Source organism: Streptosporangium vulgare (assembly GCF_042428775.1).
Classification (GTDB): domain Bacteria; phylum Actinomycetota; class Actinomycetes; order Streptosporangiales; family Streptosporangiaceae; genus Streptosporangium; species Streptosporangium vulgare.
Genome location: NZ_JBHMBS010000003.1, coordinates 114,516 through 165,671, shown reverse-complemented (window position 1 = coordinate 165,671; position 51,156 = coordinate 114,516). Strand labels below are relative to the sequence as shown.

At 71.3% G+C, this 51,156-nt stretch carries 43 protein-coding genes (1 of these 43 cut by a window edge); 17 read left to right on the top strand and 26 right to left on the bottom strand.

Annotated elements, in window-relative coordinates:
* Positions 1-412, bottom strand: a 412-nt coding sequence (locus tag ACFFRH_RS07605; protein WP_386155266.1) for a hypothetical protein, incomplete at its 3' end; no start/stop codon positions are given.
* Positions 413-553: 141 nt separating this feature from the next.
* On the opposite strand from ACFFRH_RS07605, the gene ACFFRH_RS07600 reads away from it, so the two are divergent.
* Positions 554-5,266 carry an HAD-IC family P-type ATPase gene (locus tag ACFFRH_RS07600; RefSeq protein WP_344746456.1) on the top strand — a complete coding sequence of 1,571 codons (4,713 nt, stop codon included), beginning with the start codon at positions 554-556 and terminating at the stop codon, positions 5,264-5,266.
* A gap of 117 nt (positions 5,267-5,383) precedes the next feature.
* The gene (locus tag ACFFRH_RS07595) at positions 5,384-5,509 is read left to right on the top strand and encodes a hypothetical protein (RefSeq protein WP_344746457.1); all 126 of its coding nucleotides are present in this window, start codon (positions 5,384-5,386) and stop codon (positions 5,507-5,509) included.
* Positions 5,510-5,546: 37 nt separating this feature from the next.
* Here ACFFRH_RS07595 and ACFFRH_RS07590 read toward each other — a convergent pair whose 3' ends face one another.
* The 7 genes from ACFFRH_RS07590 to ACFFRH_RS07560 form a co-directional block, all read right to left on the bottom strand.
* Positions 5,547-6,911 (bottom strand): glycoside hydrolase family 3 protein, encoded by a 1,365-nt coding sequence (locus ACFFRH_RS07590; protein WP_386155263.1) that lies wholly within the window; start codon positions 6,909-6,911, stop codon positions 5,547-5,549.
* 144 nt (positions 6,912-7,055) lie between these two features.
* Positions 7,056-8,747 (bottom strand): phosphoenolpyruvate--protein phosphotransferase, encoded by a 1,692-nt coding sequence (gene ptsP / locus ACFFRH_RS07585; protein ID WP_386155261.1) that lies wholly within the window; start codon positions 8,745-8,747, stop codon positions 7,056-7,058.
* Positions 8,744-9,001 (bottom strand): HPr family phosphocarrier protein, encoded by a 258-nt coding sequence (locus ACFFRH_RS07580; protein ID WP_344746458.1) that lies wholly within the window; start codon positions 8,999-9,001, stop codon positions 8,744-8,746. Before ACFFRH_RS07580 ends, ptsP begins: the two co-directional genes overlap by 4 nt.
* A 28-nt stretch (positions 9,002-9,029) precedes the next feature.
* Positions 9,030-9,692 (bottom strand): HAD family hydrolase, encoded by a 663-nt coding sequence (locus ACFFRH_RS07575; protein ID WP_344746459.1) that lies wholly within the window; start codon positions 9,690-9,692, stop codon positions 9,030-9,032.
* Between the two features lie 97 nt (positions 9,693-9,789).
* Positions 9,790-10,275, bottom strand: a complete 486-nt coding sequence (locus ACFFRH_RS07570) for a PTS sugar transporter subunit IIA (protein WP_344746460.1) — start codon at positions 10,273-10,275, stop codon at positions 9,790-9,792.
* A 162-nt stretch (positions 10,276-10,437) separates the two neighbouring features.
* Positions 10,438-10,674, bottom strand: a complete 237-nt coding sequence (locus ACFFRH_RS07565; protein ID WP_386155258.1) for a PTS sugar transporter subunit IIB — start codon at positions 10,672-10,674, stop codon at positions 10,438-10,440.
* Between the two features lie 64 nt (positions 10,675-10,738).
* Positions 10,739-11,773 carry an SIS domain-containing protein gene (locus tag ACFFRH_RS07560; protein ID WP_386155256.1) on the bottom strand — a complete coding sequence of 345 codons (1,035 nt, stop codon included), beginning with the start codon at positions 11,771-11,773 and terminating at the stop codon, positions 10,739-10,741.
* Positions 11,774-11,932: 159 nt separating this feature from the next.
* On the opposite strand from ACFFRH_RS07560, the gene ACFFRH_RS07555 reads away from it, so the two are divergent.
* The 3 genes from ACFFRH_RS07555 (at position 11,933) to ACFFRH_RS07545 (ending at position 15,294) form a co-directional block, all read left to right on the top strand.
* On the top strand, positions 11,933-12,673 hold the full coding sequence (locus tag ACFFRH_RS07555) for a GntR family transcriptional regulator (protein ID WP_362837563.1): 741 nt from the start codon (positions 11,933-11,935) through the stop codon (positions 12,671-12,673).
* A 151-nt stretch (positions 12,674-12,824) separates the two neighbouring features.
* Positions 12,825-14,267, top strand: a complete 1,443-nt coding sequence (locus ACFFRH_RS07550; RefSeq protein WP_386155253.1) for a PTS transporter subunit EIIC — start codon at positions 12,825-12,827, stop codon at positions 14,265-14,267.
* 430 nt (positions 14,268-14,697) lie between these two features.
* The gene (locus ACFFRH_RS07545; RefSeq protein ID WP_386155251.1) at positions 14,698-15,294 is read left to right on the top strand and encodes an Rv3235 family protein; all 597 of its coding nucleotides are present in this window, start codon (positions 14,698-14,700) and stop codon (positions 15,292-15,294) included.
* 122 nt (positions 15,295-15,416) lie between these two features.
* Here ACFFRH_RS07545 and secA read toward each other — a convergent pair whose 3' ends face one another.
* Positions 15,417-18,230, bottom strand: a complete 2,814-nt coding sequence (gene secA, locus ACFFRH_RS07540; RefSeq protein ID WP_386155249.1) for a preprotein translocase subunit SecA — start codon at positions 18,228-18,230, stop codon at positions 15,417-15,419.
* A 255-nt stretch (positions 18,231-18,485) separates the two neighbouring features.
* Here secA and ACFFRH_RS07535 point away from each other — a divergent pair, with 255 nt between their 5' ends.
* Together ACFFRH_RS07535 and ACFFRH_RS07530 are read left to right on the top strand one after the other, a co-directional pair.
* Positions 18,486-18,803: an HGxxPAAW family protein gene (locus ACFFRH_RS07535; RefSeq protein ID WP_386155247.1), complete on the top strand. Its 318-nt coding sequence runs from the start codon at positions 18,486-18,488 to the stop codon at positions 18,801-18,803.
* 311 nt (positions 18,804-19,114) lie between these two features.
* The gene (locus ACFFRH_RS07530; protein WP_386155245.1) at positions 19,115-20,305 is read left to right on the top strand and encodes a winged helix-turn-helix domain-containing protein; all 1,191 of its coding nucleotides are present in this window, start codon (positions 19,115-19,117) and stop codon (positions 20,303-20,305) included.
* Between the two features lie 255 nt (positions 20,306-20,560).
* Here ACFFRH_RS07530 and ACFFRH_RS07525 read toward each other — a convergent pair whose 3' ends face one another.
* From ACFFRH_RS07525 to mtrA, 6 genes are all read right to left on the bottom strand, one after another.
* Entirely contained in the window at positions 20,561-21,265 is a 705-nt protein-coding gene (locus tag ACFFRH_RS07525) for a response regulator (protein WP_329090540.1), read from the bottom strand.
* 94 nt (positions 21,266-21,359) lie between these two features.
* Positions 21,360-22,019 (bottom strand): ribosome hibernation-promoting factor, HPF/YfiA family, encoded by a 660-nt coding sequence (hpf, locus tag ACFFRH_RS07520; RefSeq protein WP_386155242.1) that lies wholly within the window; start codon positions 22,017-22,019, stop codon positions 21,360-21,362.
* A gap of 519 nt (positions 22,020-22,538) precedes the next feature.
* Complete coding sequence (locus ACFFRH_RS07515; RefSeq protein ID WP_386155240.1) at positions 22,539-23,243, bottom strand: ComF family protein; 705 nt, start codon at positions 23,241-23,243, stop codon at positions 22,539-22,541.
* A 356-nt stretch (positions 23,244-23,599) separates the two neighbouring features.
* Positions 23,600-25,348 (bottom strand): LpqB family beta-propeller domain-containing protein, encoded by a 1,749-nt coding sequence (locus ACFFRH_RS07510; protein ID WP_386155238.1) that lies wholly within the window; start codon positions 25,346-25,348, stop codon positions 23,600-23,602.
* 100 nt (positions 25,349-25,448) lie between these two features.
* A complete protein-coding gene (mtrB, locus tag ACFFRH_RS07505; RefSeq protein ID WP_386155236.1) occupies positions 25,449-27,170 on the bottom strand; it encodes an MtrAB system histidine kinase MtrB in 1,722 nt (573 codons plus the stop codon).
* A gap of 25 nt (positions 27,171-27,195) precedes the next feature.
* A complete protein-coding gene (gene mtrA, locus ACFFRH_RS07500; protein WP_030907316.1) occupies positions 27,196-27,873 on the bottom strand; it encodes an MtrAB system response regulator MtrA in 678 nt (225 codons plus the stop codon).
* Between the two features lie 343 nt (positions 27,874-28,216).
* Here mtrA and ACFFRH_RS07495 point away from each other — a divergent pair, with 343 nt between their 5' ends.
* From ACFFRH_RS07495 to ACFFRH_RS07475, 5 genes are all read left to right on the top strand, one after another.
* The gene (locus tag ACFFRH_RS07495) at positions 28,217-29,512 is read left to right on the top strand and encodes a DUF7847 domain-containing protein (RefSeq protein ID WP_386155233.1); all 1,296 of its coding nucleotides are present in this window, start codon (positions 28,217-28,219) and stop codon (positions 29,510-29,512) included.
* Positions 29,497-30,138: a DUF4129 domain-containing protein gene (locus ACFFRH_RS07490; RefSeq protein ID WP_344748654.1), complete on the top strand. Its 642-nt coding sequence runs from the start codon at positions 29,497-29,499 to the stop codon at positions 30,136-30,138. Before ACFFRH_RS07495 ends, ACFFRH_RS07490 begins: the two co-directional genes overlap by 16 nt.
* Entirely contained in the window at positions 30,135-31,397 is a 1,263-nt protein-coding gene (locus ACFFRH_RS07485; protein ID WP_386155230.1) for a DUF4350 domain-containing protein, read from the top strand. The genes ACFFRH_RS07490 and ACFFRH_RS07485 overlap by 4 nt, the downstream gene beginning before the upstream one ends.
* Before the next feature lie 110 nt (positions 31,398-31,507).
* On the top strand, positions 31,508-32,431 hold the full coding sequence (locus tag ACFFRH_RS07480) for an AAA family ATPase (protein ID WP_344748686.1): 924 nt from the start codon (positions 31,508-31,510) through the stop codon (positions 32,429-32,431).
* Positions 32,432-32,433: 2 nt separating this feature from the next.
* Positions 32,434-33,816, top strand: coding sequence for a DUF58 domain-containing protein (locus ACFFRH_RS07475; protein ID WP_344748655.1), 1,383 nt, complete (start codon positions 32,434-32,436; stop codon positions 33,814-33,816).
* Positions 33,817-33,869: 53 nt separating this feature from the next.
* Here ACFFRH_RS07475 and ACFFRH_RS07470 read toward each other — a convergent pair whose 3' ends face one another.
* Complete coding sequence (locus ACFFRH_RS07470; protein WP_344748657.1) at positions 33,870-34,865, bottom strand: stage II sporulation protein M; 996 nt, start codon at positions 34,863-34,865, stop codon at positions 33,870-33,872.
* Positions 34,866-34,902: 37 nt separating this feature from the next.
* On the opposite strand from ACFFRH_RS07470, the gene ACFFRH_RS07465 reads away from it, so the two are divergent.
* Positions 34,903-36,159: an RDD family protein gene (locus tag ACFFRH_RS07465; RefSeq protein ID WP_386155228.1), complete on the top strand. Its 1,257-nt coding sequence runs from the start codon at positions 34,903-34,905 to the stop codon at positions 36,157-36,159.
* 217 nt (positions 36,160-36,376) lie between these two features.
* Here the strand turns inward: ACFFRH_RS07465 and ACFFRH_RS07460 are convergent, their stop codons facing one another.
* Complete coding sequence (locus ACFFRH_RS07460) at positions 36,377-37,768, bottom strand: LVIVD repeat-containing protein (RefSeq protein ID WP_386155226.1); 1,392 nt, start codon at positions 37,766-37,768, stop codon at positions 36,377-36,379.
* 232 nt (positions 37,769-38,000) lie between these two features.
* Positions 38,001-39,413 (bottom strand): LVIVD repeat-containing protein, encoded by a 1,413-nt coding sequence (locus ACFFRH_RS07455; RefSeq protein ID WP_344748659.1) that lies wholly within the window; start codon positions 39,411-39,413, stop codon positions 38,001-38,003.
* Between the two features lie 415 nt (positions 39,414-39,828).
* Between ACFFRH_RS07455 and ACFFRH_RS07450 the strand changes: the two genes are divergently transcribed.
* Both ACFFRH_RS07450 and ACFFRH_RS07445 read left to right on the top strand, forming a co-directional pair.
* Complete coding sequence (locus tag ACFFRH_RS07450; RefSeq protein WP_386155223.1) at positions 39,829-40,488, top strand: DUF305 domain-containing protein; 660 nt, start codon at positions 39,829-39,831, stop codon at positions 40,486-40,488.
* Positions 40,489-40,976: 488 nt separating this feature from the next.
* On the top strand, positions 40,977-42,062 hold the full coding sequence (locus ACFFRH_RS07445; RefSeq protein ID WP_344748661.1) for a M14 family metallopeptidase: 1,086 nt from the start codon (positions 40,977-40,979) through the stop codon (positions 42,060-42,062).
* A 54-nt stretch (positions 42,063-42,116) separates the two neighbouring features.
* Here ACFFRH_RS07445 and ACFFRH_RS07440 read toward each other — a convergent pair whose 3' ends face one another.
* Both ACFFRH_RS07440 and ahcY read right to left on the bottom strand, forming a co-directional pair.
* A complete protein-coding gene (locus ACFFRH_RS07440) occupies positions 42,117-43,367 on the bottom strand; it encodes an adenosylhomocysteinase (RefSeq protein WP_344748662.1) in 1,251 nt (416 codons plus the stop codon).
* A gap of 86 nt (positions 43,368-43,453) precedes the next feature.
* Positions 43,454-44,881, bottom strand: a complete 1,428-nt coding sequence (gene ahcY / locus ACFFRH_RS07435) for an adenosylhomocysteinase (RefSeq protein WP_344748663.1) — start codon at positions 44,879-44,881, stop codon at positions 43,454-43,456.
* 221 nt (positions 44,882-45,102) lie between these two features.
* Here ahcY and ACFFRH_RS07430 point away from each other — a divergent pair, with 221 nt between their 5' ends.
* Positions 45,103-45,444: a MerR family DNA-binding transcriptional regulator gene (locus ACFFRH_RS07430; RefSeq protein ID WP_344748664.1), complete on the top strand. Its 342-nt coding sequence runs from the start codon at positions 45,103-45,105 to the stop codon at positions 45,442-45,444.
* Positions 45,445-45,640: 196 nt separating this feature from the next.
* On the opposite strand, the gene ACFFRH_RS07425 is transcribed toward ACFFRH_RS07430, so the two are convergent.
* The 5 genes from ACFFRH_RS07425 to ACFFRH_RS07405 are packed head-to-tail and all read right to left on the bottom strand — an operon-like array spanning position 45,641 to position 49,671.
* Positions 45,641-46,570 (bottom strand): cation diffusion facilitator family transporter, encoded by a 930-nt coding sequence (locus ACFFRH_RS07425; RefSeq protein ID WP_344748665.1) that lies wholly within the window; start codon positions 46,568-46,570, stop codon positions 45,641-45,643.
* 47 nt (positions 46,571-46,617) lie between these two features.
* Entirely contained in the window at positions 46,618-47,724 is a 1,107-nt protein-coding gene (locus ACFFRH_RS07420) for an SIS domain-containing protein (protein ID WP_344748666.1), read from the bottom strand.
* The gene (locus ACFFRH_RS07415) at positions 47,721-47,894 is read right to left on the bottom strand and encodes a Trm112 family protein (protein WP_012888128.1); all 174 of its coding nucleotides are present in this window, start codon (positions 47,892-47,894) and stop codon (positions 47,721-47,723) included. Before ACFFRH_RS07415 ends, ACFFRH_RS07420 begins: the two co-directional genes overlap by 4 nt.
* Before the next feature lie 4 nt (positions 47,895-47,898).
* A complete protein-coding gene (locus ACFFRH_RS07410) occupies positions 47,899-49,254 on the bottom strand; it encodes a phosphomannomutase/phosphoglucomutase (RefSeq protein WP_386155218.1) in 1,356 nt (451 codons plus the stop codon).
* 48 nt (positions 49,255-49,302) lie between these two features.
* Entirely contained in the window at positions 49,303-49,671 is a 369-nt protein-coding gene (locus ACFFRH_RS07405) for a DUF3499 domain-containing protein (protein ID WP_329090499.1), read from the bottom strand.
* Between the two features lie 304 nt (positions 49,672-49,975).
* Here ACFFRH_RS07405 and ACFFRH_RS07400 point away from each other — a divergent pair, with 304 nt between their 5' ends.
* Positions 49,976-50,431 carry a metallopeptidase family protein gene (locus tag ACFFRH_RS07400; protein WP_362837517.1) on the top strand — a complete coding sequence of 152 codons (456 nt, stop codon included), beginning with the start codon at positions 49,976-49,978 and terminating at the stop codon, positions 50,429-50,431.
* Between the two features lie 240 nt (positions 50,432-50,671).
* Here ACFFRH_RS07400 and ACFFRH_RS07395 read toward each other — a convergent pair whose 3' ends face one another.
* Positions 50,672-51,156, bottom strand: partial view of a DUF5719 family protein gene (locus tag ACFFRH_RS07395; RefSeq protein ID WP_386155215.1) — the 3' end only. It continues 931 nt past the right edge of the window; 485 of the gene's 1,416 nt are visible here — the last part of the coding sequence; its start codon lies beyond the right edge, outside the window; the stop codon is at positions 50,672-50,674.

The following is a 51,156-nucleotide window of genomic DNA, read 5'->3' as shown; positions in this document are numbered from 1 at the left end:
CCGGCACCACGTCCCGGGCCAAGAGCCCCACCTCGCGAACCGCGAGCACCGGCTCCCGGACGGCCACCTCGCGTTCACGGACCGCGAGGCCCGCGGCACGTGCTACGGGCGCCGTCACCCGGGCAGCGGGTACCGCGGCGCGCACCGCGGGCGCCGCCACCCGCGCGGCCGGTACCGCCGCCTCGCGGGCGACCGGTGCCACGTCACGCACCAGGAGCTCCACAACCCGGGCGACCGGCACCACGTCCCGGGCCAAGAGCCCCACCTCGCGAACCGCGAGCACCGGCTCCCGGACGGCCACCTCGCGTTCACGGACCGCGAGGCCCGCGGCGCGGGCGGCCAAGCCCGCTTCGCGGACCACGAAGCCGGCCTCCCGGGCCGCGAAGCCCGCGTCGCGAGCTTCGGCGTCCACGTCCCGCACCGCGGGATCCGCCTCCCGGGCGAGGAGTTCGGCCCGCGGGAGATCGTCCAAGTAATCGCAGCGACGGGGCCGGTCAGGCCGCGCGTAACCACGGCCTGACCGGCCCCGTCATCTTGCCTGCCGGAGATCTGAATGTTCGTGCCCCGCCTGCTGTCCGTGCCCGCGGAAACCCTCTGGAACGTCGTACCCGGTGCGATCAAGGCCGTGCCCGCCGCGGTCATGAACGCCCTGCCGCGTTCGCGCGGGAAACGGGTCTGTCCCGGAGGGCTCCATGTCGATCTGCACGTGATCGGCTCACCGGGCAGCGAGTCGAAGGCCCAGCGGCTGGAGGACGCGCTGCTGAGGCTGGAGGGGATCGAGCGGGCGGAGGTCAACGGGGTCCTCGGCTCCGTCTTCGTGGGGTGCGACCCGGGCTCGATCAACCTGGAGAGGCTCCTGGAGGTCATCGAGGCGCTCGACGGCGAGGGCGACGACGACGATGACGATGACGAAGGCCTGACCGGCGACTACGACATCGACGACCTGGACGAGGACGCGGAGGACGAGGAGACCGAAGAGGAGCCGGACCTCCTCTCCTCCAAGCCGGCGGAGCACCACACCGCCAGGCTGGTGGAACGGCACACCCGCGCCGGCATCCGGCTCGGCGCGAGCCTGATCGGGGCGGGCATGGCGTTCGCCGGGCACGCGGTGCGCGCGCCGTCGATCCCGGCGATCTTTCCCGCCCTGCTGGGTCTCGCCGAGTCCACCCCGAGAGTCCGCCACGAGGTGGAACACCACCTCGGCGGCCCGGCCACCGTCACCCTGTTCACGACGGCGAACATCATCACCCACACGCTGGCGCTGCGCCGGGTGGGGATGCTCGTCCAGTCGGTCACCGCCACCGGCCGCTACCTGGAGGCACGCGACACGCTGCGGGCCTGGGAGGCGCGCCAGCATGAGCTGGCGTCGCGGAAGGGCTCCTACCGCCACATCCGCGCGGCCGGGAAAGCACGTCCCACGCCCGTAAACCACAGCCCCGTGGACCGGTTCGAGCGCGTCGGGAGCCCGCTGGCGGCCGGCGCCTCCGGGCTGACGTACCTTCTCAGCGACGGCCACGCGCGTGCCGTCGCCATGCTCACCGCGACGACGCCCAGGGCCGCGAAGCTGGGCCGTGAGTTCTTCGCCGTCGCGATCGGGCGTGCCCTGGCGAGACGCGGCGCGATCGTTCTCCAGGAACACGCCCTGCGCCACATGGACGGCATCGACAAGGTCATCTTCGACGCCGACGTGCTCGGCACCGGTTCGTGGGAGATCGACCGCATCATTCCCCTCGGTGAGCTGGACTCCCCGAACGGCGAGGGCCTCGACGGGCTGCGCGCGCGGCTCCTCACCCTGATCGACGCCGACGACCCCGGCGCGCGGCGGGAACACGACGAGTGGAAGGCCGAACCCCTCGCGGGCCCTGCCGGGCTCGTCACGGAGGACGCCGAGGGGTGGGAGGCCCAGGGGATCCGAGCCGTCCGCGTGACGAGGAAGGGGGTTCCGGCCGCCCTGGTCGGCATGGCGCCACGGGTCGACCCGCTGGCCGACGCGATCGTCGCCGCGGCGAAGGACGCGTGCGCCGTGGCGCTCGCGGGAGGCGGCACGGAACTCGGGCTGCGGCTCGGCATCGACGAGAGCGTGCCGGGCGGCACCCGGCTGGCCCGGTCGGTCCGCACGCTCCAGGCGGCCGGCCACGGGGTCGCCGTCGTTTCGGCGCGCCGCATGGCCGCGCTGGCCCAGGCCGACCTGGGCATCGGCGTGCTGCGCCGCTCGGGCCGGGTGCCCTGGGACGCGGACATGATCGCCGAGCTTGAGGAGGTCCACCTCCTCCTGAGCTGCCTGGGGCCGGCCAGGAGGACGAGCGAGCGATGCGCGTGGCTCACCTCCGCGGGAACCGTCGCCGGAGGCATGTTGACGACCCTCGGGCCGGCGGAGGAGTCGCAGAGCAAGGCGCAGCTCGCGAGCAACTGCACCGAGATGGCCGCCCTCGTCACGGGCGGATGGGCGGGCTGGCACGCCGGGCGGGAGACCCCGCCGGTCCGGGTCGACCAGACCCCCTGGCACGCGATGCCCACCAAGGAGGTCCTCGCCCTGCTGGGCTCGTCGGCCGCCGGGATCAGCGAGGCCGAGGCCGCGCGGCGCAGGTCCTCCAGGGGATCGGGAGAGCCGCAGGGCCCCGATTCGCTGCTCCGCGTGTCCGTCGAGGAACTGGCCAACCCGCTGACCCCCGTCCTGGCGGCCGGCGCGGGCCTGTCGGCCCTGGTCGGCTCGGTCTCCGACTCGGTGATGATAGGCACGGTCGTGCTCGCCAACGCGCTCATCGGAGGGGGCCAGCGCTACAGCGCCGACCGGGCGCTGCACCGCCTCACCGAGGCGGTGGCGATTCCCGTACGGCTGCGCCGCCCCCAGGAGAAGGCGGGCACCGCGGCGAAGGCGAGCGCGGCTCGCTCTCCCAAGCGAGGCTCCCACGAGAAGGCGGGCGCCGCCCGCTCCCACGAGCAGGTGAACGCGACCGTCGACGACCTCGTACCCGGCGACGTGATCGAGCTGCGCGCGGGCGACACCGTGCCCGCCGACTGCCGCGTGCTCAAGGCCGTGGGCCTGGAGGTCGACGAGGCGGCCCTGACCGGCGAGTCGCAGCTCGTCACCAAGTCGCCGGAGCCCGTCAACTCGCCCGCCGTCGCCGACCGGACCTCGATGGTCTACGACGGGACGACGGTGGCGGCCGGCAGCGGGCTCGCCGTGGTGGTCGCGGCGGGCGAGGCGACCGAGGCGGCCAGGACCGCCAGGGCCGCCGCGGAGCAGCCTCCGGTCACGGGCGTGCGGCTGCGGCTGCGGGAGCTGAGCCGGCGGGTCCTGCCGGTCGCGGTCGGATCAGGCGTCGTCCTGCTCGCCACCGACCTGCTGCGCGGCAACTCGGCGCCGCAGGCGCTCGCGCCGGCGGTGAGCCTCGCCGTCGCCGCCGTGCCCGAGGGGCTGCCGTTCGTCGCCTCTGTCGCGGAGCTCGCCTCCGCGCGGCGGCTGTCGACCCGTAACACCCTGGTGCCCAACCCCTCCACGATCGAGGCCCTCGGCCGGGTCAACGTCCTGTGCTTCGACAAGACGGGAACCCTCACCGAGGGGCACATCAGCCTGCGGTGCGTCTCGGACGTGCAGGACGAGCGCACCCTGGAGGACCTCACGCCCGAACTGCGGCACATCGTGACCGCCGGGATGCGCGCGTGCCCCCGGCACGACGAGGGGCGACCCGTCCCGCATCCCACCGACCGCGCCGTGCTGAAAGGGGCCGAGCGGCTGGGCGTGACCGAGAAGGGGACCGGAAGCTGGGAGCGGGTCGACGAGCTGCCCTTCGAGCCGGGACGCGGCTACCACGCCGTACTCGGCAAGGGCGACTCGGGCCCGCTGCTGAGCGTCAAGGGCGCCCCGGAGATCGTGGTCACCCGTTGCACGTCCATCCTCCGCGACGGCCGGGTGGTCCCCCTCGTGGACCACCTCGTGGCGGAGGTCGAGAAGGAGCTCGACCAGCTCGCCCGGCAGGGCTACCGGGTGCTCGCGGTCGCGGAGCGCTCCGCCTCCGACCGGCGCGACCTCGACGAGTCCCGCATCCAGGACCTGTGCTTCCTCGGGTTCCTCGGCCTGGCCGACCCCGTGCGGCCCACGGCCGCGGAGAGCGTCAGCCGCCTCACGCGGGCGGGCGTGCGCATCGTCATGATCACCGGTGACCATCCGAGCACGGCTGAGGCGATCGGCGCCGAGCTGAACGTGCTGAACGGCGGGCAGATCGTGACGGGACCCGAGCTGGACGAGATGGACGACGACGCCCTGCTGGAGGCGCTGCCGGACGTCACGGTCTTCGCCAGGACCACCCCGGCGCACAAGGCTCGGATCGTGAGCTGCCTGCGCCGGACCGGCAAGGTCGTCGCGGTCACCGGCGACGGCGCCAACGACGCCCCCGCGATCCGGGCCGCGGACGTGGGGATCGCCCTCGGGTCCCGCGCCACCCCGGCGGCGCGGGCGGCGGCCGACATCGTCGTGACCGACGACCGCATCGAGACGATCGTCGACGCGATCATCGAGGGCAGGGCGATGTGGGGGTCGGTCCGCGACGCCCTCAGCATCCTGCTCGGCGGCAACATCGGCGAGATCGTCTTCGCGGTCGGATCCAGCCTGATCAGCGGCGGGAACGTGCTGAACGCCCGGCAGCTGCTGCTGGTCAACCTGCTCACCGACATGCTGCCCGCGATGGCGGTGGCCTCCCGGCCGCCGGCGGCCACCAGCCCGGAGAAGCTGCTGGACGAGGGCCCCGAGGCGTCGCTGGGCGCCTCCCTGACCCGCGACATCTACCTGCGCGCCGCCACCACGGCGAGCGCGGCGGGCCTGGCCTGGGCGATCGGCCGGGTGACCGGTACGCGCGGGCGGGCGGACTCCATGGGGCTGGTCGCGCTCGTGTCGTCGCAGCTGCTGCAGACCCTGGCCCTGGGCAGCCGGGATCGCCTGGTGGCGCTGGCCTCGCTCCTGTCCCTCGCCGTCCTGGGCATGGCCGTCTCGGTTCCCGGGCTCTGCCGGTTCTTCGGCTGTCACTTCCTGGGGCCCGTGGGGTGGACCATCGCCCTGGGGAGCGCCGCGACCACGACGGCCGCCGGGGTGGCCTTCCAGGCGGTGACCCAGGGAGAGCCGTCACAGGAGACACAGGGAGAGACACAGGTGACACGGGGAGAGTCACAGGTGACACGGGGAGAGTCACAGGAGACACAGGTGACACGGGGAGAGTCACAGGAGGAGACGCGGAGCGTTTCACAGGAGGAGACGCAGGGCGAGGGGTGAGGGGCGACGCGGCGGATGTCACCGAACGTTCACCAAACAGCAACCTCATGACTGGTGACTTAGACTCCTTTGGTATGAATTATCGCCTTAAGACCCCTTTCTCCCTGTGAGGTTGCTATGTCCGGATTCCTTTCCACCGTGCTCGCCAAGGCGGTAGTCATGCTGATCGAGGCCCTGCTCACCCGCGTCATCCAGTCGCTCGTCATCTCGCTGGCCAGGACCGGCAACCTCCAGCTCGCCTGATCCCGCCTCGCGGCGGAAGCCCTCGGGCCCCTGTCGTTCAGCGGGCCTTCGAGGTGATGAGCCGGGCGACCTTGAGGTGCTCGGCCGAGCGCAGCACCCGCTCGGCCTCGGCCGGGTCGGCGACCGGCGCCCGGTCCAGCAGGCCGCGGGCGGCCTTCAGCTTCAGCAGTCGCCGGACGGACTGGTCGAGCCGTGCCTTGGAGATCTTCCCGGACGCCACGGCGGCCAGCAGCGCCCGGTGGGCCTCGCGGTAGTCCGGCGGCATGAGCAGCAGGTCCACCCCGGCCTGGATCGCCCGCACCGCGACCTCCCCGTCCCCGTACTTCTTGCGCACCCCCGCCATGTCCAGAGCATCGGTCGAGACGACCCCGTCGAAGCCGAGCTTCTCTCGGAGCAGACCGGTCAGGATCGGCTTGGAGAGGGTGGCGGGGTCACCCGAGGGGTCGAGCTTCGGCATCACGACGTGCGCGCTCATGATCGCGTCGACGTCCTTGCCGATGGCGGCGGCGAACGGCGGCGCGTCCAGCCTGTCCCACTGGGACCGGGAGTGCCTGATCACCGGCAGGCCGGTGTGGCTGTCGACGCCGGTGTCGCCGTGGCCGGGGAAGTGCTTGGCCGTGGCCCCGATCCCCGCGTCGTGGAAGCCCTGGACGGCGGCGGCGACCATCGGCGCGACCTTCTTCGGGTCCGAGCCGTACGCGCGCGGGCCGATCACCGGGTTGCGCGGGTTGACGTTGACGTCGGCGACGGGCGCGAAGTCGAGGTTGACGCCCAGGGCGCGCAGCTCGGTGCCCGTCACCCTGGCGGCCCGGCGGGCCAGCGAGAGGTCACCGGTCGCGCCGATGACCGACGCCCCGGGAAGGGGCGTGACCAGCGGGGCGAGGCGGGAGACCTTGCCGTTCTCCTGGTCGATGCCGATCAGCAGCGGGATCTCGGGGGACGCCTTCTGCAAGCCGTTGGTCAGCGCCACGACCTGCCGGACGCTCTTGATGTTTCCCGCCCAGGGGAAGAGGATCACCCCTCCGGGCCGGTAGCGGGCGACCATCTTCGCCGCGGTGTCCACCCCGAACCGCGCCTGGTTCTCCCCCGACGCCGTATCGGCCGCCGGGCCGTACAGCACGGGCATGAACAGCTGGCCGACCTTCTCCTCCACGCTCATCGAGGCGAGCATGCCCTCCACCCCCGCGGCCTCCACCGTCGCGGAGGCCGCCGGGGGAACGGGCGTCTCGGGGGACCCGGAGGAGCCAGGGGTCGCGGCAGTGGTGCCGGCGGTGCCGGTGGGTGCCGCTTCGGCGCTCGCGGAGCTCTCGCCCGCCCGCGTCGCGCCGGACGCGGGCGGGGCCGTCCTGCCCGCCTCCGCGCATCCGGCCACCATCGTCGCGATCATCGCGATACCCGTCACACGTCTCCACCGAACCATGCCGCTTACGCTATCCGTGCCCGCGCACCGGTGCCCGCCCGTCCACCCGGTCACCATCGGCCCCATGCCTCCCACCAACCGGTACTTTCCGATCCGTATGTCACCCACGAAGGAAGTCCGCCCACGTCACAGGGCCAGACCAGCCAGGCCGGGCAGGTGCGCGCGCGCCTCGGCGCGTGCGTCCGCCGGGGAGACCGCGGCCCGCGCGGCCGCGGCGGCGAGGTGACACTGCTGCCGCGTGTGGCGCGACAGCGCGGCCCGTACGGCGGGCAGCGCCGGGGCCGACATCGACAGCGAGGTGACCCCGAGCCCGACGAGCACGCAGGCGAGGGCCGGGTCGGCAGCGGCCTCACCGCAGGCCCCGCACTGCCTCCCGCGCTCGGCGGCGCCCGCCGCGGCCAGGGCGACCAGGTCGAGCAGGGCGGGCTGCCAGGCGTCCTGGAGCCCGGTCAGCGCGCCCAGCTGCCGGTCGGCCGCGAGAGCGTACTGGGCCAGGTCGTTGGTGCCGATGGAGAGGAAGCCCGCCCGGACGGCCAGGTCGGAGGCGCGCAGGGCCGCCGACGGTATCTCGACCATCACTCCCGCCGACGGCAGCCCCGCCGCGTCACAGGCGTCGGCGAACCAGGCGGCCTCCTCGGCGGTGGCCACCATCGGCGCCATCACCTGGAGTCTCCCCGCCGAGCGCGCGGCCGCCGCGGCCAGGGCGGCGAGCTGGGTGTCCATGATCTCCGGATGCGTCCTGAACAGCCGCACCCCCCGCTCCCCCAGCGCGGGATTGGGCTCGTGCGCTCCCGGCGGCAGGAAGGCGAGGGGCTTGTCGGCCCCCGCGTCGAGGGTCCGCACGATCACCCTGCCTCCGGGGAAGGCGTCCAGCACCTCCAGGTAGGCGGCCTCCTGCTCCGCCGCGGAGGGCGCCTCGGCCCGGTCGAGGAAGAGGAACTCGGTCCGGTAGAGCCCGATCCCCTCGGCCCCGTACTCCAGGGCGGCGGCCACATCCCGAGGCCCGCCGATGTTGGCGAGCAGCGGCACGGCGTGCCCGTCGGCGGTCGTCCCCGGCCCCGTGGCGGAGGCCAGCACGGCCTCCCGCGCGGCGGCGGCGTTGCGCGCCCCGAGGACCTCGTCGTCGGAGGGCGCGGGCCGTACGAGACCGGATGCCCCGTCGACCAGCACCGGCGTCCCCGGCGCGATCGAGGTCGCCCCCGGGCAGGCCACCACGGCCGGCACCCCCATGGCGCGGGCGAGGATCGCGGTGTGGCTGGTCGGGCCGCCCTGCTCGGTGACGAAGGCCGCCACCACGTCCGGGGACAGCAGTGCGGTGTCGGCGGGCGCCAGGTCGCGGGCGACGAGGACGTACGGCTGCCCGGTGTCCTCGGGCGGTCCGGGCGCGGGCCGGCCCTCGATCACCGCGATGGCGCGGTCCCTGACGTCGTCCAGGTCGGCGACACGCTCACCGAGGTATCCCCCGGCGGCGGCGAGCAGGTCGCGGTAGTGGCCGAACGCCTCGTAGACCGCGCGGGCCGCGGCGGTGCCCGCCTCGACCAGCGTGGCCACCCCGTCCGCCAGGCCCGGGTCGCGGGCCATCATGGCCTGCGCCTCCAGGATCTCCCTGGCCTCGCCACCGGCGCGGGCCCCCCGCTCCTCCAGGTCGGCGGCGACCCGCTCCAGCGCCCGCCCGGCCAGGGCGAGCTCCGCGGCCGCGTCCCCGGCCTCCCCTCCGTGCCGGGAACCCGGGGCCGGGACGGTCGCCTCGTACGCGAGCACGTGGGCGGGACCGACGCCGACCCCGGGGCTCACCCCCACCCCGGTGAGCGTGCTCACGGCGCCGACGCGATGCCGGCCAGCTGGTCGAGCAGCTCCTCGGCTCCCTCGCCCTCCGCCCTGATCACCACTGTGTCGCCCTCCCTGACGTCGAGCGAGAGGACCGCCAGGATGCTCTTCGCGTTCACCGGCTCGCCGTATCCCTTGGAGACGGTGACGTCCAGGGACGCCTTGGCCGCCGTCTGGACGAACGTCGCGGCGGGTCTGGCGTGCAGGCCGACCTCTGACTTGACGGTGACTTGGCGCTCGGCCACGTGTTCCTCCCGAAGGTTCGCCCGCGGTCTAGACCGCGGGATCATTGATGCTCGACAGGGGCCAGTCGACCCCCGTCAGGTCCGCGACCACGAGGTCGGCCGCGGTCAGCTCAGTGCCCGGGTGCGTGGTCGCTATGCCCACGCACGCCATGCCCGCCGCCTTGGCCGCCGTGATCCCGGCGATCGAGTCCTCGAACGCCACACAGTGTGCCGGATCGACCGACAGGCGTGCGGCGGCGAGGAGGAACCCCTCGGGGTCGGGCTTGCCCACGGACACGTCGTGGGCGGACACGATCGTCTCCAGCAGGTCGCGGATGCCGACCTGCGCCAGCCGCAGCTCCGCCCAGTCACGGCCCGCGGAGGTGACGACCGCGACCGGCGAACCGTACGCCGCGACCCTGCGGACCAGCTCGGCGGCACCGGGCACCGGCACAATGTCGGGCAGGTCAGGATGGTCGTGGAAGGAGAAGGCCTCCTCGATCAGGTCGTCGATCCGCTTGCCGGGGAAGAGGTGGGCCCTCTCCGTCAGGACGTCGCGCCCGCGCCGCCCCATGAACCCGCGCAGCACGACCTCGTCGTGGACCACTCCGTGGTTGTCGAGCAGCATCGACCACGCGGCCATGCTCCGTCGCTCGCTGTTGATCAGCGTCCCGTCGAGATCGAAGAGCGCCGCCTTCACCGTCTTCCCCACTCCTGCGTCCTCACTCTCGGCTCCGCGGCCGGTGCTTCGTGGTCGGTGGCCCGGTTCTCGTGAGACCCCGGCCGGATCGCTCCACCCGAAGAACTCGTCATGGCCGGTATCTCGATTCTCGTGAAACGTCGGCCGGATCGCTCCACTCGAAGAGCTCGTCACCGGCGCCGACGGCTCCCGCGGCGAGGCCGGTGACGGCGTTCGCGGCGGCGTCCAGCGCCACGACCGGGCAGATCGGGTGGCGCCCGCCCGCCTCGATCCCAGCCGGGTCCCACGCCACCACCGGCTGCCCGGCGCTCACCCGGTCGCCCTCGGCTGCGAGCGGCTCGAAGCCCTCCCCCCTGAGCTCGACCGTGTCGATGCCCAGGTGGACGAGGACCCCCCGGCCGTCGTCGCCGACGACCACGAACGCGTGCGGGTGCAGCTTGACGATGGTGCCCGCGATGGGAGAGAGCACCCGTCCGGGGGTCCTGTCCGGCTCGATCGCCATGCCGGGCCCGACCAGCCCTTCGGAGAAGACCGGGTCGGGCACCGAGCCGAGCCTCACGGCCACCCCCGCGACCGGTGCCAGAACTGTGGTCACCGCACCCCCCTCGGCATGCCGCCCGTGAGGACGGCCCGTCGGCGCCCCGGCCGCCCACACGTGCCGTCCGGGCGCGCCCCACCCGCGAGAACGTCCTCGCCGGCCCCTGTCGGCTCCCGTCAGACCCGATCAGCCCTGATCAGCCGATGTCCGGCCCTGCTCTCAGCCGATGATGTCCTCGATGTCGCTGGCGATCGTGTCGGCCTCGGGACCCACCACCACCTGGACGACGTTGCCCGCCGCCATCACACCGTGCGCGCCGGCCGCCCGCAGGGCCACCTGGTCGACCTTGGAGGCGTCGCGCACCTCGGTGCGGAGCCGGGTGATGCACGGTTCGATCTCGATGATGTTGCCCGCACCACCGAGTCCAGCGATGATCGCGTCGGCGTCGGCCGCCATGTCGCCCTCCAGATGTGATCACCCTGTTCCCAAGGCTACGACCAGGCTAAAGGACAGGTCGCGATCAGTCGGTCTGAGTCACCTTGTTGAGACCGCGGGGGGCGTCGGGGTCGATCCCCAGCCTGCGCGCGAGCGCCTCGGTGAGCAGCTGACCGGGGACGATGAGGCCCAGCGGGGCGACCCACTCGGGAAGGTCGGGGCCGTTCAGCGCGGCGGTGGAGACCGAGGAGAGCGCGGTGCCGCCGCCGACGGTGTAGGCCGAGGCGCCCGCGCCGGTCACCCGCTCGGCGAGCGCCACCGTGCCGGCCAGGGTCGGGCCCTCGCCCGCCGCGACCAGGATGGCCGGGGTGTCCTCGTCGACCACGGCGATCGGGCCGTGCAGCAGGTCGGCGTACGACAGGCCCATGGCGTGCAGGTAGCACGCCTCCTTGAGCTTGAGCGCCAGCTCCAGCGCGGTGGAGAAGGCGAGCCCCCGGCCGGAGACCACGACGCCCGGCTTGTCGGCCAGGCCCTCGACGATCGCCTCCAGGTCGCCCGGGTCGCCGACCAGCTTCTCGACCGCGTCCGGCACCCGCTGCAGGTCGGCGGCGTCGACGTCCGCGCCGAGGCCGAGGGCGAGCACCGCGAGCGCGGCGAGCTGGGTGGTGTAGGTCTTGGTGGCCGGGACGGCCTTCTCCTCGCCCGCGACCGTGCACAGGGCGAGGTCCGCGGCCTGGGCCAGGGGGCTCTGCTCGCCGCCGTTGGTGATGGCCACGGTTTTGGCTCCGCAGTCCTTCGCCCAGGCGAGGGTGTCGACGATCTCCTCGGTCCTGCCCGACTGGGAGAGGGCGACGGCCAGCACGCCGTCGAGGTCCAGCCTGCGCCGGTAGGTCGTGGCGATCGAGGGAGCGGCGAGAGTGGAGAGCCTGCCCGTGTGGGTCTCGGCCAGGTAGCGACCGTAGACTGCGGCGTTGTCGGAGGTGCCACGGGCGATGAACAGCAGCTGGCGGGTCTCCCCCGCGAGCCGTTCCACCTCCCCGACCCTGGGGAGGAGGGCGTCGAGCGTGGCTCGCAGCGCGGCGGGCTGCTCGGCGATCTCGCTGCGCATCTTGGTCGTCATCTCGCGCTCATCCTTCGGTTCGGACGGACGAGACCGGGCCGTTATCGATCCGTCTCCGGTCCGTACGTTGACACCCTTTTCCGGCCTGTGGTCTAGTCCGGACTAGACCAGTACGAACCATAACTCATGCGACATCTCAGATCGAGGGGGGAGGATCCTGTGGCCCAGATCGATCCGGACAGCCCGGTGCCCAAATACTTCCAGCTCCGGGAGATCCTGCTCGATCTCATCGAGAACAACGAGCTCGCGATCGGCACGGCGATCCCGTCCGAACGCGAGCTCTGCCAGCGCTTCGGGCTGTCCCGCATGACCGTACGCCAGGCCGTGGACCACCTGGTCTCCGAGGGCAGGCTTCAGCGGGTGGCGGGCAAGGGCACGTTCGTGGCCCGCCCCAAGATCGAGATGTCCCTGCGGCTCACCTCCTTCAGCGACGAGATGCGCGCCAGGGGCATGGAGCCCGGCTCCCGCGACCTGGACCGGCGGGTGGTCAGGGCGAGCGCGCACCTGGCCAGGGAGCTCGGCATCCAGCCGGGTGACGAGGTTCACTTCATCGAGCGGCTGCGGACCGCGGCCGACGAGCCCATGTGCATCGAGCGGGCCCACATTCCCGTCTCCCTCGCGCCCGACCTCGACACCCACGACCTGACGGGCCGCTCCCTCTACGCCCTTCTGGAGACCCGCTACGGCCTGGTGCTCGACGCCGGTGAGCTCACCATCGACGGTGGCATCGCCGACCCCGGGGACGCCGACCTGCTGAAGTTGCCGCGCGGCGGGGCCGTGCTGCTGCTCCAGCGGCGCTCCTTCGCGGGAGGCGTCTGCGCCGAACTCGGGGTGTCCACCTATCGCGCCGACCGTTACCAGCTCCGTACGATCCTGGAGATACCGGCCCGCCGCGCCTGATCCCGATGCCCGCCCGACCGACCACGTCCCACCCGCCGCGTCCGCTCAGATCACCTTCCGGCCCCGCGTCGCCGCCGTCACACCCCGCCCTGTCCCGCGCGACCGCCCCCTTCGCCGCCCTCCTCCCTTCCAGCCCTTGGAGGAAAGCCCGATGAGCCCTCTCCCGGCGGACGCGGGCCCGCCCGCCACCCGCCCCGGGTCCGCCGTGATGAGCGTGCTCCAGCGCCTGGGACGTTCCCTGATGCTGCCGATCGCGGTCCTGCCCGCCGCGGGCCTGCTGCTCAGGCTCGGGCAGGACGACCTCCTCGGCCGGACCGACAGCGCCCTGCTCGACGACGTGGCCCGCGTCGTCGGCACCGCGGGCGGCGCCCTGTTCGACAACCTGCCCATCCTGTTCGCGATCGGCGTCGCCATCGGGTTCGCCCGCAAGGCCGACGGCTCCACCGCGCTGGCCGCGCTCGTCGGCTACCTGGTCTTCCACGCCGTCAGCATGAACATGTTCTTCATCCTCTTCGACGCCGACCTGAGGGAGTCCATCACCACGGAGGTGTTCGACAGGGCCGACCCCGGCGTTCCCGACGTGGTCCTGAACCTCGGCGCCCAGAACCCGACCCGGGTGCTCGGCGGCATCGTCATGGGCCTGGTCTCCGCGCTGCTCTGGCAGCGCTACCACCGCACCAAGCTGCCGACCTGGCTGGCCTTCTTCGGCGGGCGCCGCCTGGTCCCGATCCTCACCGCCTTCGCCGGGCTGGTGATCGGCGTGCTCCTCGGCTTCGTCTGGCCGGTGCTGGGCGGCTGGGTCCGCGCCTCGGGGACCTGGCTCGCCTCCAACAGCGAGCTCGGCGCCGGGATCTACGGCATGATCAACCGCGCCCTGCTCCCGCTCGGCATGCACCACATCGTCAACAACGTGATCTGGACCCAGGTCCCCGAGTGCGTGGTCGACGGCAAGAAGCTCGCCGGGGACCTGATCTGCTTCAACAACGGCGCCGTCGGCTACGGCGGCTTCGAGGCGGGTTTCTACCCGGTCCTCATGTTCGGCCTGCCCGCCGCCGCGATCGCCATCTGGCGGGCCGCGCCACCGCACCGCCGTACCGCGGTCGGCTCGATCATGATCTCCGCGGCGCTCACCGCGTTCCTCACCGGGATCACCGAGCCGATCGAGTTCGCCTTCATCTTCGTGGCACCGGTCCTGTTCGTCATCCACATCGTGCTGACCGGCGTCTCCATGGCCCTCGCCTCCGCGCTGGACGTCAAGCTCGCCTTCAGCTTCTCCTCCGGGCTGATCGACCTCGGCCTGTACGGGACCGCGCCCAACGCCCGGGGAGTGCCGATCGTCATCGTGATGGGGCTGGTCTACGCGGTGATCTACTACACCGTGTTCAGCTTCCTGATCAGGAAGCTGAACATCATGACCCCCGGCCGCGAGCCCGAGCCCGACGTCGACTCCGGCGAGTCCTCACCTCCAGCGCAAGGCCCTCCGGCACAGGGTCTTCCGGCACAAGACCCTCCGGCACGAGGCAGGGACGGCGACTCCGGCGCCCCCTCGACCTCGGCACGGGACAGGCCGGACACCGGCCCTCCCACCACCTGAGCGGCGCACCACCCACCCTCCGTCCAGAGGCACGTCACCCTCCACCGAGCCGGTCCCCGCTGAGCCGACCTCCACCGAGCCGGTCTCCGCCCGAGTGGCACATCGCCCTGACCGAGCCACCCGCACCTGAGAGGCACACCGCTCCCCCCTCGGCCCGGCCTCCACCCCAGAGACGCACCGGTCTCCACCCGAGTGGCACCGCCGGGAAGGCGCGCCGAGTGGTTTCGGCCGTCCGCCGGAGATCACGGCTCTGGCCACAACCCTCCGCCTCGCGAGGACCGACCGCTCCAACCCGAGGTCACCTTCTTCGCCCATCAGGGCGAAGCGACCGGGATTCACCGGAAGTTGGCGGGCGGCGTATCTGGACGGCGGGCCGGAAACTCCCTGATGTGTTGGTTCCTCCACCTCAGCCGAGCACATCGGAGTTCCCATGTCGCCCCCACGACGTCCGGCATCGCTCCCCAGGATCGCGCCCTCCCCCGCCGCCGAGCCGCCCTACGACGACGACCGCCCCACCGGTGAGGCCCCGGCCATGCCGCCGTACGTGCAGGGCACCCTCGCCCTCGCCCTCGATCCCGGAGCGCCGGGACCCCAGGCCGGGGAACCGCCGGGCTGGGGCCCCGGCGCGGTTCCCGACGAGCGACGGCTGCGGGCCCTCGCGCAGGCCGTCGCCGAGATCCTGTCCGGCCGGCGCCCTCCGGCGAGCGTCTCCTGCCACCTGACCGGCAGGGCACACGCCGAGCTGGTGCGGAGCGGGAAGGTCATCACCAGCGCGCGCCCGCCCCGGGTGGGCCGGGCCCACGTCTCCCAGCCGGGAGACGGGGTGGTGGAGATGTGCGTCGTGGTCGACTGCGGCGACCGCTCGCGCGTCCTGGCGCTGCGGCTGGAGCGCAGGGGCGTGCGATGGCTGTGCACCGAGTTCGAGACGACTCCCGACCCGCGTCCCGTACGGGGAGGAGCCCGCGACGCCCCGCCCGGCCGCCGGTCCGCCCTCGCCCGAGAGGCGGCGAGACCCCCGGCCCCCTGACGCGCACCGGCCGCCGGGCCGTGCTCGTGCCCGGAGAGACGAAGAGGTCCGGAGAGACGAAGAGGTCCGGACATGCCGGAGGGCCCGCACCACACGTACGGTGCGGGCCCTCCGGGTGGCGGTCAGACCTCGACGTGCTTGGGGTCGCCGTGGCAGCGCTTGTACTTCTTGCCGGAACCGCAGGGGCACGGGGCGTTGCGCTCGACGTTGCCGTACGCGTCACGCTCGGCCTTGGTGCTGATTCGGGTGTGCTCCACCTCGCCGCTCTCGCCCGGAGCCGTGTACTCCAGCTCGGTGGGACGCTGCGGGCCGCGCAGGCCGCGAGCGATGATCGAGCGGGTCTCCGCGATCGCGGCGTCCTCGGAGTGGTCGTGCTCCTCGACGATCGGGTTGCTCTGCACCTCGACCTCGAGGTTGAACAGGTAGCCGACCGACTCCTCCTTGATGCCCTCCAGCATCTGGGAGAACATCTCGAAGCCCTCGCGCTGGTACTCGATCAGCGGGTCGCGCTGGGCCATCGCGCGCAGGCCGATGCCCTCCTGGAGATAGTCCATCTCGTAGAGGTGCTCGCGCCACTTGCGGTCGAGGACCGACAGGATGACGCGGCGCTCCAGCACCCGCATGCCCTCCGGGTCCATCGCCTGGGCGTTGATCTCCTCCTCGCGACGGTCGTAGGCGGCCATCGCGTCGGCCTTGATCCGCTCGTCGAGAAGCTGGGCGGTCAGCTCCTCGCGACCCCCGGCCTCCTCGATGATCTGCTCGGCGGTGATGCTGATGGGGTAGAGCTGGCCGAGGGCCTTCCACAGCTTGTCGAGGTCCCACTCCTCGGCGAAGCCCTCGGCGGTGGCGCCCGCGATGTACTCGTCGATCACGTCGTTGACGAAGCCGCGGATCTGCTCGTGCAGGTCCGCGCCCTCCAGCACCCGGTGGCGCTCGGCGTAGATCACCTTGCGCTGCCGGTTCATGACCTCGTCGTACTTCAGAACGTTCTTGCGGATCTCGAAGTTCTGCTGCTCGACCTGGTGCTGGGCGGAGGCGATCGCCTTGGAGACGATGCCCGACTCGATCGGGACGTCGTCGGGGATGTTGAGGCGCGTCATGATCATCTCGACCCTGGCCGAGTTGAACAGGCGCATGAGGTCGTCCTCGAGCGAGAGGTAGAAGCGCGACTCGCCCGGGTCGCCCTGACGGCCGGAACGGCCGCGGAGCTGGTTGTCGATGCGCCGCGACTCGTGCCGCTCGGTGCCCAGGACGTAGAGGCCGCCGAGTTCGGTGACCTCGTCGTGCTCGGCCTGCACGGCCGCCTTGGCCTTCTCCAGCGCCTCGCCCCAGGCCTTGTCGTACTCCTCCGGGGTCTCGACCGGGTCGAGGCCGCGGCTGCGCAGCTCCAGGTCGGCGCGGAAGTCGGGGTTGCCGCCGAGCATGATGTCGGTGCCTCGACCGGCCATGTTGGTGGCCACGGTGACGGCGTGCTTGCGGCCCGCCTCGGCGATGATCGCCGCCTCACGGGCGTGGTTCTTGGCGTTGAGGACCTCGTGCTTGATGCCCTTGCGCTTGAGCTCCTTGGCGAGGCGCTCGGACTTGGCGACGCTCGTGGTGCCGACCAGGACCGGCTGCCCCCGCTCGTAGCGCTCCTTGATGTCCTCGACGCTCGCCATGAACTTGGCGTCCTCGGTCTTGTAGACCACGTCGGCCTGGTCCTTGCGGATCATCGGCCGGTTCGTCGGGATCGGGACGACGCCGAGCTTGTAGGTCTGGTGGAACTCGTTGGCCTCGGTCGCCGCGGTGCCGGTCATGCCGGAGAGCGTCTCGTAGAGGCGGAAGTAGTTCTGCAGCGTGATCGTGGCGAGCGTCTGGTTCTCGTCCTTGATCTTGACGCTTTCCTTCGCCTCGATGGCCTGGTGCATGCCCTCGTTGTAGCGGCGGCCGTGCAGGACTCGACCGGTGAACTCGTCGACGATCAGGACCTCGCCGTCGACGACGATGTAGTCCTTGTCCTTCTTGTAGAGCTCCTTGGCCTTCAGCGCGTTGTTGAGGAAGCCGACCAGGTGGGTGTGCTCGGGCTTGTAGAGGTTCTCGATCCCGAGCCAGTCCTCGACCTTCTCCACGCCGGACTCGAAGATGCCGACCGTGCGCTTCTTCTCGTCGACGGCGTAGTCGCCGGTGTTCTCCTCGCCGTCCTTGCCCTCGGTGCCCCTGCGGAGCCGGGGGACGATCTTGGCGAACTCGGCGTACCACTTGCCGGACTGCTCGCCGGGACCGGAGATGATCAGCGGCGTCCTGGCCTCGTCGATGAGGATCGAGTCGACCTCGTCGACGACGGCGAAGTGGTGGCCGCGCTGGACGCACTCCTCCAGCGACCACGCCATGTTGTCGCGCAGGTAGTCGAAGCCGAACTCGTTGTTCGTGCCGTACGTGATGTCGGCGTTGTACTGCTTGCGGCGCTCGTCCGACGGCATGTTGGCCAGGATCACGCCGACCTCGAGACCGAGGAAGCGGTGGATCCGGCCCATCTCGTCGCCGTCACGCTTGGCCAGGTAGTCGTTGACCGTGATGACGTGGACGCCCTTGCCGGAGATGGCGTTGAGGTAGGTGGGGAGCGTACAGGTGAGGGTCTTGCCCTCACCGGTGCGCATCTCCGAGATGTTGCCCATGTGCAGGTTGGCCCCGCCCATGATCTGCACGTCGAAGTGGCGCTTGCCCAGCACCCGCCGGGACGCCTCACGGACGGTGGCGAAGGCCTCGGGAAGCAGGTCGTCGAGGGACTCACCCTCGGCGTAACGCTGCTTGTAGTCGTCGGTGAGCGCGCGAAGCTCGGCGTCGGTCAGGCTCGTGAAGTCGTCTTCAATGGAGTTGACCTGGTCGGCGATCCGCTTGAGCTTACGCAGAAGCTTGCCTTCGCCGGCGCGAAGAATTCTATCGAGAAAGGCTGGCACTTTAGGTAAAGCTCCTCGCAGGTCTTCCGCGGCCGGACCGGCCCGGCTGAGGACGAGACATGGTTCTCCGCTGCCATCGTAGGCGGTTCCGCCACCAGACACAGCCACCCTGAAAGACGCTCTTGTGGCCCATGGAGTTCCTTGCCCGCTTCTTTGAGAGAGTACGACCAGCTTCAAAGGGTATGTCGCCCTTTGGCACGCCCGCGATGGATCCCCCGCGCGGGCGCGTCGCCGTGCCGGGGAGGAGAAACCGTGATGGCGGAGGACGTGCGTCAGGCCGATGGCGGTACCCACGAGGGCCAGGGGGGCGACGGTGGCCCCGCCGTTCACCAGGGCTCCGGCGGTCACGGGGGCAGGGCGTCGTCCTGGCTCGCGGTGACCGTGATCCTGCTGGGCTTCACCATCGCCGGGATCGCCCTTTGCCTGGGCCCGAACTGGCCCCTCCTCTGGATGGGTGCGGCGGTCTGCGTCATGGGCGGCGTCCTCACGCTGGTCTTCCGCGTCTTCCAGGACATCGTCCTCGAAGCCCCCCGCGCGATGGGCGACGGAGGCGGCCGGGGCGTCCTGGACTGACCACCCGTCTCGGCGTGACGCCCCGGCGTCCACCGAGCCCGTCAAGTCCGCCGGACCCGTTAAGCCCGTCGAGCCCATCGAGGCCGTCGAGGCCGTCGAGCCCGCAAGACTCGTGGAACCCGACAGACTCGTCACCGCTCAGACGGTTCCGTGGAGCTCGTCCGGCGCACTCCCCCCTGCGGGGGACGCCTCGCTCGATATGACTTGTCCTGATTCACCCCGGCCGCGAATGCCTGACACCGGCGTAGCCTTTTCGTCGGTGTCAGGCGCTAGCCTCGGTCCACGACGTGTTGTCTCCCCCTGGGGCGGTCATGCAGCTCTCCCTTTCCTCCGACGAGGCCCGCCGTGTCATCCTGCGAGCCCAGGGATTCCTGGGCGCCGAGGCCCGGCGAGGCGGCGCCCCCGCGACCCTGCGCCGCCTCGGGGCCGTCCAGCTGGACACGATCTCCGTGCTGGCCCGCTCCCACGAGCTGGTCGCGTACGCCCGCCTCGGCGCCGTCGGCAGGCAGGAGGTCGAGCGGGCCTACTGGGACGAGCCCGCGCGGGCCTTCGAATACTGGTGTCACGCCGCCTGCATCCTCCCGATCGGCGACTGGGCGCTGTACGCCTTCAGGCGGAGATACTTCCGCGCCAGGAAGTTCCGCTGGCACGAGGTGCCCGACAGCGTCGGCAAGGTGCTGAACCTGGTCCGCGAGAGCGGCCCGGTCACCACCGCCGACATCGGCGGCGCCAAGAAGGGCGGCCCGTGGTGGGACTGGTCCGACTCCAAGATCGCCATTGAGTGGCTGCTCGACACCGGCGAGGTCGTCTGCACACGCAGGGTGGGCTGGCGGCGCGTCTACGACCTGGCCGAGCGCGCGGTCCCCGCGGACCTGCTGGCCGAGGAGTTGTCCGACGCCGAGTGCGTCACCCGCCTCGCCGGGATGGCCGGGGTCGCCCTCGGCGTGGCCACCCGCGCCGACCTCGTCGACTTCCTGCGTCTGAAGGCCCCCGAGGCACGACTGCTCGACGCGTGCCTGCTCGACGGTTCCACCGGGCTGGTGCCCGTCCGCGTCGCCGGGTGGCCCGAGCGGGCCGCCGACGCCTGGGCCGACCCGGCCGCGCTGGAGAGCGAGCCCAAGGGCCGCCATCGCACGACCCCGCTCTCCCCCTTCGACTCCCTGGTCTGGGACCGCGCCCGCACCGCCCGCGTGTTCGGCTTCAACCACCGCCTTGAGGCGTACGTGCCCAAGGAGAAGCGCGTCCACGGTTACTTCACGATGCCGGTGCTGGCCGGGGGCAGGCTGATCGGGCGGATCGACCCGGCACGCGAGGGGGCGACGCTGGTGGCCCGCCAGGTGAGCCTCGAACCGGGCGTCACGCCGGGCAGGGGGGCCGCCTCGCTGGCCGGCGCCCTCTGGGAGGCCGCGAGCTGGGTCGGCTGCGAGGCCGTCCGGGTCGAGCGTGTCGATCCCCTCCTGGCCGGCCCTCTCCAGGACGCCCTGAAGCGGGACGCCCCCTGATCCGGGACGCTCCCTGAATCTCCCCGAACGGGGAGGATCCCGCCGGATGCCGGATCGGTCCGTCCCTCGGATCGACACATCGCATCGGGCGCCGGGTCAGGACTCCGGATCAGAACGCCGGATCCGGCGAACACACCGGAGTGGTGAACAACGCGTTCCAGAACCCGCGTCGGAGGCCGCGGTGGAAAGCCGTGGCGGGAGGTCCTTCCGCGCCGGAGTGCGGTGACCGTCGGACGGTCACCGCACCGGCGCGTGTCAGGTGATCTCGAGCATCCGCTCGCGGACCGCGTAGACCACCGCCTCCATCCTGGAGTGAAGCTGAAGCTTGTCCAGGATGTTTCTGACGTGGTTCTTCACGGTGTTCTCGGAGATGAACAGCTGCTTGGCGATCTCGCGGTTGTTCATCCCCTTCGCGACGAGACGGAGCACCTCCATCTCCCGTTCGGTCAGGCGTGGAACGGGGAGTTGCGGGGGCCGCTCGGCCTCCTTGCGGCTCATGTTGGCGAACTCGCTGATCAGCTTGGCGGCCATCGCCGGGTTGATCAGCGACTGTCCTTCGTGGACGCCGCGGACGGCCTCCGGGACCTCGTCGAGCTGGACGTTCTTCAGCAGGTAGCCGGTGGCGCCCGCCTTGATCGCCTCGAAGAGATCCTCCTCCTCGTCACTCACCGTCAACATGATGATCCGCGTGCTCGGCACCGAGGCCTTGATCTCACGTGTGGCCTCGATACCGCTCCTCCGGGGCATCCGGACGTCCATGAGCATGACATCCGGAGTGAGGCGGTCGGCGAGTTCGACCGCTTCCTGTCCGTCGCTCGCCTCGCCGACAACCTCGATGTCCGTCTCCGCTGCCAGCGCCATCTCCAGACTGCGGCGGATCAGCGCGTGATCGTCAACGATCAGCACGCGGATCGGTTCGCCGCGTCCGGTCGGGCCGGTTGCGTCGTCGGGTTCCGTCACGCCTCCTCCTCGGGGGGCCAGAGCCGGTGGACCGCCATGATTACACGGGTTTCATGGTCCTCGGTTGGTCGGAGAGGATCTTCGAACGCGTTCGTCAGGGCTCAACGAGCCGCAGCACGCCGTAGTTGTACCCCTGTCGGAGGTATACGACGCTTGGCTGCCCGCTCTCCTTGTCACGGAAGAGATAGAAATCGTGCCCCACCAGTTCCATCTCAAGAAGTGCCTGATCGACGGTGATCGGATCGGCCTCGTGGAACTTCTCCCTGACCATCAGCGGCCCGTCACCGTCCATCTGGATCGGGATGATGGTCTCGTCGTCCGGGACGTCGCTCTCGGCCTGGGCCTCGGCCGGTGACTGCTCGGTGAGCAGGTTGGCCGGGGCGCTCTCGAACGACTCGGCGAGCGCCGTGGCCGTCAGCTCCGCGACCGACGGAGGGCAGTGGTTTCCATGATGGATCTTCCTGCGGTCGGCGAGCCGCCGCAGCCGTCCCTCGAGTTTGCCGAGTGCGATGTCAAGGGCGGCGAAACGGTCGTCGGCCGAAGCCTCCGCCCGGACCGCGGGACCACGTGAGTGGATGGTGAGCTCGACGCGCTCTCGCTGGTCGACGATACGGGGATTACTTTCCTTGGACACCTCCACGTCAACGCGAATGAGCTTGTGGTCCAAACGCTCGATCCTGGCCAGCTTGGTGTTCACGTGGTCACGGAATCGGTCACTCACTCCGGTGTGCCGACCCTTGACGATGATCTCCATGCACAGCCCCCCTTCGAATCTCGACGGTGGTATTGCGACACCCGCTCGGCCGACCTGGTCTTCGTCCCCACATCCGCCTGCTGAGGGTTTCGCAGCTCTTTGCCACTACATGCCCTTCTCTTCTGGCAAGGAACATCTGGCTCCTTGGGAAGGCAGGACTTACCTCTAAGCCGCACCGTGATCGATCGACGAAAAGTCGTCTTACGTGGACCGTTTGGCCTGCGGCTGGCATCGGCTAGCCGGGCCGGCCTCCTCGCGGAGGTCGGTCCGGTGCAACCACGGACCCGAGCGGGTGCCATGGCTCAGACGCTATCCGCATCCCGGCCGAATGTCAGCCTGACGATCGACCCAAAGGATCACTTTGCGTAATTCACAACCGGGCGGGCGACCCCGGGCTCCCTGCCCCCACGGGTCGGCGGCATGACAGGTGAAGCCTCCTCGCGTTCTTTGAACAGCGAGAAGGCATCGGCGGGACAGTGAGGTGTGGCTCCCGGGTGAGGTGAGGGCCGGGGCGCCGTCTCACCCTCCGTCACGGTCACCGGTTTTCGATCTTCGGCGTGTCGCGGCGACCGTGGCGGCGAGGGACGGCGTCACCCCCGCCTCGCGCAGCGCCCTCGCGGCCTCCGCGAGCGTCGCACCGGTGGTGACGATGTCGTCGACCAGCACAATCGCCTCCGTACCGCCCCAGGAGCGCGGCACAGGCGCGTTGCGGCCGACCGTGACCGTGAAGGCGGTGGACAGATTCGCGGCCCGCTGGAGGGAGCTCAGCCCCGCCTGGTCGGCGACGCGGCGGCGCTGGGCGAGAACCCTCGCCACGCTCGCGGGCCAGCCGGCCTCACGGAGGTAACCCGCCGCCAGCCCCGCGAGCCGGGCCACCGGATCGTGGCCGCGGCGCCTCAGGGCCGGGCGGGCACTGGGCACCGGCACCAGCAGCACCGGCCGCTCGCCGGCCGCCGTGGCGACCGCCAGGGCGAGCGCCCCGGCGAGGGGAGGAGCGAGGGCCGTGCGGCCGCGCTCCTTGTAGGCGATGATCGCCCGACGCACGGCGGGGGTGTATTCGGCCGCCGACCAGCACTCGGGCAGGCCTGGCGGGACGGGGTCGGGCATCCGGAGGGCGGGCGCTCCGTGAAGCTCGGCCGCGCATCGGGGACAGACGAGGGCGCCCGGCGCGTCGCATCCGGCGCAGCGGGGCGGCAGGATCAGGTCGAGCATGGCGGTCGTCACGGATCCAAGCTTTCAGATGGCACCGACAAAAAGCCCAGTCCAGGGTACCGGAGGGGGGTTCGGCGCCTCCCTGGAGACGCCGGTCGGCCCCGTCCGGAGCCGGGTGGGCCGCCCCCGGAAAACGCCTCGGCCCAGGGCGAGGGCCGCGCCGCCGGGGCGCGGGCCCGCCGATGTACCGCACGTGGGCGATGATCCGCGAGGGCCGCGCGCCGGCGGGGCGCGGACCCATCGACGTGCCGCACGTCGGCGATAAGCCGTGAGGGCCGCGCGCCGCCGAGGCGCGGACCCGCCGATGTACCGCACGTAAGCGATGATCCGCGAAAACCGCGCGCAGGCGGGGCGCGGGCCGCTCCGGTTCAGCCCAGCGGGAAGGCCGGGGACGAGGGGCCGTTCTCGGTGAAGTCCGTGGTCCCGGTCTCGTTCTTGACCAGCGGCTCCCACTTGGTGGCGTTCCAGAACAGGACCTGCCGGTCGCCCTGCTCGTCCCTGGCCCCGGCGAGCAGGGCGCCGTCCAGGGCGGCGATGCTCTCGATCCGCGAGTCGAAGGGCAGGGACCTGGTCGCGGCGGTGACCGAGGCCTCGAGCAGCTCCGACTTGCCGGTGAGCGCGTACAGGGTCTTGCCGTCCTTCCAGGCGATGTCCTTGATCGTCCGGTTGCCGTCGGTGTCGACCACGGTCTGGAGGTTGGCGATGCGGGTGCCCTCCCGATCCCCGATGACGGTGCCGACCTGGACCTGCTCGCCCAGCCCGTCCCTGACGACCACCGCGACGTGCACGCCGTCCCGCGCGACCTTGAGCGACTCGATGTGGAACGTCTCCAGGTCGGGGGCGGACACCCGGTACCGGTGCTTGTTGTCGCCGTCGTGCCGGGTGATGACCGAGGTGTGGTCGTTGGGCCGGTCGACCGTCCAGAGCGTGTGGTAGCGGTCCCAGGCCGGCGGGGCGAGGGAGACCCCCGTGGCCCACACCCGCCACTCGCCGCCCGCGCCGAGCGGCGCGACGGAGATGCTCCTGCCGTCCCCGGAGAGCGCCGCCACCTGCTGCACGGGCTGGCCGCTGATCGCGGGGTGGGTGAGCTCCACCCCCTTCTGACCGGCCCTGCCCGGTACGGGCCGCCCGACGTTCTCCTTGTCCAGCAGCCGCAGCGCGCCGTCGGCGAGATAGAACGGGTAGACGGAGTCGGGGGTCGTCCAGGGGTCGAAGTTCGACTGCTCCTGGGCGTCGATCTGGAGAGGCGCGTCGGGATAGTACGGCTCGCCGTTCACCGTGACCTCGAAGCCCCAGCCGCCCTTGGTGAGCGCGGCGAGGGTCGCGGCGAGCTGGGCCGACATCGGGTCGATCAGGTCGGGGTCCACCCGCCTGGTGAGGTCGACGACGACCCTGTTGTTCTCGATGGTGACGTCGATGAGCTCGGTGTCGGTGAAGGCGGTGCGCACCGCGTCCTTGAGGGAGCTGCTCGGCCCGCGCAGCAGCCGCTCGACCGTCGTCTTGGCGAAGTTGGCGCCCGGGTCGATCGGCACCCTCACCTGGTCGACCACGAGCCCCTTCCACTGGGAGTCGAGGAAGTACAGGTCCACGGGCAGGTAGCCGCGGGCGACGTCGGCCTCGGACAGCAGGAGGCCGTCGGGGGCCGCGCTGATGCGCCACTCGCCGCCGGGCCCCTTGGCGAGCGTGAAGGGCTGGTTCAGCGGACCGCCGCTCGGACGGTACCGGCCGTCCTGATCAATGATGGCGGTCTTGGTGCCCTTGAGGGTGACCTGCGCCTGTTTGTCCTCTTCCCTGAGGGGAGCGAACTTCTCGTAGTCGCCCTGCCGGTAGACCGTGACGCCGCTGTGCGGGTTCCACTTGGCGGCGAAGTCGCCGGTGAGGTACTTGCGGGCGACCTGGAACCCGGAGTCGTCGAGGCTCGCCATCGCCGCGCGGAAGCCGGTGACGACCTCCTCCGGCGACCAGTCGGCCTTCGGCGCCATCGCGATGACCCGCGCGTACGGGTCGCCCAGCGGGCTGCCCTTGCCCTCGTTGTCCACGGCGACGACGGACTTGCCGCCGGTGGGGATGACCGAGCAGGCGGTCATCCCGTAGACCAGGGCGATCGCCAGCAGCACCGTCCCGGCGTTCCGCGCGCCCCGCCGCGGCGCGGGCCCGCGTCGCCTCCCGCCGCTCAGAGGCCGCGCCGGCCCCGGCCGGCGTCGCGGCCGTTCGGTCCTAGTCCGCATCGCGCCCCCCGTCGGCCACCGCCGGCGACAGCACCGGCGTCACGTGCCCCCGCCACGTGCGTCGCATCTCCACCTCCGGGGGCACGAGCGGCAGGGGCGAGCCCCTGAGCACCGCCCCTGCCACCCTGGGCAGCGAGAGCCGGAACTGCGACCCCTCGCCGTGCGAGCCCCACGCCTGCAGCCAGCCGCCGTGCAGGATGGCGTCCTCGCGGGAGATGGCCAGCCCCAGGCCCGTACCGCCGATCGTGCGCGCCCGGGACGGGTCGGCCCGCCAGAACCGGTCGAAGACCAGGTTCTCCTCGCCGGGTTTCAGCCCCACCCCGTGGTCCCGTACGGCCACCGCCACCGCGTCCCTGTCGGCGGCGACCGAGACGACGACGTCGCGGCCCTCGCCGTGCTCGATCGCGTTGAACAGCAGGTTGCGCAGGATGCGCTCGACCCGTCGGCTGTCCATCTCCGCCATGCACGGCTCGCCGGGAAGGCGTAGGTCGAAGCGGGTGGAGTGGCGCTCGGCCAGCGCCTCGGAGTCGGCGACGGCGCGCAGCACCACGTCCCTGACGTCCACCGGGTCGACGTCGAGGTCGGCCGCGCCCGCGTCGTAGCGGCTGATCTCCAGGAGGTCGGCGAGCATCGCCTCGAACCGGTTGAGCTGGTTCTGCATCAGCTCGGCCGACCTGGCGGCCATCGGGTCGAAGTCCTCGCGGGCGTCGAAGAGCAGGTCGGCGGCCATCCGCACGGTGGTCAGCGGGGTGCGCAGCTCGTGCGAGACGTCCGAGACGAACTGGCGCTGCACCTGGGAGAGCTCCTCCAGCTGGTGGATCTTCAGGGCCAGGTTCGCGGCCATCTCGTTGAAGGAGGCGGCCAGGCGGGCCAGGTCGTCCTCCCCCCGCACCTTCAGCCGCTCGTCCAGGCGCCCGGCGGCCAGCCGCTCGGCGGCCTGCCTGGCCAGCCTGACCGGCGTGACGACCTGGCGGGTGACCAGGGAGGAGATCGCGGCGAGCAGCAGCACGAGACCGGCGCCGACGAGAATGATCATCTGCTGCACCGAGGCGAGGGTCCGCTCCTCCTTGTCCAGCGGGACCAGGTGGTAGATCTCGTACGACGAGTCGAGGCGGGTGCCGATGATCATGCCGGGCACCGCCTGCTCCGGCTCCCCCTTGTAGTACAGCGGGGTGTACCAGGTGCTGTCCTCGCCCGCCGGCTTCTTGAACAGCTCGTCACGCTGCCGGGCCGGGATGCTGCGGGGGTCGATGTCCGTGGTCCCGTAGAACGCGCCGGGCAGTTCCTCGTTACGGATGATCACCGAGTAGCGGCTCGCCGAGCCCGCGCGCCGCGCGAGCGCCTCCGTGGCCTGGCCGAGCGGGCTGCCCCCCGCCGCCTGCGGCCCCTGGCCCGGCTCGACGGGCTGCTTGGCGGCCTCCGCCGTCGGCTGGCTGAGATAGCCGAGCACCGCGTTCCTGTCGGCCTGCGCCTCGCTCTTGGCCGCGCTCTCCCTGGTCTCCAGGGTGGTCCTGATGATCTGCTGCATGAGGAAGACGCCGAGCACGGCGACGACCACGATGGAGATGACCATCGTGCTGGTGACCACGCGCAGCTGGAGCGAGCGCCAGAAGACGCGGCGCGCCCGGCCGGCCACGCGCCGGGTACGGCGCCGCACACCCCGCAGCAGCTGGCGCGGGGTGCGACGGCGTTTCTTCGGTGCGGGAGGCATCTCGGGGTCCGGGGGAGGTCGGCGGCTAGGCCGGTCCGGCCTTGTAGCCGACCCCGCGGACCGTCACGACGATCTCGGGGTGCTCGGGGTCCTTCTCGATCTTCGCCCGGAGCCGCTGGACGTGCACGTTGACCAGGCGGGTGTCGGCCGCGTGGCGGTAGCCCCAGACCTGTTCGAGCAGGACCTCGCGGGTGAAGACCTGGCGCGGCTTCCTCGCGAGGGCGACCAGCAGGTCGAACTCCAGCGGGGTGAGGTTGATGGTCTCCTCCTCCCGCTTGACCGAGTGCCCGGCGACGTCGATCGTGATGTCGCCGATCTGCAGGATCTCCGGTGTCGGCTCGTCGGTGCGGCGCAGCCGGGCGCGGACCCTGGCGACGAGCTCCTTGGGCTTGAAGGGCTTGACGATGTAGTCGTCGGCCCCCGACTCCAACCCCAGCACCACGTCGATGGTGTCGCTCTTGGCCGTCAGCATGACGATCGGCACCCCGGACTCGGCCCGGATGCGGCGGCAGACGTCGATCCCGTCGGCACCGGGCAGCATCAGGTCGAGCAGGACCAGGTCCGGACGGGTGTCGCGGAACGCGTCCAGCGCCTTGTCACCGTCGGAGACGAAGGAGGGTTCGAAACCCTCCCCGCGCAGCACGATACCGAGCATCTCGGCGAGAGCGGCGTCGTCGTCGACGACCAGCACGCGTCCTTTCATGGCCCCTCATTCGGTTTACGCAGTTCGGGAGTTATTGGGATAAACCGCTCGATCGTCGAAGATTACCCTTGTCCGCCTACTGGATGACACCGGTCGACGACCGGGCGTCCAAATGACGAATTTTAGGCGCACGCAATGTGAAACGCGCAGTGGTGCCCCCCCACGGCCGCCGCCGGCCCCGGCGACTGCGAACGCCGGGCGGTGATGACCACGGTCACAGTCTGCGGTAAACCACGGCGTCTCGGCCATCCCTCCGGCATCTCCGCCGCTCCGGGGAAGGCTGAAACGCTCGTGTGATCGCCCGATCACCACGGAGAGCGGGTCCACATGTCAGGATTGGGATATGTCAGACGGTCACGGCTCCACTCCCGGTGCTCCCGGCACGCCCCCTGGCTGGGCGTCCAACCAACCCCCGCCGTACGGGAACACCCCGGGATCGCCGTGGACCGCGCCCGGCCCGGCGTCCGGCGCTCCCGAGAGCCCTCCCCAGGGGTTCCCGCAGGCTCCTCCGCCCGGTCCCGGACAGCCCTACGGCCAGGCGCCGTACCAGCAGCCGTACCCGCAGGGCCCCTACGGCGCGGGCGGGCCGCCCCCGGCGATGCGTCCCGGCATCATCCCGCTGCGCCCGCTCGGCCTGGGCGACATCCTCGACGGCGCGATCAAGCTGATGCGCTCCAACCCCAGGAGCGTGCTGGGCCTGTCGGCGATCGTCGCCGCGCTGGCCGCGGTCCCCCTCGCGATCGGGCAGGCGAGCGCGCTCGACACCTCCCTCTCCTCGATCCTGGAGAACCGGAACGCGGCTCCCTCGCAGCAGAACATCATCTTCGAGCAGAGCAGCACCCTGATCTCCTACGCGGTCGAGATCATCGCGGTGACGCTGCTGACCGGCGTGCTGACCCGCATCCTGGGCCGCGCGATCTTCGGCGGCAAAATGACGGCCGGCGAGGCCTGGACGCTGACCCGGAGCCGGGTGCCCACGCTGTTCGGGCTGGTCGTCGTCACCCTCGTGGCCCTGCTCGTCCCGCTGGCCCTGGTCGTCGGCCTGTTCCTCGCGCTCGGCGCGGCGGGGGCCGGGGCCGCCGTGGTGGCGGTCGCGGGCACGGTGGCGGTGCTGGCCTTCGTGATCTACGCCTTCTTCGTCTCCACCCGGCTCGCGCTCGCCCCGGCGGCCGCGGTGCTGGAGCGGCGCGGTGTTGTCAGCTCCCTGCGCAGGTCCTGGCAGCTGGTCTCCGGCGGCTTCTGGCGGACGCTCGGCATCCTGGTCCTCACCCAGATCATCGCGTTCCTGATCGGCCAGGTGCTCGCCTTCCCCTTCGTCCTGGGCGCGAGCTTCCTCGCCCTCCTCGGCGGCGGGTCCACCGGCGCGCAGATCCTCTCCGCGATCCTCATCGCCGTGGGCGTCACCCTCGGCTCGATGATCGCCTACCCCCTCCGGGCGGCGGTCAACGGCCTGCTCTACGCCGACCGGCGGATGCGCTCCGAGGCGTTCGACCTGGTGCTCCAGACCGCGGCGATCGAGCAGCGACGGCAGGGATGGGTCCACGCGTCGGCCGACGACCTGTGGGACCCCGCCGTCACCCCCTCGGGCCCCGCGCGGTACGGGTCCCCCGACCAGGGAGCCCCGTGGTCCCACTCCTGACGTCCCCGATCGACGTCGAGCGCGAGGAGGCGCGGCGCCAGGCGATCCGGGAGCTGCTCGGACCCGAGTACTCCAAGGAGTCCCTGGTCGACCGTCTCTGGCGGAACGTCAACCAGTTCACCGGCGACCTGCTCGACCAGGAGTCCCTGGGCGCCGTCGGCAGCGTGGCCGCGCGGGCGGCCCTCCTCGTGATCGTGATCGTGATCATCGTCTCGCTGCTCCTGATCGCGCGCAGGACCGCCGGGGGCGGCGCCTCCCGCGCGAAGGGGATCTTCGGGGACCGCCGCCTCACCGCCGCCGAGCACCGCGAGGCCGCCGAGCGGCTCGCGGCGGAGAGCCGGTGGGCCGAGGCGGTCCGCGAGCGGCTCCGGGCCGTCGCCCGCGACCTGGAGGACCGCGTGATCATCGACTACACCCCCGGCCGCACCGCCGGCGAGCTCGCCGCCGAGGCCGGCCGCGCGCTGCCCGCGCTCGCCGACGAGCTGTCCTCGGCGGCCCGGGTGTTCGACGACGTGACCTACGGCGAGGTGCCCGGCACGCCCGAGGCGTACGGGATCATGCGCGACCTCGACGACCACCTGCGCGCGGCCCGCCCGGCGCCCGCCGGACGGGCGGAGACGCCATGACCCCGGCCGCGCCCGGACGGTTGGAGCCGACCTCCCCCGAGGTCGCCTCCGGGGTCGATTCCGGGGCCGCTTCGGGGGCCTCCGCGCGGAGCCCCGGACAGACCACCGCGACGACCTCCGTCTCACCGACCGCCGGCGGCCTCTGGCGCGGCGGCAGGGGCGTACTGCTGGTGGCGCTCCTCGTGGTCGGCGTCGCCGTCGCCGGCGTGCTGCTCGGCGGCTCCGGCGGGCCGGGGAGGCTCCTCGACCCGGCCGACGCCTCGCTGTCGGGGGGCAAGGCCCTGGCCAGGCTGCTGCAGGCGCGCGGCGTGCGGGTCGAGCGGGTCACCTCGGTCGCCGAGGCCGCGACGCTGGCCGGGCGGGCGGGTCCCGCGGGCAGCACCCTGCTGCTGAGCGAGACCTTCCCGCTCGACGAGGCCGAGGCGAAGCGGCTCGCCACCCTGCCCTCGGACCTGCTGGCGGTGGGCGTACGAGCCCATCTGGACCTGCTAGCGCCGGGAATCGCCCCGAGGCGGGAGGCGCGGGCGCGTTCCCGCGAGCCCCGCTGCGGGCTGCCCGCCGCGGAGAGGGCGGGCAGCGCCTACACCGGCGGCGTGGCCCTCACCGCGCCACCGGGGTCGATCGGCTGCTACCCCGCCGACGGGGTGCCCACCCTGGTCTCCCACAGCGGCGCGGGCCGGACGGTCACCGTCGCGGGCGACGGACAGTTCATGACCAACCTGCGGCTCGCCGAGGACGGCAACGCCGCGCTGGCGGCGAACCTCGCCGGTGGGCGGCCCACCCTGATCTGGCTCACGCCCCCCGAGAGCGCCGCGCAGACGGGCGGCGGCAAGGCCGGTCTCTACGACCTGGTCCCCGAAGGGGTCAGGTGGGCCGTGGCACAGGTGCTCGTCGCGGTGCTGCTGCTGGCACTCTGGCGGGGCCGCAGGCTCGGCCCCGTGGTGGCCGAGCGGCTGCCCGTCGTCGTGCGGGCGGCCGAAACCGTCGAGGGACGTGCCAGGCTCTACCGCGCGCGACGGGCCCGCGACCGGGCCGCCGCGGCCCTGCGGGCGGGCTTCACCGACCGGGTCACCCCCCGCCTCGGGCTGCCCCCGGGGACGGGTCCCGACGCGCTGGTGAACGCGATCGCCGAGCGGACCGGCCAGGCGGCGTCGCACGTGGGCGCCGCCCTGTACGGACCGCCGCCGGTCGACGAGGCGGGGCTGGTAGCCCTCGCCGAATACATGGACATCGTGGAAAGGCAGGTCGGAAAGTCGTGACCACACCACCGGGGAACGGCGGTCTCACCGAGGCGACCTCCGTCGTCAGGACCGCGCCCGGCGCATCCGCCGTACCCGCCGCGCAGGGCACGGACCGCGCCAGGGAGGCGCTGGGAGCCCTGCGCGCCGAGGTCTCCAAGGCGGTCGTCGGCCAGGACGCCGTGGTCACCGGGCTGGTGATCGCGCTGCTCTGCCGGGGCCACGTGCTGCTCGAAGGCGTGCCCGGCGTCGCCAAGACCCTGCTCGTCAGGACACTGGCGGCGGCGCTCTCGCTCGATTTCAAGCGGGTGCAGTTCACCCCCGACCTCATGCCGGGCGACATCACCGGCTCGCTGATCTACGACGCGAAGACGTCGGAGTTCGAGTTCCGCGAGGGGCCGGTCTTCACCAACCTCCTGCTCGCCGACGAGATCAACCGCACGCCGCCGAAGACGCAGGCCGCGCTGCTGGAGGCGATGGAGGAGCGCCAGGTCAGCGTGGAGGGATCGGCGCGCGGGCTGCCCGACCCGTTCATCGTGGCCGCCACCCAGAACCCCGTCGAGTACGAGGGCACCTACCAGCTGCCCGAGGCGCAGCTCGACCGGTTCCTGCTCAAGCTGACCGTCCCGCTGCCGCCCCGCGACCAGGAGATCGCGGTGCTGGAACGGCACGCGCTCGGCTTCGACCCGCGCGACCTGTCGTACGTCAAGGCCGTGGCCACCGCCGCCGACCTCGCCGCGGGACGCGCGGCGGTCGGCCAGGTGCACGTGGGCCCCGAGGTGCTCGGCTACATCGTGGACGTCGCCAGGGCCACCCGCCAGTCGCCCTCGCTCCAGCTCGGCGTCTCCCCGCGCGGCGCCACCGCGCTGCTCGCCGGGGCGCGGGCCTGGGCGTGGCTGTCCGGTCGCGGCTACGTGACGCCCGACGACGTCAAGGCGCTGGCCAGGCCCGCGATGCGGCACCGGATCCAGATACGCCCCGAGGCCGAGCTGGAGGGCGCGACCGCCGACGGCCTCATCGACGCCATCCTCGCCTCCGTCCCCGTCCCCCGCTGACCATGGCGCTGACGGGACGGGCCGCGCTGCTGGCACTGCTGGGCACCCTGGCCGTGCTGTTCGCCCCCCGGCCGGGGCTCGCCGTGGCCGGGATGGCGCTGCTGATCGTGGCGCTGGTCGTGGTCGACCTTCTGCTGGCCGGGAGCGTGCGCCCGCTGCGCTTCACCCGCTCGGGCGAGCGGCTGGTACGGCTCGGCGAGTCGGTCACGGTCGAGCTGATCGTGGAGAACCCCGGCACCCGCCGGGCGCGCGGCGTGCTCAGGGACGCCTGGCCGCCGTCCGCCGGCGCCACGCCCCGGCACCTGCCGCTGGACGTGCCCCCGGGCGAGCGCCGCCGGCTGGTCACGACGCTCACCCCCACCCGCAGGGGCGACCGCGAGGCGGTCACGGTGACGGTGCGGTCGCTGGGCCCGCTGGGCGTGGCGGCCCGCCAGGGCTCGCACCGGGTGCCCTGGTCGGTCCGGGTGCTGCCGCCGTTCCTCAGCCGCAAGCACCTGCCCGCCAAGCTGTCCAGGCTCAGGGAGCTGGAGGGCCGGCACCCGTCGATGATCCGGGGGCAGGGCACCGAGTTCGACTCGCTGCGGGAGTACGTGGTCGGCGACGACGTCCGTTCGATCGACTGGCGGGCCACCGCGCGCCGTAACGACGTCGTGGTCCGCACCTGGCGGCCCGAGCGCGACCGCCGGGTGCTGATCGTGCTCGACACCGGCCGCACCTCGGCCGGGCGCGTGGGTACCGCGCCGATCCCGCTGGCGGGAGAGGTGCCCACGACCGGCGGGCGCGGCGGGGGCGGCGGGAGCACTGCGGCGCGGGTCGTGCCCGGCTGGCCCCGCCTCGACTGGTCGATGGACGCGGCGCTGCTGCTGGCCGCCCTCGCCTCCCGCGCGGGCGACCGGGTCGACTTCATGGCCCACGACCGCGGGGTGCGCGCCTGGGTGTCCGGCACCGGCCGTACGGAGCTGCTGTCGTCGCTGGTCAACACGATGGCCCCGATCGAGGCCGAGCTGGTCGAGGCCGACTCCGCGGGGATGGTCGCGGCCGTCATGTCGCGGGCCAGGCGGCGCTGCCTGGTCGTCGTGCTGACCGACCTCAACCCGGCGGCGCTGGAGGAGGGCCTGCTGCCGGTCCTGCCCCGGCTCTCCTCGCGGCACCTGGTGCTCCTGGCCGCCGTCTCCGACCCGCAGGTGGCCGAGATGGCCGCCGGGCGCGGCACCTCCGAGCTGGTCTACGGCGCGGCGGCGGCCGAGCACCTGAGGGCGGGGCGGCGCAGGATCACCGCCCTGCTGCGCCGTCAGGGCGTGGAGGTCGTCGACACCGCCCCCGAGCAGATCGCCCCGGCCCTGGCCGACGCCTACCTGGCGCTGAAGGCGGCCGGGCGGCTCTGACGGCGTCTCCCCAGGGCTCCAGGTCTCTCCCCGGGGGTTCTCCAGGTCGGGGCTCAGCCCGCGCTGGGGGCCAGGTCGGGGGCGCGCTCCACGTCGCCGCTCTCGCCCGCGGCCACGGCCCGGCGGCCGAAGAAGATCACGTAGGCGAGGAAGGCGGCCTCCGCGACCACCCCGATGCCGATCCGGGCCCAGGTGGGCAGTCCCGAGGGGGTGACCAGGCCCTCGATGAGCCCCGAGACGAGCAGCACCACGACCAGGCCGAGGGCGACGCTCATCACGGCCCTGCCCTGCTCGGCGAGGGCCTCGGCACGCCTGCGCGGGCCGGGGTCGACGACCGTCCAGCCGAGGCGCATGCCGACGGCCGCGGCGAGGAACACCGCGGTCAGCTCCAGCAGGCCGTGCGGGGTGATCAGCCCGAAGAAGATGTCGAGCTTGCCGCGCGAGGCCATCAGGCCGGCGGAGACGGCCACGTTGAGCGCGTTCTCCCACAGGACGTAAGGGATCGGCAGGCCGAGCAGGATCGACATGATGATGACCTGCATCGAGACCCAGGCGTTGTTGACCCAGACCTGTCCGGCGAAGGAGGTCGCCGGGTTCTCCGAGTAGTAGTCGGCGAAGTCGTGTTCGACGAGCTGGGTGATCTCCTCGGGGGTGGCGATCGCCGCCTGGACGTCGGGGTTCTGCCCCACCCAGACGGCGACGACCGTGGAGACCAGCAGGAACGCGACGCTCGTGGCCAGCCACCACCAGCGGGCCCGGTAGGCGACCACCGGGAAGGAGACCGTGAAGAAGCGGACGAACTCCCGCCAGGCCGGGGTGTGCGCCCCGGTCACGGCGGAGCGGGCGCGGGCGACGAGCGCCGACAGGCGGCCCACCAGGATCGGGTCGGCGGAGGCGGAACGGACGAGGGACAGATGCGTGGCGACCCGCTGGTAGAGGTCGACCAGCTCGTCGACCTCGGCGCCGTCCAGCGAGCCGCGCCGCCGGACCAGGTCCTCAAGGCGGTCCCAGGCGGGCCGGTGCGCGGTGACGAAGGCGTCGATGTCCACGCGGGCAGCCTATCCAGTCGAAGGTAGGGTGCTGATTGTGTCCGATGTCGTAACCGGCGAGGCCGTCGTCGTCGAGGTCCGTGTCGCCCAGCTCCCGAGCAGGGCCGCGGCGCTGCTGATCGACATGACGGTCCAGGTCGTGACGCTGCTCGGCGCCTCCCTGCTGGTCGGCAGCCTGGGACTCCTGAGCGATCCGGCGCTGACCGCGATGGTCTACATCGTGCTCACCGTGCTCGTGGTCGTCGGGTATCCGGTGATCTTCGAGACGCTCACGCGCGGGCGCAGCCTGGGCAAGCTCGCGCTGGGGCTCCGGGTCGTCAGCGACGACGGCGGCCCCGAGCGGTTCCGGCAGGCCCTGTTCCGCGGGCTGGCGGGGGTCCTGGAGTTCTGGATGCTCAGCGGCGCCCCCGCGCTGATCAGCTCGCTGATCTCGGAGAAGGGCAAGCGGCTCGGCGACCTCTTCTCCGGCACCATCGTGATCTCCGAACGCGTCCCGCGGCAGTACGGGCCGCCGCTGGACATGCCGCCGATGCTCGCGCCGTGGGCGGCGACGCTGGAGCTGTCGCGGCTGCCCGAGCAGGTCGCGGCCACCGCGAGACAGTACCTCATGCGCTGGCACGACCTGGCCCCCGCCGTCCAGCACGAGATGGGTGTGCGCATCGCCACCGAGATGTCGGCCTTCGTGTCGCCGCCCGCCCCTCCCGGCGTGCCGCCGTTCGCCTACCTGACCGCCGTCCTGGCCGAGCGCCGCCGCCGCGAGCAGGCGCGCCTGGCCCAGCAGTGGCACGACCGGCAGCGGGCCGGCGAGCAGTGGGCCGGTGAGCGACGACCCGGCGAGCAGTGGGCCGGTGGGCAGCGGGCCGGCCAGGGATGGCCCGGCCACGTCGCGCCCCCACCCCATCAGGCTCCCCCGCCGTCGCCCCGGCCCTACGCGGCCGCGCCGCCCCCGTCGTACGCGCCGCCGAGGGCCGGAGACGGGCCGTACCCCAACGGGGCCGGAGACAGGTCGTACGCGCCCAACGGGACGGGAGAGGGGCCGTACGCGCCCCCGCCCTCGTCGTACGCCCCCAGGGCCGGAGACGGGCCGTACGCGCCTCCGGGGACGGCGTCCCGGCCTCACGCCCAGCCCGCCTACCCGGCGCCGCAGCCGCGGATCCCGCTCCCTCCCCCGGCGGAGGCAGCGCCCTATGTGCCCTCCGCGCCCTATGTGCCCTCCGCGCCCCCGCCGCCCGCAGCCGGGCCCGCCACGCGGGAGCCCGGTCCTACGCCCGGCGGGTTCGTCCCTCCCGCCTGACCTCTCCCCCTCAAAGGCTCCCTCACCGGTTCGCACCTCTCAACCGGCGCGGTGTCCGTACGCGCGTACGTGCCCGTACGGACCACGGGCCGTACGGGCACGTCGGCGGGAACGCGAAGAGGGACGGCGGGAGATCCGCCGTCCCTCTCCTCACGAGATCCGTGAAACCGCTACGGGTCCCTCGTCAACACCGCTCGCCCTCGTGGGCGATCACGCGTCAGTGGCCGTGGCCGTGGCCGCCGTAGGAGGCCTGGGTCTGCACGTTCAGCCGGTCCATGCGGACGCTCTTGGCCGGGTCGGTGCGACGGTCGTCGATCTTGAGGACGTCCAGTCCCCTGCGGAAGTCGCTGGCGTAGACGTAGCCGTTGTAGTAGTACGCGGACCAGATGCCGCCGCCTCCGCCGTCGGGCTCGGGGCCGCGCTCGAAGAAGCCGATCTCCTTCGGGTGGGACGAGTCGGTGAAGTCCACGAAGGAGACGCCGCCCTGGTACCAGGCCTGGACCATGATGTCCTTGCCCTTGACCGGGATCAGCGAGCCGTTGTGCGCGACGCAGTTCTCGGTGTCGGCCTGGTAGCGAGTGATCTTGAAGTAGCCCTTGAAGACGAGCTTGCCGCGGACGATGTCGTAGTAGGCGTTGGCGCCGCGGTTCGGGCCGGTGGCCTCGTTGCAGGTGGCCTGGCCGCCGCCGCCGAGCTCGTCGGTGAAGATGACCTTGGTGCCCTCGTTGTTGAACGTCGCCGAGTGCCAGAACGCGAAGTTCGGGTCGGTGGTCCGCGCGGTGATCACCGGGTTCTCCCGGTCGGAGATGTCGAACAGGACGCCGTCACCCATGCAGGCCCCGGCCGCGATGTCCTTCTCCGCGTAGACGGTGATGTCGTGGCAGCCGCTGGTCGGCAGCAGCAGGCCCGGCTGCGTCTCGTTGCCGCCGTCGGGGAAGACGACCGGCGTCTTGACCACGGCCGCGGCGGTCGGGGTGCGCAGCGGCACCTTGATGACCGAGATCTTGTCGTGCGGCGGCTGGCAGTCGGGGAACGTGGCGTTCGGGTTGTAGGAGGAGACGTAGAGGTAGACGTTCTTGCGGTCCCTGGACTTGCCGGGAACGAGTGTCAGGGTGTGGGAGCCGCAGTTGGTCTCGACCGACTTGATGTACTTGGGGTTCTTCTTGTCGCTGATGTCGAAGATCCGAACCCCTTCCCACGACTCCTTGACGCTGGCGGGCTGGGCGACACTGCTGCAGGAGTCGTCGTTGCGGGAGTTGTCGACCGCGGCGAACAGGAGGTCTCCGTAGACCGACACGTCCATCTGCGAGCCGGGGCACAGCACGCCGCTGACGAGCTTGGCACGCCTCGGGTTCCTGATGTCGTAGATCGAGAAACCGCCGTAGTTGCCGACGTAGGCGTAGTCACCCTGGAAGGCGATGTCGGTGTTGGTGGTGGCCTCAAGGCCGGGGAGCTTGGGCAGGGTGCCCACGTGCGTCACGTTGGGGCTGGTGACGACCTCACCGGGGGGAGGAATGTCGGCGGCCTGGGCCGAGACCGTGGACGTCAGCATCGCGGCGGCCGTGGCCACCACCGCCAACGTCCGGACGATCCTTCGGGGAGCGAACACTGCGGGTGCCTCCTTGAAGCGGACATAAGGCATGCATAAATTAGCAAACCGTCCACCTTGACGCCCGAGTCAACATCACGCGACTTTGTCACAATAAAATTTAATTCAACCTCTTTACTTACACTCCAGAAAAGTTTATTATATTACTCCTTTTGTGGCTCACCGTGGGGTTCCGGCACGAGCGAAGGTCGCCGGGCGCCCGTCCGGCGCCCGGCGACCTTCACGTCAAAGGTCAGTGACCCTTGTCGGGCTGGTAGGAGTCCTGGGTCTGCGGGTTCAGGTCCTTGAACTTGACCTTGCCCGCCTTGTCGAGGAGATCGTCGTTGATCTTCAGAACGTCAAGACCGAGGTTGAAGTCGCTGCCGTAGACGTGACCGTTGTAGTAGTACGCCGACCAGAAGCCACCGCTGAGCCGGTGGGCGCTGTCGGGACCGCGCTCGAAGAAGGCGATCTCCTGCGCGTTGGCCGAGTCGGTGAAGTCCACGACCGAGATGCCACCCTGGTACCAGGCCTGGACCATGATGTCCTTGCCCTTGACCGGGATCAGCGAGCCGTTGTGCGCGACACAGTTCTCGGTGTCGTCCTGGTGGCGGGGGATCTTGAAGTAACCCTTGAAGGCGAACTGGCCGTCCTGGAGGTCGTAGTAGGCGTTGGCGCCGCGGTTCGGGCCGATCGCCTCGTTGCAGGTCGCCGCGCCGCCGCCACCGAGCTCGTCGGTGAAGACGACCTTGGTGCCCTTGTTGTTGAACGTCGCCGAGTGCCAGAACGCGAAGTTCTCGTCGTCACGGACCGTGGCGGTGACCTTCGGGTCGACCGGGTTGGAGATGTCCATCAGGATGCCCTCGCCCATGCAGGCGCCGGCGGCGATGTCCTTCTCCGGGTAGGCGGTGATGTCGTGGCAGCCGCTCGTCGCCGAGGTGCGGTAGGGGTACGGCAGGCTCTCGCCGGGGTTACCGCCGTCCGGGAACAGAACCGGCGTGGCGACGACCTCGGCGGCCTCCGGGTTCTTCACCGGCACCTTGATGATCGAGATCTTGTCGTGCGGCGGCTGGCAGTCGGGGAACGACGCGTTCGGGCTGTAGGAGGAGACGTAGACGTAGACGTTCTTCTTGTCCCTGCCCTTGCCGGGGACGAGGGTCAGGGTGTGCGAGCCACAGTTGGTCTCGACCGCCTTGACGTACTTGGGGTTCTGCTTGTCGCTGACGTCGAAGATCCGGACACCCTCCCACGATTCCTTGATCGCGGCGCTCTGGCCGACGCTGCTGCAGGAGTCGTTGTTGCGCGAGGAGTCGACCGCGGCGAAGAGCAGGTCGCCATGGACGGACAGGTCCATCTGGCCGCCGGGACAGACCACCGAGCTGACCACCGAGGTCTTCTTCGGGTCCTTGATGTCGTAGATCGAGAAGCCGCTGTAGTTGCCGACGAAGGCGTAGTCGCCCTGGAACGCCATGTCGGTGTTGATGTCTGTCAGGCTGGCCGGCTTGGGCACGTTGGTGACGTGCTCGACGTTCCCGCTCTTGGCGATCTCGCCCGGCGCCGGAATGTCAGCGGCCTGCGCGGGTACCGCGGCCAGAACCATGGCGACGGTGACCCCGGCCACGAACAGGAAACGACCGGTCAGGCCCTTCCTTGGGGGGGTGGACACTTTGTACCTCCTAGCTGCATGCACTGATAAAGCGTGCATAAATGTCTGAATCGTTCACCCTGAGCGGCCGGTCAGGCAAGACGTCACAGTGTCAGCAACTGTTTCCGACATGTAGTCTTTACGGACAGCCCTCGGAGGGGTTACGGTCTTGCGGCACTGGACATGCAGGCCAAAACATCCCATGCCTCCCGTAGGGGCCCCTCTTCTCGTGTCGGCCCGACCCGTTAGGGTTGGGGTGTTCCCGCGGCGGACACGGTGGACGTGGCGTTACAGGCGGGACAGAGCGTGCCGTGTTCACATGGGGATTCACGTGGATGTTCACGTGGAGCTTGAGGCGTGCCCGACCTGCGGATCGACAGATCCCACCGGGGCCGGAAGCCGGCATCCCCGGCTCTCAGGCCGCGGAAGGACGGTAATGGACACTCACGAAGGAGGCCGGGTGCGCGTCGCGCTCATCGCCGTGGTCGCCGTCCTGTCTCTCGGCGCGTGCACCTCGGAGCCGGAGGCCCCCGCGATCCCCGAGGCCGCCGCCTCGGCACCGGTGATCGTCCCAGGCAGGCCGGGTGAAGCCGCCAGGACCGTCGGCCCGGGCGAGGCCGCCACGCTCGTGCCCTCGCCCACCGTGAACGCGGCCGACGTGAAGTACCTCCAGGACATGATCGTTCACCACCGCCAGGCCCTCGACATGGCCACCCTCGCCCCGACCAGGGCCGAGCACACCAGGCTCAAGGGCCTCGCCTCCCGCATCAAGGACGCGCAGGGGCCGGAGATCCAGTTCATGACCACCTGGCTCCAGCAGCAGGGGCAGCGGGTCCCCGAACACCATGCCGGGCACGGCGACATGCCCGGCATGGCCACGCCGGAGCAGATGGACGCGCTCAAGGCCGCCTCGGGCAAGGACTTCGACCGGCTCTTCCTCCAGCTCATGATCGCGCACCATCAGGGCGCGCTCACGATGTCCGAGCAGGTCCTGACCTCCGGCTCACACGTGCGGGTCGAGGAGCTGGCCAACGACATCTCGGTCACCCAGAGCGCCGAGATCCGCAGGATGCGGGAGATGCAGGCCGAGCTCTGACTCGCTCCCCTTCGTGGGCGGTTCGCGAGGATCGCGCCGTCCTTCGCCTCCGCCGGGCGCTCACCCCTGATCACGCACCCGGTGCGGACCGCCGTCGCCACGACCGTACGTCGTAGCCCCGCGGCAGGGTGTCCAGCGCCTTGACCGGGTCGACTCCGGCCGTGGAACAGGCATGGAACGAACACGGAGCGGATCCGGAAAAGGCACGAATCGGCGAATCGGCGAATCCCCTGTACCGACAATTAGACTGACAAATCATGACTTTGTCAGAACAAAATTTGATTAACCCCTTTACTTGATCATCAGAAAAAATTTACAGGCCACCTTCTTTCCTGTTCGCCCCGCTTGGGCGACGGCCGATATCAAAGATCGGCGACCTGAACTCCAGGAGCTACGGCAGCGAGGGCGGCAACGACATCACCGCCGCGCTCGTCAGGCCGGACACCGCGGACTCCCCGCTCTCGGTCACGGTCACCGGCAAGGACATCGTGGTCAACCTGGCCACGAACGCCTCCGGCGCGATCACCAGCACCGCCAAGCAGGTGGTCGACGCCGTCAACGCCGACCCGGCGGCGTCCGCTCTGGTGACGGCGAACCCCTACCGCGGCAACGCGGGCGCGGGCGTGGTGGCCGCCGCGGCGGACGTACGGCTCACCGACTTCCTCAAGGCGCCGGCGAGCGTGTCACGCGACCCGTTCCAGATGAAGGTCCTTCACATCGGCAAGAGCCGGGACCGTTCCAAGACCGGCGTGTTCCTCTACTGCCAGGAGCACGCTCGTGAGTGGGTCACCCCGATCACCTGTCTGGAGGCCGCCGAGCGGCTGCTGCGCAACTACGCGCAGGACAGGGAGACCAGGAAGCTCCTGGACGACCTCGACATCTTCGTGCTGCCGACCACCAACCCCGACGGTTCGCACTACTCGATGCACGACTACAACATGCAGCGCAGGAACATGACCAACCACTGCGCCGACGACGCGTCCGACCCCGCGCGCCGCAACTCCTGGAGGGTGGACCTGAACCGCAACTTCTCGGTCGGCGCCTTCTCCGACGGATACAACGGCGCCTCGGCGACCTGCACCAGCGACACCTACGCCGGCCCCGCCAAGCTCTCGGAGCCGGAGGCCCGCAACGAGGTGTGGCTCACCAACGAGTATCCGAACATCAAGTTCGCGATGAACACGCACTCCTACGGCGGCTACTTCATGTGGCCTCCCGGCGCCTACAAGACCGCCGGACGCGAGGTGCTGCCGCGGGTCGACTTCGGTACCGAGAACTACTTCTGGTCCGCCTCCGACCACATCCTGTCCGCGGTGCAGACCCACCGCGGCACGGCGATCTGGGTGGGTGAGTCGATCCAGGGCCTCGCCGCCCAGCAGACCACGGTCGACACCTCACTCTGGGCATTGCCGTGGCCGCAACTCGTTTTCCTCGCCCTCCTCGTTCTCACCTTCCTCGTCGTCCGGACGCTGCTTTCCCGGCGCCGCAAGCGCCGCGAGCAGCAGGCCGCGATCCTGCGCGAGGCGAGCGAACTGATCGCCCAGTACGGCGACAAGCCGGAGAAGTCATCATGACGAGGGATTTTCCGCACACGCGGCGTATCTCGTCTGTGACGGACGGAAGGGAGGTCAGGAACCGAGCCGCCACGAGTGGAGGTATTCCTCCTGGTCAGCGGTGAGATCGTCCATCTCGATCCCGGCCGCGGCCAGCTTGAGCCGCGCCACCTCCACGTCGACCTCTCCCGGCACGTCGTAGACCCCCGGCTCCAGCCGCGCCCGCTCGCGGACCAGCCACGCCACCGAGAGCACCTGCGCGGAGAAGGACATGTCCATGACGGCGGCCGGATGGCCCTCGGCGGCGGTCAGGTTCACCAGGCGGCCCTCGGCGAGCAGCAGGAGCCTGCGGCCGTCGGCGAGGACGTACTCGTCGGTGTTGGGGCGCACCCCCCGATGGACGACGTGCGCCAGGTCGTCCAGGGCGCGGACGTCGATCTCGACGTCGAAGTGCCCGGCGTTGGCCAGGATCGCGCCGTCCTTCATCTCCGCCAGGTGCTCGCCCCTGATCACGTCGCGGTTGCCGGTGACCGTGACGAACACGTCCCCGGCGCGGGCCGCCGCCGCCATCGACCGTACGTCGTAGCCCTGCAGCGAGGCGTCCAGCGCCTTGACGGGGTCGATCTCGGTCACCACGACCCGCGCTCCCAGGCCCCTCGCCCGCTCGGCGACGCCCCGGCCGCAGTAGCCGAACCCGGCGACCACCACGGTCTTGCCCGCGAGCAGGGTGTTCGTGGCGCGCATGATCCCGTCCATGGTCGACTGACCGGTGCCGTAGCGGTTGTCGAACATCCGCTTGGTCCGCGTGTCGTTGACCGCCACCACGGGGAACCTGAGGGCCTTCTCCGCGGCCATCTGGCGGAGCCTGATGATCCCGGTGGTGGTCTCCTCGCACCCGCCGGAGACCGTCTCCAGCAGCTCGGTCCGCTCCGTGTGCAGGATGTTGACAAGGTCGCAGCCGTCGTCCAGGACGATGTCCGGGACGATGTCGAGCGCCTGGTGGATGTGGTGGTAGTAGGCGTCCATGGTCACACCGGCCCGCGCGTGCACGACGACGCCGTACTCGCGGAGCGCCTCGGCGACGTCGTCCTGAGTGGACAGGGGGTTCGACGCGGCCAGGGCGATCTCGGCCCCGCCCGCCTTGAGGGTGCCCATGAGCACGGCGGTCTCGGCGGTGACGTGCAGGCACGCGGCGATCCGCAGCCCGTCGAAGGGCCGCTCCGCGGCGAACCGCTCGCCAAGGGCGGTGAGCACGGGCATCGCCCGCGCCGCCCATCCGATCCTCAACTCCCCCGCGGCCACCAGGGCGCGCTCAGCGCTGTCCACATCTCTCCCCAGGTCTGCCCGAACCCCAAAATCGCCGGAAGGCCCCCGCGAAGCGGCGGGGGCCCGGTGAAACTCGACCGCGGATGTCAGTAACGGTAGTGGTCGGACTTGTAGGGGCCCTCGACGTCGACGCCGATGTACTCGGCCTGGGCCTTGGTGAGCGTGGTGAGCTTCACGCCCAGGGCGTCGAGGTGGAGGCGCGCGACCTTCTCGTCCAGGTGCTTGGGCAGCACGTAGACGCCGATCGGGTAGTCGTCGGTCTTGGTGAACAGCTCGATCTGCGCGATCACCTGGTTGGTGAAGGAGTTGGACATGACGAACGAGGGGTGGCCGGTGGCGCAGCCCAGGTTCATCAGGCGGCCCTCGGCGAGCACGATGATCTGCTTGCCGTCGGGGAAGCGCCAGGTGTGGACCTGCGGCTTGACCTCGGTCTTCTCGATGCCCGGGATACGCGCCAGGCCGGCCATGTCGATCTCGTTGTCGAAGTGACCGATGTTGGACACGATCGCGTTGTGCTTCATCCGGGCCATGTGGTCGGCCGTGATGATGTCGAAGTTGCCGGTCGTCGTGACGAAGATGTCGACGAGGCCGACGACCTCGTCCAGGGTGGTGACCTGGAAGCCGTCCATGGCGGCCTGGAGCGCGCAGATCGGGTCGATCTCGGTGACGATGACGCGGGCGCCCTGGCCCTTGAGGGCCTCGGCGCAGCCCTTGCCGACGTCGCCGTACCCGGCGACGAGCGCCACCTTGCCGCCGATCAGCACGTCGGTGGCGCGGTTGAGGCCGTCGATCACCGAGTGGCGGCAGCCGTACTTGTTGTCGAACTTGGACTTGGTCACCGAGTCGTTGACGTTGATCGCCGGGAAGAGCAGCGTGCCGGTCTTGAACATCTCGTACAGGCGGTGCACGCCGGTGGTGGTCTCCTCGGTGACGCCCTTGATCTGCGAGGCGACCCGGGTCCAGCGGCCCTCGTCGGTGACCGTGCGGCGGAGCAGGTCGAGGACGACGCCCCACTCCTCGGGGTCGTTCTCACCGGTGCTGGGCACGGCGCCGGCCTTCTCGTACTCGCTGCCCTTGTGGACGAGCATGGTGGCGTCGCCGCCGTCGTCGAGGATCATGTTGGGACCGTCGGCACCGGGCCACGTCAGGGCCTGCTCGGTGCACCACCAGTACTCCTCCAGGGTCTCGCCCTTCCAGGCGAAGACCGGGACGCCCTGGGGGTTCTCCGGGGTGCCCTCCGGGCCGACGACCACGGCGGCGGCGGCGTGGTCCTGGGTGGAGAAGATGTTGCAGCTCACCCAGCGAACCTCCGCGCCGAGCGCGACCAGGGTCTCGATGAGCACGGCGGTCTGGATGGTCATGTGCAGCGAGCCCATGATCTTCGCGCCGGCCAGCGGCTGGGCCGCGGCGTACTCCTTGCGGACGGCCATCAGGCCCGGCATCTCGTGCTCGGCGAGCTGGATCTCCCTGCGCCCGAAGGCCGCAAGAGAAAGGTCGGCGACCTTGAAGTCCATGTGTGGTTACCCCTCTGGTTGATGGCGGCGTTCGCCTCACACCCTCGCCCGTCGCGCTCGTCTCGCGATCGTGCTTCGCTCCAAGGCCGGGCTCGCCGTTCCATCGGAACAGTCGACGCATGCGAGTTTAGGCGGCTGGAACGCCTCCGCGCACCTTTTGAACGGGTAACCTGACACAAGAATGTAAGGTTTCTCGCAAAACCGCTGGAAAGAGGTCACCGATGCGGATCACCGAGGCCGCCGGAAAGCTGGGCATGTCTCCCCGGATGCTTCGCTACCGCGAGGCGCTCGGGCTGCTCCCCCCGGTCAGGCACCAGGGCGCGCACCGGCGGTTCGGCCCCGACGAGCTCTCGGCCGTCGCCCAGAGCGTCGAGCTGGAGAAGCGGTTCGACGTCTCCCCCGCCGAGCTCGCCTTCGCGCTGCGGACACTGAGCGAGCCCGCGGTCGCGCAGGCCGTACGGGACCTGGGGCTGCGGATCGGCCGCCTCCAGGCCCCCCGCAGGGCACTGGACTTCGAGAAGGAGAAGGCGCTGCGCCTGCTCCAACGCCGTACTCAGGGGTGATCGAAAGGCACCGAAGGCGGGACGCCCCGGCCGGCGACCCCGCTCTCGCGGAGTGCTCGGCCCGCTCCACGACCCCCGCGTCCCACCCGCTCGATCACCCCATGGTCCGAAAAAAACGCGGGACCCCGGCGATGTGCGCCGGGGTCCCGCGTCCGAGCCGGGATTCCCACCCTGGGGTGCGGACAGGCGGTGACGCTCAGACGGCGCCGTTGACGCTGCTCCTGTCGAGGTCGGGCTCAAGGTAGATGACGCGGGCCTCGGGGACGGCCGCGCGGATGCGCTGCTCGGCCTCGTCGATGCCACGGGCCACCTCGGCGGCCGTGTCGTCGTGGTCCACCGCGATCTTGGCGGCGACCAGGATCTCCTCGGGACCCAGGTGGAGCGTGCGCATGTGGATGACCCGGCTCACCTCGGGCGCGCTCTTCAGGGCGTCCGCGATGCGGGTCTCGACCTCGGGGCCCGCGCCCTCGCCGATCAGCAGCGACTTGGTCTCGATCGCCAGGATCACCGCGATCACCGCGAGCAGGGCGCCGATCATGAGGGTGCCGATGCCGTCCCAGACGGGGTTGCCGGTCACCACGGCCATGGTCACGCCGAAGAGCGCGAAGATCAGGCCGAGCAGCGCGCCCAGGTCCTCAAGGACGATGACCGGCAGCTCGGGCGACTTGGAGCGGCGGATGAACTGCACCCACGACTGGTTTCCCCGGACGTGGTTGGACTCGATGATCGCCGTCCTGAACGAGAACCCCTCGGCGACGATCGCGAAGATCAGCACGCCGAAGGCCCACGCCGGGGTCGTGAGCGGCTCAGGGGCGTGGATCTTGTGCCAGCCCTCGTAGAGCGAGAACACCGCGCCGATGGTGAACAGCACCACCGCCACCACGAACGCGTAGAAGTAACGCTCCCGGCCGTACCCGAAGGGGTGCTGGGGCGTGCGTGCCCGCTGCGCGCGCTTGCCTCCCAGGAGCAGCAGCGCCTGGTTGCCCGAGTCGGCCACCGAGTGGACCGACTCGGCGATCATCGACGACGAACCCGTGAAGAGAAACGCCACGAATTTGGCCACGGCGATCGCCAGGTTGGCCGCCAACGCCGCGATGATTGCCTTAGTACCGCCGCCCGCGCTCACGGCAGCCTCCGCTCAGCTCGTTAGTCAGGAAAGACGAGACAAGGATCCTATTGCGAAACCCTTGCCTTGAGTTCTGTGATGGCCGACACAGTGGCCGGGTCGACCCCGTACCCGAGAGCGAGGTACGTACTCGCGAAATCCCCGAGCGCGATCAGCGTGGCGAGCCGCTCCAGCGGGTGCGCCCCCTCGGCGGCGATCTGCGTGACCGGGACGCCGCGATCCTCCGCGAGCCGCACCGACACCTCCCGCTGCCGTACGACCCGGGGGTGCTCCTCCACGTCGCGCAGCACGAACAGCCGCAGGGACCTGCCGCTCTCGTCGGCGAAGATGTCGCGCTGGGCGAGCGGGCCGTCGAGGGTGGCCACCTGGTCGTGGCCTGCCTCGGGGAGCTCCCCCCACATCGCCGGATACTTGCCGTTCGTGTTGAGCTGTCCGGCCCACCGGCGGGCCGCGACGGCCGCCAGCGGGGAGGAGCCCCAGATCATCGGCACGGTCTCGGCGAGCTCCATGGCGAGCGACTTGCCCGGGTTGATGAACGACTCGCTCGCCGGGCGGCAGCGGTGGGCGAGGTCCTCAAGGCGCTTGGCCACCTCCTCGAACACCGTCTCGCCGACCTCCACCAGCCCGAGCTCGGCGGCGGCGACGACCAGCGGGACCGACAGCGCCCAGACCGCGGCGCGCGCCTGCCCGCCGCCCCCGACGGGCACGAACGGCGCTCCCGCCTGCCTGGCAATCGCGTGGAGCGGCGAGTCGGGCCCGCCGACGGCGAGCAGGCGGCAGCCCCGGCGGACGGCCTCGGCGGCCACCGCGAGCGTCTCCTCGGTCCTGCCGGAGCGCGACACCGCGATCACCAGATCGGTCGCGCCGACCCAGCCGGGCAGCCGGTAGGACCTGACGGTCACGATCGGCAGCGGGGCGCCGTGGCCGCACACCACGTTGAGGATGTCACCGGCGATGCCCGAACCGCCCACGCCGGCCACCACGACCGCCCGAGGCCGTCCGTCCCTGGCGAGCGAGGACAGGCCCGACTCCAGGGCGGCTCTGCGGGAGGTGCGGACCTGCGCGGCCGAGTCGGCCACCGCCCGCAGCATGCCCGCCGGGTCGCCCTCGGTCAGCCGTTTCTGGTCGTCGAGCCGATCGGGCTCCCAGTTCACGACTTCCGGGCCTCGTCGACCAGCAGGACCGGGATGTCGTCCCGGACCGGGTAGACCAGGCCGCACGAGGCGGAGGTGCAGGAAAGCTCGTCCACCTCGGGCTCGGCTCGCAGGGGGGACTTGCAGTTGGGACAGGCCAGGATCTCCAGCAGCCAGTCGTCGATCTTCACTCGTTCAGCTCCTCACGACAGCAAGGACCTCGTCCCTGATCGCTGCCATCTGAATCTCGTCGGCCGCCTCGGCGTTCAGCCTGAGCAGCGGCTCTGTGTTGGACGGACGAAGGTTGAACCACCATCCGGGACCGGAGACGGTCAGGCCGTCCAGCTCGTCGAAGGTGACGCCGTCGCGGGCCGCGAAGACCTCCCGGACCCGCTCCGTCGCCGCGTCCTGGTCGGCGACCGTGCTGTTGATCTCCCCGGAGGCCGCGTAACGAGTGTATTCGAGAAGAATGTCCGAAAGCGGCTTCTCCTGCTCCCCCAGCGCGGCCAGCACGTGCAGCGCGGCCAGCATGCCGGAGTCGGCGAACCAGAAGTCCTTGAAGTAGTAGTGAGCGGAGTGCTCGCCGCCGAAGACCGCGCCGGTCCCGGCCATCTCGGCCTTGATGAACGAGTGGCCCACGCGGGTGCGGACCGGGCGGCCGCCGTGCTCGGCGACGATCTCCGGGACGCCCCTGGAGGTGATCAGGTTGTGGATGATCGCGGCCCCGGGATGCCTGCCCAGCTCGCGGACCGCGACCAGCGCGGTGATCGTGGACGGGGAGACGGACTCGCCGCGCTCGTCGACCACCCAGCAGCGGTCGGCGTCGCCGTCGAAGGCGAGCCCGATGTCGGCGCCCACGTCGAGCACCGCCTTCTGCAGGTCGCGCAGGTTGTCGGGCTCGATGGGGTTGGCCTCGTGGTTGGGGAAGGTGCCGTCGAGCTCGAAGTACAGGGCGGTCAGCTCGATCGGCAGCCCCTCGAACACCGTCGGGACCGTGTGCCCGCCCATCCCGTTGCCCGCGTCGACCACGACCCGCAGCGGCCGGATGCCGGACAGGTCGACCAGGGTGCGCAGGTGGTCGGCGTAGCCGCGCAGCAGGTCGCGCTCGGAGACCGTCCCGCCGCCCTCGCCGCCGAGGATGCCCGAGGCCAGGATCGCGGCGGCCCGGTCGCGGATCTCGACGAGCCCGGTGGCGCCGCCGATCGGCACGGCGCCCGCCCTGCACATCTTCATGCCGTTGTAGCGGGCCGGGTTGTGGCTGGCGGTGAACATCACCCCGGGCAGGCCGAGGCTGCCGCTCGCGTAGTAGAGCAGGTCCGTGGAGCCCAGGCCCGCGTTGATCACGTCGGCCCCGCGCGAGGTCGCCCCCCGGGTGAAGGCGGCGGCCAGCGGCACCGACGACTCGCGCATGTCGTGCGCCACGACGGCGGTCTCGGCCCCGGTCACCTCGACGAAGGCCGCGCCGACCGCCTCGGCTGTCTCCTCGTCGAACTCGTCCGGCACGACGCCACGAACGTCGTACGCCTTGAAGATCTTGGCGAGGTCGCCCACTCCAGCTCCACCCTTTGCGTCGTGTTCGTGACCCCCAGCCTAGTAGGGTCAGCGGTCGCGCTGGGGCTGAGCGGAGCGCAGCACTCGCAGATGACCTCGGCGGCCGACCTCGACCCCCTGGCCGACGGGCTCGGTACCACCGCTCGGCGCGGGTCTGGCCGCCTCGCGGACCGCGTTGGCGAGGGCCTCCAGGTCGTCGGTGCTCGGCGGGGCGCCGTCGGTCGGCAGGCGGACCACCTCCCAGCCTCTGGGGGCGGTGAGCCGCTCGGCGTGCTCGGCACACAGGTCGTAACAGTGCGGCTCGGCGTACGTCGCCAAGGGCCCGAGAACAGCGGTCGAATCGGCGTAGACGTACGTGAGCGTGAAAACGGCAGGCTGACTGCACGCGGTGCGGGAACAGCGGCGGACGGGGCTCACGGTGGGACCGTATCCGGTAAGCGTCCGGGGCGCCACTATCTGAGCGCTCTTAACGAGCGTGTCGCCACAATTCGGACACGTGTCCCGGCTTCCACCCGCCTGTACGGCTTACGCCCCCTGTCCACACGCCTCCCGGTGGCATCTGCCCTCACCCCCGTACCCGCCGTCACGGCTCCCCCCGTCCGCGCTCCGGTCACGGCTCCTCCTCCCGTCCAGGCACCCGCCGTCTCACGCCTCGGCCTCGCCCCTCGTTCCGCCCGGCGGCACCTCCCGCCCCCGTCCGGGTCACGTCTAAGCTGGGGCCGTGAGCCCGGCACCCGGCAGACCCCGTTCTCCCCGCAGGCGCGACAGGCACGGTCGCGGCCTGCGCGGCCCGCTGGCGCCCTCGCACGTGCCGATCGCCAAGGCCCGCAGCGAGCGGTTCGACGATCTCGTCCTCGACGCCGTCGACCGGCTCAAGCCCCGATGGGCCAAGCAACTGTCGGCCGTGGAGTTCGCGGTCGAGGAGGTCCCGCCGATCAGCGAGCTGGGCGACGGCCCCGGGCTGCTGACCGGTGAGCCCATCCCGTTCGGGCGGTCGGAGCCCGCCGCGGGAAACCGCCCGGCCGTCGTGATCATCTACCGTCGCCCCCTGGAGAGCAGGGCACGCGACCGCGACCACCTGGGCGCGATGGTGCACGAGGCGGTGGTGGAGCAGGTCGCGGGCCTGTTCGGCCTCTCCCCCGAGTCGGTCGACCCCGGCTTCGACGACCACGACTGACCCGCCGCCTCCCGACGCGACCGCCCCCGACCCGTCGCCTCCCGAGAGCGCCTCCCGAGAGGGCCGCTCCCGGCCCGCCACGTCCCAGAGTGACCGCCCCGGCCCGCCGCCTCCCGACGCGACCACGCCTGACCCGCCGCGACCAGGGCGACCTGGCGGTCCGGCCGTCCCTCGATCTCCGGGGCCGGGGCCTCACGGCCCCACGCCCTCACAGCCTCAAGACCTCACGGCCTCAGGGCCTCAGGGCAGGACGGTCGCGGCGGACTCGGCGATCGGCGGGACCAGCGCCCACATGCGGGCGGGGGCGAGCGGCTGCACGGTCAGCGCCGGCCCGCCCTTGAGCCGCTCCTCCATGACACGCCCGCCGTAGACCGGCCCCGAGCCGGGCAGCGGCTGCACGACCACCGCGAAGGGCCCGTCCACCTTCTTGAGCGTGACCTGCTTGGTCCGCGAGGCGGGGACCTCCACCTCGAACGGCTCACCCGGCTCGCCCTCGCGCGAAACCACCTGCACGCTCACCGCGCCCGGCGCGTCCGGCGCGGTCAGCAGCAGCCGGGACTCCATCTTGCCGCCCGCGCGGTTGTCGGCGACGACGCTGCCCAGGTCGATGGGGACCGCTCCGGCGGTGAAGGCCACGTCGGTCTTCGAACCGGTGCCGGTGGCGACGAGCCCGGCGACGATCGGGGTCTCCGAGGTGAGCACCAGCGCGGACGGCTGGCCGCCGA

Coding starts and splice junctions, on each gene's coding strand:
- mtrA (WP_030907316.1), bottom strand. CDS start 27,873: ATGAAAGGACGCGTGCTGGTCGTCGACGACGACGCCGCTCTCGCCGAG.
- mtrB (WP_386155236.1), bottom strand. CDS start 27,170: ATGCCTCCCGCACCGAAGAAACGCCGTCGCACCCCGCGCCAGCTGCTG.
- ACFFRH_RS07495 (WP_386155233.1), top strand. CDS start 28,217: ATGTCAGACGGTCACGGCTCCACTCCCGGTGCTCCCGGCACGCCCCCT.
- ACFFRH_RS07545 (WP_386155251.1), top strand. CDS start 14,698: ATGTCGCCCCCACGACGTCCGGCATCGCTCCCCAGGATCGCGCCCTCC.
- ACFFRH_RS07565 (WP_386155258.1), bottom strand. CDS start 10,674: ATGGCGGCCGACGCCGACGCGATCATCGCTGGACTCGGTGGTGCGGGC.
- ahcY (WP_344748663.1), bottom strand. CDS start 44,881: ATGGACTTCAAGGTCGCCGACCTTTCTCTTGCGGCCTTCGGGCGCAGG.
- ACFFRH_RS07430 (WP_344748664.1), top strand. CDS start 45,103: ATGCGGATCACCGAGGCCGCCGGAAAGCTGGGCATGTCTCCCCGGATG.
- ACFFRH_RS07600 (WP_344746456.1), top strand. CDS start 554: ATGTTCGTGCCCCGCCTGCTGTCCGTGCCCGCGGAAACCCTCTGGAAC.
- ACFFRH_RS07450 (WP_386155223.1), top strand. CDS start 39,829: ATGGACACTCACGAAGGAGGCCGGGTGCGCGTCGCGCTCATCGCCGTG.
- ACFFRH_RS07595 (WP_344746457.1), top strand. CDS start 5,384: ATGTCCGGATTCCTTTCCACCGTGCTCGCCAAGGCGGTAGTCATGCTG.
- ACFFRH_RS07485 (WP_386155230.1), top strand. CDS start 30,135: ATGACCCCGGCCGCGCCCGGACGGTTGGAGCCGACCTCCCCCGAGGTC.
- ACFFRH_RS07550 (WP_386155253.1), top strand. CDS start 12,825: ATGAGCCCTCTCCCGGCGGACGCGGGCCCGCCCGCCACCCGCCCCGGG.
- ACFFRH_RS07475 (WP_344748655.1), top strand. CDS start 32,434: ATGGCGCTGACGGGACGGGCCGCGCTGCTGGCACTGCTGGGCACCCTG.
- ACFFRH_RS07535 (WP_386155247.1), top strand. CDS start 18,486: ATGGCGGAGGACGTGCGTCAGGCCGATGGCGGTACCCACGAGGGCCAG.
- ACFFRH_RS07530 (WP_386155245.1), top strand. CDS start 19,115: ATGCAGCTCTCCCTTTCCTCCGACGAGGCCCGCCGTGTCATCCTGCGA.
- hpf (WP_386155242.1), bottom strand. CDS start 22,019: ATGGAGATCATCGTCAAGGGTCGGCACACCGGAGTGAGTGACCGATTC.
- ACFFRH_RS07560 (WP_386155256.1), bottom strand. CDS start 11,773: ATGACGACCAAGATGCGCAGCGAGATCGCCGAGCAGCCCGCCGCGCTG.